At 37.8% G+C, this 57671-nt stretch carries 48 protein-coding genes, 16 tRNA genes, 2 rRNA genes and 1 pseudogene; 11 read left to right on the top strand and 56 right to left on the bottom strand.

What is annotated here, in order from left to right:
• Nucleotides 1-88 precede the first annotated feature (88 nt).
• From ACI3K6_RS04500 to ACI3K6_RS04490, 3 genes are all read right to left on the bottom strand, one after another.
• Nucleotides 89-259 (bottom strand): XapX domain-containing protein, encoded by a 171-nt coding sequence (locus ACI3K6_RS04500; RefSeq protein ID WP_335476819.1) that lies wholly within the window; start codon nt 257-259, stop codon nt 89-91.
• A gap of 24 nt (nt 260-283) precedes the next feature.
• On the bottom strand, nt 284-958 hold the full coding sequence (gene deoC, locus ACI3K6_RS04495; RefSeq protein WP_335476820.1) for a deoxyribose-phosphate aldolase: 675 nt from the start codon (nt 956-958) through the stop codon (nt 284-286).
• A gap of 144 nt (nt 959-1102) precedes the next feature.
• Nucleotides 1103-2047, bottom strand: a complete 945-nt coding sequence (locus tag ACI3K6_RS04490; protein WP_335476821.1) for a sugar-binding transcriptional regulator — start codon at nt 2045-2047, stop codon at nt 1103-1105.
• A gap of 198 nt (nt 2048-2245) precedes the next feature.
• Here ACI3K6_RS04490 and ACI3K6_RS04485 point away from each other — a divergent pair, with 198 nt between their 5' ends.
• Nucleotides 2246-4420, top strand: a complete 2175-nt coding sequence (locus ACI3K6_RS04485) for an MMPL family transporter (protein ID WP_435553911.1) — start codon at nt 2246-2248, stop codon at nt 4418-4420.
• A gap of 520 nt (nt 4421-4940) precedes the next feature.
• Here ACI3K6_RS04485 and ACI3K6_RS04480 read toward each other — a convergent pair.
• From ACI3K6_RS04480 to ACI3K6_RS04450, 7 genes are all read right to left on the bottom strand, one after another.
• Entirely contained in the window at nt 4941-5282 is a 342-nt protein-coding gene (locus ACI3K6_RS04480) for a cupin domain-containing protein (protein WP_435553910.1), read from the bottom strand.
• A 121-nt stretch (nt 5283-5403) separates the two neighbouring features.
• Complete coding sequence (locus tag ACI3K6_RS04475; protein WP_435553909.1) at nt 5404-5961, bottom strand: 2-oxoacid:acceptor oxidoreductase family protein; 558 nt, start codon at nt 5959-5961, stop codon at nt 5404-5406.
• Nucleotides 5958-6713: a thiamine pyrophosphate-dependent enzyme gene (locus ACI3K6_RS04470; RefSeq protein ID WP_435553908.1), complete on the bottom strand. Its 756-nt coding sequence runs from the start codon at nt 6711-6713 to the stop codon at nt 5958-5960. Before ACI3K6_RS04470 ends, ACI3K6_RS04475 begins: the two co-directional genes overlap by 4 nt.
• Entirely contained in the window at nt 6710-7774 is a 1065-nt protein-coding gene (locus ACI3K6_RS04465) for a 3-methyl-2-oxobutanoate dehydrogenase subunit VorB (RefSeq protein WP_435553907.1), read from the bottom strand. Before ACI3K6_RS04465 ends, ACI3K6_RS04470 begins: the two co-directional genes overlap by 4 nt.
• Before the next feature lie 19 nt (nt 7775-7793).
• A complete protein-coding gene (locus ACI3K6_RS04460; protein ID WP_435553906.1) occupies nt 7794-8024 on the bottom strand; it encodes a 4Fe-4S binding protein in 231 nt (76 codons plus the stop codon).
• An 18-nt stretch (nt 8025-8042) separates the two neighbouring features.
• Nucleotides 8043-8720 carry a hypothetical protein gene (locus ACI3K6_RS04455; protein WP_435553905.1) on the bottom strand — a complete coding sequence of 226 codons (678 nt, stop codon included), beginning with the start codon at nt 8718-8720 and terminating at the stop codon, nt 8043-8045.
• A gap of 189 nt (nt 8721-8909) precedes the next feature.
• On the bottom strand, nt 8910-9230 hold the full coding sequence (locus ACI3K6_RS04450) for a hypothetical protein (RefSeq protein ID WP_335476829.1): 321 nt from the start codon (nt 9228-9230) through the stop codon (nt 8910-8912).
• Between the two features lie 178 nt (nt 9231-9408).
• On the opposite strand from ACI3K6_RS04450, the gene ACI3K6_RS04445 reads away from it, so the two are divergent.
• Both ACI3K6_RS04445 and ACI3K6_RS04440 read left to right on the top strand, forming a co-directional pair.
• On the top strand, nt 9409-10509 hold the full coding sequence (locus ACI3K6_RS04445) for a metallophosphoesterase (RefSeq protein WP_435553904.1): 1101 nt from the start codon (nt 9409-9411) through the stop codon (nt 10507-10509).
• 311 nt (nt 10510-10820) lie between these two features.
• A complete protein-coding gene (locus tag ACI3K6_RS04440) occupies nt 10821-12101 on the top strand; it encodes an ArsB/NhaD family transporter (RefSeq protein ID WP_435553903.1) in 1281 nt (426 codons plus the stop codon).
• 296 nt (nt 12102-12397) lie between these two features.
• Here ACI3K6_RS04440 and ACI3K6_RS04435 read toward each other — a convergent pair whose 3' ends face one another.
• Nucleotides 12398-13423 (bottom strand): diguanylate cyclase domain-containing protein, encoded by a 1026-nt coding sequence (locus ACI3K6_RS04435; protein WP_435553902.1) that lies wholly within the window; start codon nt 13421-13423, stop codon nt 12398-12400.
• Between the two features lie 223 nt (nt 13424-13646).
• Between ACI3K6_RS04435 and ACI3K6_RS04430 the strand changes: the two genes are divergently transcribed.
• The 3 genes from ACI3K6_RS04430 to ACI3K6_RS04420 all read left to right on the top strand — a co-directional run bounded on the left by ACI3K6_RS04430 (nt 13647) and on the right by ACI3K6_RS04420 (nt 17386).
• Complete coding sequence (locus ACI3K6_RS04430; protein ID WP_435553901.1) at nt 13647-14306, top strand: FMN-dependent NADH-azoreductase; 660 nt, start codon at nt 13647-13649, stop codon at nt 14304-14306.
• A 159-nt stretch (nt 14307-14465) separates the two neighbouring features.
• Nucleotides 14466-15977, top strand: a complete 1512-nt coding sequence (locus ACI3K6_RS04425) for a diguanylate cyclase domain-containing protein (protein ID WP_435553900.1) — start codon at nt 14466-14468, stop codon at nt 15975-15977.
• Nucleotides 15978-16120: 143 nt separating this feature from the next.
• A complete protein-coding gene (locus ACI3K6_RS04420) occupies nt 16121-17386 on the top strand; it encodes an ATP-binding protein (RefSeq protein WP_435553899.1) in 1266 nt (421 codons plus the stop codon).
• Nucleotides 17387-17422: 36 nt separating this feature from the next.
• On the opposite strand, the gene ACI3K6_RS04415 is transcribed toward ACI3K6_RS04420, so the two are convergent.
• The 4 genes from ACI3K6_RS04415 to nagA all read right to left on the bottom strand — a co-directional run bounded on the left by ACI3K6_RS04415 (nt 17423) and on the right by nagA (nt 21267).
• Nucleotides 17423-18412, bottom strand: coding sequence for a CAP domain-containing protein (locus ACI3K6_RS04415; RefSeq protein ID WP_435553898.1), 990 nt, complete (start codon nt 18410-18412; stop codon nt 17423-17425).
• A 117-nt stretch (nt 18413-18529) separates the two neighbouring features.
• Entirely contained in the window at nt 18530-19252 is a 723-nt protein-coding gene (locus ACI3K6_RS04410) for a GntR family transcriptional regulator (RefSeq protein WP_435553897.1), read from the bottom strand.
• 79 nt (nt 19253-19331) lie between these two features.
• The gene (gene nagB / locus ACI3K6_RS04405; RefSeq protein ID WP_435553896.1) at nt 19332-20072 is read right to left on the bottom strand and encodes a glucosamine-6-phosphate deaminase; all 741 of its coding nucleotides are present in this window, start codon (nt 20070-20072) and stop codon (nt 19332-19334) included.
• A gap of 13 nt (nt 20073-20085) precedes the next feature.
• Entirely contained in the window at nt 20086-21267 is a 1182-nt protein-coding gene (gene nagA / locus ACI3K6_RS04400) for an N-acetylglucosamine-6-phosphate deacetylase (protein ID WP_435553895.1), read from the bottom strand.
• Nucleotides 21268-21514: 247 nt separating this feature from the next.
• On the opposite strand from nagA, the gene nagE reads away from it, so the two are divergent.
• Nucleotides 21515-23407 carry an N-acetylglucosamine-specific PTS transporter subunit IIBC gene (gene nagE, locus ACI3K6_RS04395; protein WP_335476841.1) on the top strand — a complete coding sequence of 631 codons (1893 nt, stop codon included), beginning with the start codon at nt 21515-21517 and terminating at the stop codon, nt 23405-23407.
• 38 nt (nt 23408-23445) lie between these two features.
• Here the strand turns inward: nagE and chbG are convergent, their stop codons facing one another.
• The 5 genes from chbG to ACI3K6_RS04370 form a co-directional block, all read right to left on the bottom strand.
• Entirely contained in the window at nt 23446-24150 is a 705-nt protein-coding gene (chbG, locus tag ACI3K6_RS04390; protein ID WP_435554083.1) for a chitin disaccharide deacetylase, read from the bottom strand.
• A 65-nt stretch (nt 24151-24215) separates the two neighbouring features.
• Nucleotides 24216-25544 (bottom strand): 6-phospho-beta-glucosidase, encoded by a 1329-nt coding sequence (locus ACI3K6_RS04385; protein WP_435553894.1) that lies wholly within the window; start codon nt 25542-25544, stop codon nt 24216-24218.
• Between the two features lie 14 nt (nt 25545-25558).
• Nucleotides 25559-25873, bottom strand: coding sequence for a PTS sugar transporter subunit IIA (locus ACI3K6_RS04380; protein ID WP_435553893.1), 315 nt, complete (start codon nt 25871-25873; stop codon nt 25559-25561).
• Nucleotides 25874-25893: 20 nt separating this feature from the next.
• Complete coding sequence (locus ACI3K6_RS04375) at nt 25894-27213, bottom strand: PTS sugar transporter subunit IIC (protein ID WP_435553892.1); 1320 nt, start codon at nt 27211-27213, stop codon at nt 25894-25896.
• 4 nt (nt 27214-27217) lie between these two features.
• Nucleotides 27218-27526: a PTS sugar transporter subunit IIB gene (locus tag ACI3K6_RS04370; RefSeq protein ID WP_435553891.1), complete on the bottom strand. Its 309-nt coding sequence runs from the start codon at nt 27524-27526 to the stop codon at nt 27218-27220.
• Between the two features lie 176 nt (nt 27527-27702).
• Between ACI3K6_RS04370 and ACI3K6_RS04365 the strand changes: the two genes are divergently transcribed.
• Nucleotides 27703-28428, top strand: coding sequence for a GntR family transcriptional regulator (locus ACI3K6_RS04365; RefSeq protein ID WP_435553890.1), 726 nt, complete (start codon nt 27703-27705; stop codon nt 28426-28428).
• A 31-nt stretch (nt 28429-28459) separates the two neighbouring features.
• On the opposite strand, the gene yhbH is transcribed toward ACI3K6_RS04365, so the two are convergent.
• The 12 genes and pseudogenes from yhbH to queG form a co-directional block, all read right to left on the bottom strand.
• Nucleotides 28460-29626: a sporulation protein YhbH gene (yhbH, locus tag ACI3K6_RS04360; RefSeq protein WP_335476852.1), complete on the bottom strand. Its 1167-nt coding sequence runs from the start codon at nt 29624-29626 to the stop codon at nt 28460-28462.
• Between the two features lie 579 nt (nt 29627-30205).
• Nucleotides 30206-31591 carry a glycoside hydrolase family 1 protein gene (locus ACI3K6_RS04355; RefSeq protein ID WP_435553889.1) on the bottom strand — a complete coding sequence of 462 codons (1386 nt, stop codon included), beginning with the start codon at nt 31589-31591 and terminating at the stop codon, nt 30206-30208.
• Between the two features lie 132 nt (nt 31592-31723).
• Nucleotides 31724-32020 (bottom strand): annotated as a pseudogene (locus tag ACI3K6_RS04350) (PTS sugar transporter subunit IIA); the annotation flags it as partial.
• Nucleotides 32021-32060: 40 nt separating this feature from the next.
• Nucleotides 32061-33362, bottom strand: a complete 1302-nt coding sequence (locus ACI3K6_RS04345) for a PTS sugar transporter subunit IIC (RefSeq protein WP_435553888.1) — start codon at nt 33360-33362, stop codon at nt 32061-32063.
• Between the two features lie 37 nt (nt 33363-33399).
• Complete coding sequence (locus tag ACI3K6_RS04340; RefSeq protein WP_435553887.1) at nt 33400-34179, bottom strand: histidine phosphatase family protein; 780 nt, start codon at nt 34177-34179, stop codon at nt 33400-33402.
• A 165-nt stretch (nt 34180-34344) separates the two neighbouring features.
• On the bottom strand, nt 34345-34647 hold the full coding sequence (locus ACI3K6_RS04335) for a PTS sugar transporter subunit IIB (protein ID WP_435553886.1): 303 nt from the start codon (nt 34645-34647) through the stop codon (nt 34345-34347).
• A 736-nt stretch (nt 34648-35383) separates the two neighbouring features.
• A complete protein-coding gene (locus ACI3K6_RS04330) occupies nt 35384-36217 on the bottom strand; it encodes a MerR family transcriptional regulator (RefSeq protein WP_435553885.1) in 834 nt (277 codons plus the stop codon).
• Nucleotides 36218-36500: 283 nt separating this feature from the next.
• Nucleotides 36501-38396, bottom strand: a complete 1896-nt coding sequence (locus tag ACI3K6_RS04325; RefSeq protein WP_435553884.1) for a PrkA family serine protein kinase — start codon at nt 38394-38396, stop codon at nt 36501-36503.
• Between the two features lie 313 nt (nt 38397-38709).
• Entirely contained in the window at nt 38710-39459 is a 750-nt protein-coding gene (gene nfsA / locus ACI3K6_RS04320) for an oxygen-insensitive NADPH nitroreductase (RefSeq protein WP_435553883.1), read from the bottom strand.
• 32 nt (nt 39460-39491) lie between these two features.
• On the bottom strand, nt 39492-39983 hold the full coding sequence (trmL, locus tag ACI3K6_RS04315) for a tRNA (uridine(34)/cytosine(34)/5-carboxymethylaminomethyluridine(34)-2'-O)-methyltransferase TrmL (RefSeq protein ID WP_435553882.1): 492 nt from the start codon (nt 39981-39983) through the stop codon (nt 39492-39494).
• 63 nt (nt 39984-40046) lie between these two features.
• On the bottom strand, nt 40047-40922 hold the full coding sequence (locus ACI3K6_RS04310; protein WP_435553881.1) for an amidase domain-containing protein: 876 nt from the start codon (nt 40920-40922) through the stop codon (nt 40047-40049).
• 76 nt (nt 40923-40998) lie between these two features.
• Complete coding sequence (gene queG / locus ACI3K6_RS04305; RefSeq protein ID WP_435553880.1) at nt 40999-42132, bottom strand: tRNA epoxyqueuosine(34) reductase QueG; 1134 nt, start codon at nt 42130-42132, stop codon at nt 40999-41001.
• 108 nt (nt 42133-42240) lie between these two features.
• Between queG and ACI3K6_RS04300 the strand changes: the two genes are divergently transcribed.
• Entirely contained in the window at nt 42241-42906 is a 666-nt protein-coding gene (locus ACI3K6_RS04300) for a B3/B4 domain-containing protein (RefSeq protein ID WP_435553879.1), read from the top strand.
• Nucleotides 42907-42965: 59 nt separating this feature from the next.
• On the opposite strand, the gene ACI3K6_RS04295 is transcribed toward ACI3K6_RS04300, so the two are convergent.
• Nucleotides 42966-43039: transfer RNA gene (locus ACI3K6_RS04295), tRNA-Gly, on the bottom strand.
• Nucleotides 43040-43262: 223 nt separating this feature from the next.
• The gene (locus ACI3K6_RS04290) at nt 43263-44195 is read right to left on the bottom strand and encodes an alpha/beta hydrolase (RefSeq protein ID WP_435553878.1); all 933 of its coding nucleotides are present in this window, start codon (nt 44193-44195) and stop codon (nt 43263-43265) included.
• Nucleotides 44196-44528: 333 nt separating this feature from the next.
• Between ACI3K6_RS04290 and ACI3K6_RS04285 the strand changes: the two genes are divergently transcribed.
• Entirely contained in the window at nt 44529-46577 is a 2049-nt protein-coding gene (locus tag ACI3K6_RS04285) for a methyl-accepting chemotaxis protein (protein ID WP_435553877.1), read from the top strand.
• A 68-nt stretch (nt 46578-46645) separates the two neighbouring features.
• Here the strand turns inward: ACI3K6_RS04285 and ACI3K6_RS04280 are convergent, their stop codons facing one another.
• From ACI3K6_RS04280 to ACI3K6_RS04270, 3 genes are all read right to left on the bottom strand, one after another.
• Nucleotides 46646-48013, bottom strand: coding sequence for a dipeptidase (locus ACI3K6_RS04280; RefSeq protein ID WP_435553876.1), 1368 nt, complete (start codon nt 48011-48013; stop codon nt 46646-46648).
• Between the two features lie 76 nt (nt 48014-48089).
• On the bottom strand, nt 48090-48791 hold the full coding sequence (locus ACI3K6_RS04275) for a YoaK family protein (RefSeq protein ID WP_435553875.1): 702 nt from the start codon (nt 48789-48791) through the stop codon (nt 48090-48092).
• Between the two features lie 572 nt (nt 48792-49363).
• On the bottom strand, nt 49364-54556 hold the full coding sequence (locus ACI3K6_RS04270) for a bifunctional 2',3'-cyclic-nucleotide 2'-phosphodiesterase/3'-nucleotidase (RefSeq protein WP_435553874.1): 5193 nt from the start codon (nt 54554-54556) through the stop codon (nt 49364-49366).
• Between the two features lie 245 nt (nt 54557-54801).
• Between ACI3K6_RS04270 and ACI3K6_RS04265 the strand changes: the two genes are divergently transcribed.
• Entirely contained in the window at nt 54802-54930 is a 129-nt protein-coding gene (locus tag ACI3K6_RS04265) for a hypothetical protein (RefSeq protein WP_435553873.1), read from the top strand.
• Nucleotides 54931-54940: 10 nt separating this feature from the next.
• On the opposite strand, the gene ACI3K6_RS04260 is transcribed toward ACI3K6_RS04265, so the two are convergent.
• The 19 genes from ACI3K6_RS04260 to ACI3K6_RS04170 all read right to left on the bottom strand — a co-directional run.
• Complete coding sequence (locus ACI3K6_RS04260; protein ID WP_435553872.1) at nt 54941-55153, bottom strand: hypothetical protein; 213 nt, start codon at nt 55151-55153, stop codon at nt 54941-54943.
• Nucleotides 55154-55416: 263 nt separating this feature from the next.
• Nucleotides 55417-55773 (bottom strand): hypothetical protein, encoded by a 357-nt coding sequence (locus tag ACI3K6_RS04255; protein ID WP_435553871.1) that lies wholly within the window; start codon nt 55771-55773, stop codon nt 55417-55419.
• A 61-nt stretch (nt 55774-55834) separates the two neighbouring features.
• Nucleotides 55835-55915: transfer RNA gene (locus tag ACI3K6_RS04250), tRNA-Leu, on the bottom strand.
• 8 nt (nt 55916-55923) lie between these two features.
• Nucleotides 55924-55998, bottom strand: a tRNA-Cys gene (locus ACI3K6_RS04245).
• Between the two features lie 10 nt (nt 55999-56008).
• Nucleotides 56009-56083 (bottom strand) — tRNA-Gly (locus ACI3K6_RS04240).
• A 4-nt stretch (nt 56084-56087) separates the two neighbouring features.
• Nucleotides 56088-56162: transfer RNA gene (locus tag ACI3K6_RS04235), tRNA-Gln, on the bottom strand.
• A 39-nt stretch (nt 56163-56201) separates the two neighbouring features.
• Nucleotides 56202-56277 (bottom strand) — tRNA-His (locus tag ACI3K6_RS04230).
• An 11-nt stretch (nt 56278-56288) separates the two neighbouring features.
• Nucleotides 56289-56362: transfer RNA gene (locus ACI3K6_RS04225), tRNA-Trp, on the bottom strand.
• A 5-nt stretch (nt 56363-56367) separates the two neighbouring features.
• Nucleotides 56368-56452, bottom strand: a tRNA-Tyr gene (locus ACI3K6_RS04220).
• Nucleotides 56453-56477: 25 nt separating this feature from the next.
• Nucleotides 56478-56553, bottom strand: a tRNA-Thr gene (locus ACI3K6_RS04215).
• Between the two features lie 25 nt (nt 56554-56578).
• Nucleotides 56579-56654: transfer RNA gene (locus tag ACI3K6_RS04210), tRNA-Phe, on the bottom strand.
• Nucleotides 56655-56661: 7 nt separating this feature from the next.
• Nucleotides 56662-56738: transfer RNA gene (locus tag ACI3K6_RS04205), tRNA-Asp, on the bottom strand.
• Between the two features lie 3 nt (nt 56739-56741).
• Nucleotides 56742-56815 (bottom strand) — tRNA-Met (locus ACI3K6_RS04200).
• Between the two features lie 22 nt (nt 56816-56837).
• Nucleotides 56838-56913: transfer RNA gene (locus ACI3K6_RS04195), tRNA-Val, on the bottom strand.
• A 4-nt stretch (nt 56914-56917) separates the two neighbouring features.
• A tRNA-Glu gene (locus tag ACI3K6_RS04190) sits at nt 56918-56992 on the bottom strand.
• Between the two features lie 18 nt (nt 56993-57010).
• A tRNA-Ser gene (locus ACI3K6_RS04185) sits at nt 57011-57101 on the bottom strand.
• Between the two features lie 10 nt (nt 57102-57111).
• Nucleotides 57112-57186 (bottom strand) — tRNA-Asn (locus ACI3K6_RS04180).
• Between the two features lie 19 nt (nt 57187-57205).
• Nucleotides 57206-57321, bottom strand: a 5S ribosomal RNA gene (gene rrf / locus ACI3K6_RS04175).
• Nucleotides 57322-57448: 127 nt separating this feature from the next.
• Nucleotides 57449-57671: ribosomal RNA gene (locus ACI3K6_RS04170) — 23S ribosomal RNA — on the bottom strand; the annotation flags it as partial.

The following is a 57671-nucleotide window of genomic DNA, read 5'->3' as shown; positions in this document are numbered from 1 at the left end:
AGTAGTATATAAACTAAAATTATAATTATTTTAAAAAAATTATCAATATAAAAAAAAGACTATTCGATTACGAATAGCCCAAAAATTGTTAATGATTTATTAATTTTAAAAACCAGTCTAGAAGAACACCGCCAAAATATACTCCAAATACACCGACAACTGCTGAAAAAACCGGTGGTGCCGGTAATGGCAGCTTTAGAAATTTGAATAACATTCCTACAATTAATCCTGCTATTAATGCCAAAAAGACTTCTTTCATAGTCGATTCCTCACTGTAAGTTAATTAGTAATTGCTTTGTGATATCTCGCCTTTGCAAATGGCAATACCAGAGCTTGCCCCAATGCGTGTTGCTCCTGCTTCAATCATGGCTAAAGCATCTTCTCTGCTTCGTACACCGCCGGAGGCTTTTACACCGATCTCAGGTCCAACTGTTTCTCTCATCAAACGGATATCTTCAACAGTGGCACCGCCAGTTGAAAATCCAGTTGAGGTTTTAACAAAATCTGCTCCCGCTTTAACGGATAGGCGGCAAGCACGGATCTTTTCCTCATCTGTTAACAGACAAGTTTCAATAATGACTTTAACTAGTGCTTTTCCCTTTGATTCTTCGACTACAGCACGGATATCTTGTTCAACGAGGTCATCTTGCTTATCTTTAAGGGCACCAATATTAATGACCATATCAATTTCACCAGCGCCATTTTCAATGGCATTCTTCGTTTCGAACGCTTTTGTCTCAGTGGTTGATGCTCCAAGAGGAAAACCTATTACCGTACATACCTTTACTTCTGGTTTATCTGCAAGTGCTTCGGCTGCTGTTTTCACCCATGTAGGATTCACACAAACTGATGCAAAGGTATACTCCTTGGCCTCTTCTGCCAATTTTACAATTTGTTCTTTAGTAGCATCCGCTTTTAACAATGTATGATCAATCATTTTTGCGATATCTTGATTCATAATATTTTCCCCCTATATTTAATGAACTTTACGATAGTTTATCCAAAGTAACTATAACAAAGTCATTGAACATTTGTAAATAACATTATGAACAAAAGTAAAAAAATGTGATCAAAAAAAGACTAAATAACGATAAAGAGCCATTTAGTCTTGCTTATCTAGTAAAAATTGTGCTGTAAATTGATCCGTCACGAGGACATTAGCGTAACCACCTTTAAGTGCACCATAAATACCAGCAATTTTGTGCGGTCCGCCTGCCACAAGGATCGACTGTTCTTTATTTTTTAATTCGGCTAAGTTAATCCCAAGTGTTCGTTCATCCAAACTCGTGTTACAAATATTCCCATTATGATCAAAAAACCTAGAACAAATGTCACCCACTGCATTTCCTTCTAATGATTCAATATCACTTTCTGAAAAATAGCCTAATTGAAATAGTAAAGAATCTGTATTGACTGTTCCAATCGTAAATAAAGCAATATTTGCTTGTTTTCCTAATTCCAAAACTTTGCGAATATGTCGATCAGCCTCCATTGCTTGCTTCACAACTACATGATCAACTATGGCAGGCAATGGAAGATGATGTGGAGTCGTATTAAAGGCCTTTCCAAACAGGTACAAAATCTCAGAGATATACGTATTTGTTTCCGAGTGGCTAACCCCGCCTTTTAATTGAACAACTTTTACGTTTTTAAGTAATTTCTGCTTTAATTCAACAGCTACGTGATAAATAGTCGTTCCCCACGTTACCCCGATAATGTCCTCATCTTTAACAATTTCATGAAGGTACAACGCCGCTTTTTCACCAAGATAATTTTTTATGAAATGGTTCTCGTATTGCGGAATTGAGGCAACAATTGCCTTTTTTAAATGAAATTTTTGTTCCAGCTTTGTCTCCAGATCACTACTATCCTCGGTTGGGTCCATAATATTAATTTGGACTATACCGTCACTTTTTGCCTGCTGCAAAAGCCGGGATACAGTTGGCCTAGAAACTCCAAGAATCTTAGCAATTTCATTTTGATTATAATCAAGCAAATAATACAATTTAGCGGCTTCTATAACCTTACCTAGTTTTTCACGATCCAATGTCCTCACCCAAAACAATTTTATAATAAGAATTTACATTTGTAAAATATCCATTGAACAATTTTGCATATTACATGATTGGATTTTTTACGGGGAAATATAACCATAAATGTTTTCATTTTAGCCATTAAAAGCCAATAAAAAAGGATTACATTCTTTGTATACTAAAACTATAAAGGTGCTAAAGGAGGAGAGCATTTGCAGAAATTTGGGATATTACTTTTCCAGTACCGGAAATGGGTAGTTGGTATTTGGTTGTTCTTCATCGTTATATTGGGATATTTTGCGTTACATTTGCCGACAGTGTTAAGTGGCAATGGTTTCGAATATAGAGGTCAGTATAATCTAACAAGGCAAGTGCTTGAAAGAAATTTCAATCAACCCAAATCAACCATCATCCTTTTATTCGAAAAAGAAAAGTCAGCCAGTTCAAGTGACTTTCATACATTTATCAATCAAACCTTTAACCGCATTGATGGATTTGATCAGGCAAAACAAATCATTACACCATCACCACAAAATGGAATGATGAAGGGCAACTTTGCATACGGTTTGATAACCTTTGATAAAAAGTCGGAAAGCCTCTCAGAAGAAATTACTGAGCTAAAAAAAAGGCTTCACAATCGAGATGGGTTTACGGTTACGTTGACAGGGGAACCCATTATCGTAAAGGATCTTAATTCAGCCAGTCAGCAAGATTTGGCTAAAGCAGAGATGATTGGTCTTCCGATCGCTTTAATTGTTCTGATACTGGCATTTGGCGGGCTTGTTGCCGCTGCCCTGCCCCTTGTGATCGGGGTCGTCTCCATTCTTACCACAATGGGAATTGTCTACTTTTTTAGCTACAAACTTGATTTAACCATATTCATTTTAAATATCGTTCCAATGATTGGGCTTGCCTTAAGCATTGATTTTGCTTTGTTATTTATTAATCGCTATAAAGAGGAGATAAAAACGAATTCCATCCTGAATGCCATTAAAATTACGGTTGCGACCGCCGGGCGTTCGATAATCTTTTCGGCTCTTTGCGTGTTTATTGGTTTATCCGGCCTATGGTTTATTCAAATTGATATATTTCAAAATGTTGCTCTAGGTGGGATGACTGTTGTATTCCTATCTGCTCTTTGTGCATTAACCTTTTTGCCGGCGTTGCTTGCACTATTAGGTAAAAACATTAATAAATTTAGTTTCGTTCAGCTCTCAGATCAGAAAAACAATTTATGGCACAGGTTTGCCGAACTGGTCATGAGGCGCCCTGTCATCATGTCTGCTTCGGCATTGATCATCCTTTTGATAGGTCTTAGCCCTGTGAAACAAATGATATTAGCCATTCCAGGTACAGATTCTTTGCCCCCCAACTACCCTTCCCGCATCGCTTTGAAAACCTTCAAAGATCAATTTGAAGCAAAGGATAGAAGGGATGAAAAAAAGGTAACGATTGTTTTACAATCAGTTGGCGAAATGGCAAAGAAAACCAACCTTGAACAGGCAATTCATGTCATCCAACAATTAGAAAGGGACAAGTTGGTTTCCTACGTGGATTCCCCGTTTTCTGCAACTGGTATGGAAGGAGCGGACCAATTCGTTCAGCTGACCACATATGGTGATCAAGACAAGGTTGCCCCGTTGTTAGAACATTATATAAGAGAAAACAAAATGCGGCTTGATGTATTCCTAAAAGCTGACGGCCATTCATCAAAAGCACGACAATGGGTCAGTGACTGGTCCAAGAAGGATTTAGGAATGAAAGCAAGCTTTGGCGGATCCATCAAGTTTGAACAAGAAATTTTTTCTGAGATCATAAAAAAGACACCATATGGCTTACTATTAATTGTTGTATCCACTCTCATTATTTTGATGGCTGCCTTCCGTTCTGTTCTCATCCCACTTAAAGCCATTTTAATGAATATTCTTAGCTTGGGTTGTACCTTTGGCATTGTCGTGTGGATTTTTCAATTGGGGCACTTTGGGATTAAACCTGTCAATATTGGACTGATTCTTCCAGTCTTTGTATTTACACTTGTTTTCGGACTTTCCATGGATTATGAAGTTTTTCTCATTTCACGGATTCAGGAACACTACTTAGAAACAGGTAATAATAGCTTGGCCACCATTGAAGGATTGACAAAGACCAGTAAAATTATTACATCTGCCGCGGCCATTATGATTGTCGTTACTGGTGCATTTGCTTTTACTGGTGTCATGCCAATAAAGCAACTTGGAGTCGGTATTGCTGTGGCAATATTTATTGATGCCACAATTGTCAGAATGGTACTTGTTCCCGCCCTGATGAAATTGTTGGGCGACTGGAATTGGTGGTTCTTTGGCTTGAAAAATACACAGGAAATCAAACATCGAAAAAAGCCAGCATAATATATGAGCTGGCTTTTTTACTGTGTTGATTTTTGGTATTTCGAACATATAGTCCTTTACTTAATGATACAGGTTTCCTCTGAGGCTCTTTTTTAGGAAGTAGAATCTCTCTACGTTCCACTTTTTCTCCGGTGGCTTTTTTTCGGGAATGTAGAACCTGTCTACGTTCCACTTTTTGCTTCGGTGGCTTTTTTTCAGGAATGTAGAACCTGTCTACGTTCCACTTTTTGCTTCGGTGGCTTTTTTTCGGGAATGTAGAACCTCTTTACGTTCCACTTTTTGCTTCGGTGGCGCTTTTTCAGGAATATAGAACCAGTCTATCTGCCCATTTTGCGGTCACTTTCAAGATTTCAATAATATAGAAATCCTCTATCTGACATTTTTCCAACCCGTTTTCAAGATTTCGGGCATATAGAACCACTTTATCTGACCTTTTTTCCAAATTTCTTCACCATTTCGGGTTTATAAGAACCCTCAACCTGTTTCCGATTGGTACTTCCAAAAATATCAATTACCTAGATTAAACATTCTTCGCATAAAGCTCGCTAGGAATCTTACTTAAAACTACATAAAGACTAAGTGGTTCGCTGCCACTGTTAAGAAAGGACATCTCTTCTTCACTATTAACATGAATTAAATCTGCTTCAGCAACTTCTGTCTCTGTTCCGTCAATGATTAATGTTCCATTTCCAGTCAAAACATATAAGTACACTTCTGTTCCGGGATGCTTATGAGTTGGGAGTTTTTGGCCAGGTAAAAAGTTCAACACAAATGCGGTGGTTTCCCCTTTTTTGTAAATAATTCGTTTGGTAAATTTCTCTTCACTATACTCCATATATGCTTTTACAGAATTCTTTTCCATTATACTACCTCCTATAAAAAATCTTACTTTCATATTAATTGAAAATCATTTTCAACTAAGTAAGCCATATCATAAGTAGTATGCCCCAACTAAAAGAAAAGCCCGCCATTGATGGCGGACCTTACGTTAGAATTGGTCTTGCCCCAATAAAGGATGAACCTTTATGTAAGGCTTGTTTGTTTACGTCAATTAGATGATGTTTATCTTCAGAAAGGACTTTTTTTAAGGATTCAATAATCGAATCAGTCGTGACAATTTTGGTTTGTTCTAGGAAGCCCCCTAATAAAATCATATTGGCCACACGAGAGTTTCCAAGATCGTTGGCTAAATCTGTAGCTGGAATTTCGATTACATTAATATCTGTTCGTTCCGTTACTCTCATCACTAATGATGAATTTATGATAAGGAGACCGCCGGCATGAACGCGTGGCTCAAATTTATCAAATGATGGATTATTAAGCACAATAGCCGTTGTCGGATTTGTCACTAATGGAGAAGACACCGGTTCATCACTGATCACCACAGCACAGTTGGCCGTACCGCCCCGTTGTTCTGGTCCATATGATGGAAGCCAAGAGACACCTTTTCCTTCCAGCATTCCGGCATAGGCAATTAGCTGCCCCATTGACATAACACCCTGTCCACCAAATCCGGCAATGATGATTTCTTCTAGCATCATTCCTTCTCCCCCTCTTTATTTTTATATACACCAAGAGGATAAACCGGAACCATATTATCTTTTACCCATTCCAATGACTCAGTAGGATTAAGCCCCCAGTTAGTTGGACAGGTGGATAATATCTCAACCATCGAGAAGCCTCCCCCTTTTTTCTGAGTTTCAAATGCCTTTCGGATTGCTCTCTTTGCCTTTTGTATATGAGGAACATCATGGGTGGAAACCCGTTCAATATAGGCTGCTCCATCTAACGTTGAAATCATTTCGCAAACTTTAATAGGAGAACCCTGGATTTGAACATCCCTCCCGAATGGAGTCGTGGCAGTTTTTTGACCGATTAAGGTCGTGGGTGCCATTTGGCCGCCGGTCATTCCATAGATTGCATTGTTAACAAAAATAACGGTAATATTTTCTCCCCTAGCTGCAGCATGGATTACCTCACTGATCCCAATAGAGGCAAGATCCCCGTCACCTTGATAAGTAAATACAAATCGGTCCGGTAAGACTCGTTTTACCCCTGTTGCTACGGCCGGGGCCCGCCCATGCGCTGCTTGTGTCATATCACAGTTAAAATACTCATACGATAACACTGAGCAGCCTACCGAAGCCACACCGACTGTATCCTCGAGAATGCCCATTTCCTCTAACACTTCACCAACAAGACGATGGATCACTCCATGAGTGCATCCAGGGCAATAATGTGTTGGCTTATCGGTAAGTCCGCTTGTTTTTTCAAATACCGTTTTCATTGTCATACGGTAACACCCCCGGCAACCACCATGATTTTCTGAAAAATCTCCTCTTGAGTTGGGACCACTCCGCCAGTTCGTCCAAAGAAATCAACTGGGGCATGACCGTTGACAGCCAAGCGGACATCCTCAATCATTTGTCCTGCACTCATTTCAACTGAAATATAGCTGATAACCTGATCTCTCGTTTCGATGAACGGCTTTTCAGGGAATGGCCATAATGAAATCGGTCTGATTAGGCCTGCTTTTATGCCTTCTTTCCTAGCCCTGTTAATAGCATTCATGGAAATCCTTGCTACTGTTCCAAAAGCAACTATAATATAGTCGGCATCTTCAACTAGGTATGTTTCATAACGGACTTCATTTTTCTTCATCACAGCAAACTTCTGCTGTAAATTCCAATTTCGCTTCTCAAGACCCTCGGCATCTAACTCTAAGGAAGTAATAATTTTCGGTCCCCCATCACCTCGAGTCCCGCTGGTTGCCCACTCTTTACTGCATACTGGCTTTTCAGAGCGAACAGTAAATTCGACAGGCTCCATCATCTGTCCCAGCATACCATCCCCCATTAAAATTACTGGGGTTCGATATTGATCAGCTATATCAAAGGCATCTTGGGTAAGTTCAACAATTTCTTGTAAACTGGCAGGTGCTAGGACTGGTATGTGATAATCCCCATGTCCACCGCCTTTGGTTACTTGGAAATAGTCTGATTGTGCCGGCTGGATATTTCCTAAGCCGGGGCCGCCTCGAACAATATTACAGATAACGGCTGGAAGCTCTGAACCTACTAAATAAGAAATCCCTTCCTGCTTTAAGCTGAAACCGGGGCTTGAAGAAGATGTCATCACTCTTGCGCCTGCAGAAGATGCTCCATAAACCATATTTATTGCTGCAATTTCACTTTCTGCCTGCAAAAAGAGCCCGCCAACCTCTGGAAGTCTTCTTGCCATGTATGCGACTAATTCACTTTGCGGAGTAATCGGGTATCCAAAAAAATACTTGCAGCCAGCATGAACTGCCGCTTCTGCGATTACTTCATTGCCTTTCATTAACACTTTGCCCATTAGAATAACTCCTTTCCCATCACACGGTTTGCAATACTTTTACCGGTCTATATACAGCGATCACGGAATCAGGACAAACCTGGGCACACTTTGCACAACTTATACAGTTTTCTTGATGAAGTACTGTTGCTGGCCTGTATCCTTTTCCATTTAGAGAATCCGCCAGAAAAATAACATTTGTAGGGCATACTTGCACACAAAGACCACATGATTTACAGATCTCTTCATAAAAAACTACTCTTTTTTCCATGGTAACTTCCCTCCATCCCTATATTTCCCACGGCAATTTTAGATAACGTGTGATCCAAACCACTTTGTTTTTTTCGGCAAATCCGGCAGCTTCCTTTTTAAATTGATTTGAAATAGTTGTATATAAAAAAGGAATGTGTAAGTGATCTGCCAAGCTGTTGCTTAAATCAACGCCTTTTGATATATCTTCCAAAGATGTTTCGCTGCCGACATTGGAATTGTTTATAATTCCAGTAATCTTTAAACGGGAGGCTTTCTCAATTTGCTCGAAGGTGTATTTTGCCCCTTCCAATGTACTTACATAAGGACGGTTTCCATTAAGAACAAACCATAATTCTGGTTTTAAATCATTCCATTCATGAAAGTACTGTCCTAATGCCATTGCTCCGTCTTTATCTCCACCTGCATCGACAATTAGTTGATAGCGTGGGTCGTGCAAGACTCGGTACATTTCTCCCGAAACAATCGGCAGGTCTGCTGTTGCTAAACGGCCCCTTGGTGCGATCATTTCTATACCCTGATTTTGTAATAAATCAGAAACATCCCTCGAACGATAATAAGGATTGATGATATCTAAATCATTTAACGCCACCATTTCATGTTTTTGTCTTTCAAATAATGCTAAATTAATAGCAATTTCTGTTTTTCCACTTCCAAAATGGCCTGTTAATATAGTAATCTTGCTATTTCTTTTCAACCGCTTCAGCTCCTCCTTCCACGGTAATAATGTAAACGCTTTCAATTTTTTTCTTTAATAAAAAATCTATAAATATTATAATAGACAATTCTCCATTTCGCTTTGATGAATCTCACATGTCACTTTATTGTCACTTTTGTAAATCTTGAAGAAAAAAGAAGTTCCAAGGAACTTCTTCAAGGAACTTCTTTACGCCATAAAGGATAGAATTACTTTTTGCGGTAATTCTGTTTCACCATTGCTTTTACTTTTTAGTTGCCCGCAAGCAGGCATCTCAAATGAAAAATCCTCAACACCATTTGGAATGACGCCTTTTTTCTTTAATTGTGAAAAAACTCTTTGCATAGCATCCTCAGTAGAAATTATTTCCTGTGAATGTTCTAATTGAAAACACTCTACACATGTTTCAAAAATATTTTCATCAATCTGTTCTTCAGCAAATACTAATTTCGCACCTGCAATTGCTTCAACTTCTTGATTTTCTAGTTCAATAATGGTTGTAATGTTCATTGTTTTCCCCCCATGTTTTACTTACTTTTATTATAAAACCATTTTACCCTTTAGATATGATGAAAACGTTTTTTTCATTTTTTATTCAAATGTTTTTGACAAATTTCTGTCAGTTTTTTCATATTTCCAAATAAACAACAAATACTATGGAGACCTTTTACATTTAGGGGGTCATATGATGTTAAACAAACCGTTTTGGACTTTCCTTTTCACTGTTTTGTTAGTATTGCCTTCCTCCCTTACAACCTATGCGGAGGAACGACCAAGCATTGATTTACGTTTCCTAGAAACAACAGATATTCATGCTGATCTGGTTAATTATGATTATTACCAAACCAAGGTTGATCATCGCATTGGTTTGGTGAAAACAGCCACACTTATCAAACAGGCAAGAATGGGAGCAAAAAATTCCTTATTATTTGATTGCGGAGATCACCTAAAAGGAAATCCACTTGGGGAATATTTAGCTAGAATTAAAGGGATTCATTCCGGTAAAATCCACCCGGTTTACCGCGCTTTCAATTATTTGGGTTATGATACCATTACAATTGGAAATCATGAGTTTAACTATGGATTAAAATTTTTAAATGCAGCTTTAAAAGGTGCAAATATGCCGGTGGTAAACGCTAATGTTTATTCCGTCAAAACGAATAATCCCTATTTTAGACCCTATGTCATATTAAAAAGAAAATTAACGGATCTAAATGGAAAGCAGCATGAATTAAAAATTGGTGTTATTGGATTCTTACCTATCCAAATCATGAAATGGGATAGAGCCAATCTTGAGGGCAAAGTCTATGCCAAACCAATTTTAGAGGCAGCCCAGCATTTTATCCCGCAAATGAAGGCAGAAGGTGCAGATTTAATTGTCGCACTTGCCCATACTGGGATCAGTGGTGATCCTTACCGTCCGGAAACTGAAAATGCCGTCTATTATTTAACTAAAATTCCTGGTATTGATGCGATTCTTTCCGGCCATTCTCACAGTGTATTCCCTGGTCCAGTATATGAAAAGCTGCCTCATACTAATCTTAAAACCGGGAATATAAACGGAAAACCGGTCGTCATGGCAGGAGCATTCGGCAACCACTTGGGTATTGTTGATCTGAAGCTCAGTTATTTTGAAGGGAAATGGAAGGTAGTAAAAGGAATATCCAAAGCCATTCCTATTGCAGATACAAGCGGAAAGCCACTTGTTAAAAGTGATAAAGGACTATTAAAGACGATCAAAGCGGATCATCAAGAAACCGTTGATTTTATTAAACGAATTGGACTTTGACATAAATTGTTAATGTTTTTTTCATAAATTATCTATTGTTTTTGCGAAGCAATGAATTAAAATAATAGCTGTTGTCCGACTTTTTATATGACTCTGGTTGAATATTTCAAGCAGTGAAATAGTTGGCTATGAAAAAAGTTCGGACAACATGACCTCTTTTTTTGGTCATGTTTAACTTTACTTCTCTTGACTATTTTAATAAAATATTTGTATAAAGAAATTCGCGGTGTTTTAGGTGGAGTCTGTCAAAACGGGCTCCTTTTTGGTTTAAAAGGACACTGTCAGTACATATATTGAGAAGAGGTTGATCCATGTCCACACAAGCACTCATAGCATTAGGTGTATTTCTTGTTACATACGCTTTTATCGTAACAGAAAAGCTTCATCGGACCATCATCGCCATGATAGGCGGCATCTTAATGATTCTGTTGGGGATTGTCGACCAAAAAGTGGCTCTGCATCATATTGATTTCAATACGCTCGGCCTTTTAACAGGCATGATGATCATTGTTACTATTACGTCTGAGACAGGATTATTTAAATACATAGCCATTTGGTCTGCAAAAAAAGTAAAGGGCGATCCATTAAAAATCTTACTTGTCTTAGGTATCATCACAGCTTTAGGTTCTGCCTTTTTAGATAACGTCACGACTGTTCTATTAATGGTACCGGTAACTTTCAGTATTACAAGACAATTACGGGTCAACCCTATCCCTTTTTTAATTACTGAGATTATTGCCTCTAATATCGGAGGGACATCCACCCTTATTGGAGACCCTCCTAATATTATGATTGGCAGTGCAGTAAAAGAGTTAACCTTTATGGAATTTATCTATAATCTTACTGCCATTTCCTTTTTTGTCCTTTTTGTCAATATTGCCATTTTAGCCTTTATCTATCGGAAACAATTGAAAGCATCTCCAGAATTAAAGGCCAATTTAATGGATTTAGATGAAAAAGAAGAAATTACCGATAGAACCTTGTTAAAGAAGTCATTATTTGCTCTTGCCATCACGATTCTCGGTTTCTTCCTTCACCAAATGCTTCATATTGAATCAGCTACTGTAGCTCTGACTGGTGCATTTTTACTATTGTTGTTAACGGGAGAAGAGTATTTGGATAAATCATTTTCAAAAGTAGAATGGACAACCATCTTCTTCTTTATTGGGCTATTTGTCCTTGTTTCTGGGCTGGTGGAAACAGGAGTCATTTCGATGTTGGCCGATTATACTGTTCATGTAACGGGAGGTAATGTGACCGCAGCTTCCCTATTAATTTTATGGGTCAGTGCGATTGCATCTGCCTTTATTGATAATATTCCGTTTGTTGCTACCATGATTCCAATGATCAAGGATATGGGAGATTTGGGAATTCAAAACTTAGAGCCCCTTTGGTGGAGTTTATCACTTGGAGCGTGCTTGGGAGGTAATGGCACATTAATTGGCGCCAGTGCCAATGTTATAGTTGCCGGGCTTGCTGCAAAGGAAGGATACCACATTACATTCGGGAAATTTTTACTCATTGCCTTTCCGTTAATGATCTTGTCCATTATTATTTGTACAGCCTATATCTACTTAAGATACTTAATTTAGGGGTGGCGAAATAAAAATTTCTTATAAATACAATGATCAAATTCTTCAAATAATTGAAGCTTTAAATGGTGATGATGTAGAATTTTTCATTACATTATTGGATGTACAATTTAAACAAAGACTTCAGAAAGTCCAAGCCTATTTCGAAGAAAATAAGGTTTTAACGGATCTTTTTGTTTATCCTCATCAGAACAACCGATACCAAATCATTGAAAAAAAGACTTCTATAATGAATTTTTAATTCAACTATTCAAGCAACAACTGTTGGACGAGATCAAATGGATAACGGCTGCCAATTAAATGGCAGCCGTTATTTTATCCATATTTTCTAAAATACGCTTATTCAATTCCGGATTGTAGAGGGTTGCACAGTTTCTTCCCTTTTCTTTTGATTTATACATAGCTAAATCTGCACATTTGATTAAGCTATTTAAATCTTCCCCATGAAAAGGATAAACGCTCACTCCGATGCTTGGGGTGATATGATATTTTTGATTATAAATCATGAAAGAATCGTTCATTACCCTAAGGATAAGATTGCCCACCTCTACTGCATCATTCATACTATGCAAATGAGGGGCCAATAGGACGAATTCATCACCGCCGAATCTTGCTAAGATATTATCATGATCCAATATGGTCATGAGTCTCTCCGTTACAGATTTCAGCAATAAGTCGCCTGCCTCGTGGCCCAAACTATCATTAACCACCTTAAAGTGATCTAAGTCTAGAAGAATAACTCCTAGTAACTCATTTAATTGGTCATGTTCAGCCTTATATGTTTCAAGATATGATTTAATAAACCAACGATTAGGTAGCCCCGTTAAGGCATCATGATAAGCCATTTGAACAATTTTCTTCTCAGCATTTTTCAAATCAGTAATATCCAAACCAAATCCTAAAAGATATTCTTTATCGAATTCCGGCACATGAATAATGGTTTTACCGGTAAACATGTAGGATTCATTTCCCTGAAAGCCTGCCTTCACTTCCCCCGTTTTCAAGGTGCGAGTCCGCCAAACCTCCAAGTCTATATCTCGATTCATTTTAGCAATAGGCTCAGGAAAAAAGTCGTAAACCGTCTTTCCCACCAGCTCCTCCAATGTCATTCCATTTAAATCACAGGCCTGTTTATTGGCAAATATGGTTCTGCCATCAGGCTCCTCTAAAAAAACATTTATTGGCAGGGCATCAAGGACCTTTAAATATAGAGAAGAATTCAGCTGAAGCATTTTTAATAAATCTTTTTCTTTCTTTTCCATCTCAGCAATTTTTAACTTTAGACTCTCAATACTCTCCTCATTATGAGTTTGTTGGTTCATACTTCAACCCACCCTCTATTACCAATATTCTACATCTTAATATTATTTTACCTATTTTTATTATTGAGAACTAATACCCAATTCCAACAATTTATTGAATATTACCTATATCTAAGTTTTCACCTAATGTTCAAGAAATTCACCATTTAGTTCCATATTTAGCTTTAAAATTTTTTTATAATGTAAGAGTAATCGCCCATAACTAAAGAATGGTTGTGATAGAATGAAGAAATTACTTTATATTACGGCAAATCCAAAAGGTTTAATGAAATCAAAAGGATTGCAAATAGGTGAAGCGTTTCTTGAATCATTCAGACAAGAACGCCCGGATGTAATAATTAATAGAATCGATTTATTCAATTATGAGATTGCGCATATGGATGCTGACTTAGTCAGCGCCCGCGGCAAACTTGCCGGCTATGGATACACTATGGATCAGTTAACAGAGCCAGAAAGAGACAAAATTCAACAGATGCATGCCGTTGCAAATGAATTTATGGACAACCAATATTATGTTTTTGTATCACCGGTTTGGAACCTTAATTTACCCGCTATATTAAAAGCTTATTTGGATAACCTGTTTGTTGCAGGTAAAACCTTTGATTATACACCAGATGGTCCTAAAGGGCTTTTGACAGGGAAAAGGGCCATTCACATTCAAACAAGAGGTGGACTTTATACAAACACACCATTAGGAGAACTGGAATCCGGTGACCGCTATTTAAAAATCGCTCTGAGTTTTCTTGGGATTGAAGTAATGGATTCAGTTATTTTTGAAGGCTTTGATTATTATCCAACTAAGATTGAAGAAATGATGGCTTCTGCTAAAGAGAAGGCCCGAATAGCTGCAAAATTATTTTCACAATCAATGATGTCCGTTTAATCTGTCCTTTTTTAAAGCTTCCATTTTGGAAGCTTTTTTTGGTACAATGATTTCCGAGAAAATAATGTAATAATTGAAAACTTTTTATCTATTTTCGTCGAAATGACATCATCCATTGTATAATGAGATTAATTGATTTATTTTCTAGGAGTTTATTTAATGATTAAGGAATATGTTACAAACATTGCTATATTGATAGCTGCCTTTTCTTTAATGGGTCAGTTTTTTAAAGATCGATCGCTGTCAGTTACCTCTTCTATACCTACTAAATTACTAGCTGGTTTTTTTCTAGGAATTCTCGGTAATATATTAATGATATTTAGTATAAAGATCAGTTCCACCATTATTGTAGATTTGAGACATTTGGCTATTGTGATTGCAGCGGCATTTGGAGGTTTTTTCCCGGCTATGGTTGCCTCCATTATTATTGCTCTAGGGAGATTTGTTCTTTTTGGTTTTAGTGCTTCAGCAGTCTTACCGGCAATTGGTGCTATTCTGATTGGATTTGGCTGTGGACTAGTATCAAAGCTAAAAATATCAGAAACCCTGAAGGCCTTTATAATGAATGTTTATGGTTTAACTGTTTTATCCATAATTTTAGCCATTAGAATTGAGAATCATAGCACTTTAGATAAAGTATTATTTTCCCATATCATCACTTCGTTAATTGGCGGTTTTGTCGCTTATCACTTTTCAGTTTATATTACCAAGTCCAATCAGGCCCAGCATCAATTAGAACAAAATATAATGAAATTAAAAGAGACAGAAGAACGATTTCGGTTACTTGCTGAAAACTCCAGTGACCTCATTACAATGAATAATGAAGTTGGCGAGTATATTTATATTTCGCCCGCCGTTAAGGAAATTCTTCATTTTGAATATCAGGAGCTTTTAGGAAAAAAGGTGGAGCACTTCATCCATCCTGATGATTTGGAGATTTATAAAAATACATTTAAAAAGGCACTTGAAGAGGGCGATGCCGGGGCAACTTACCGTTATAAAGTAAAATTAGGAGAATATATTTGGATTGAATCTTCTTTTAAAAGTGTTTCCGATCAAGAAGATGGAAATAAGCGTGTTATTATTGTTTCAAGGAACATCACAGACCGCAAACTGACAGAACAGAAGCTTCAAGAAGCCAATGCATTGTTAAATCAGCTTTCCTATCTTGATGGGCTGACAGGAATCTCAAATCGGAGATATTTTGATGAATCCCTTTTACAAGAATGGTCAAATTCACTATTGGCCACTTCACCCATCACACTAATGATGTTCGATATCGATTATTTCAAAAAGTATAATGATACATATGGACATTTGGAGGGTGACTATTGTTTACAATCCATTTCCCAAGCTATTAAAGAAGTAATAGCACCACATTCAACTTATATCTTCTGCCGGTATGGTGGGGAGGAATTCGCCATCATATTACCAGGCTCTGAACAACAGAAAGGAATTCACATAGCTGAACAGATCCAAGAAAAAATCCAGCAACTTCAGATCCCACATAAAAGTTCAAAAATTGCAGACTTTGTCACCTTAAGTATTGGTATTGCCACCATGATTCCCGATCCAACTACTTCTTCAGAGGATTTAATTCAAAAGGCAGATTCCGCCCTCTATAAGTCAAAAATACATGGAAGAAATATAATCACTTCCTTATATGAATAAGGCCAGATAATTTAAAAAGTGGTGTAAAACCACTTTTTTCTATATTTTTTGTTGTATTTTAGGAATTATTCGTAAATTTTGTTGTAACTTGGAGGAATTACCTGTAAAATTTTCCTAACAGCCCTTTATGGATGGTGAATGAAATGGAAATTACCCAACATCTTTTTTTGAATCTTTCCATTTTAATTATATTTTTTTTCTTATGCTTAGTTGTTCTTGAGAATAAAAGATACGTGATCTCAAAGGCATCCATCATTCTATATTTTATTCTTATGTTATGGGTTTGCATCCAGTTTTCCCTTCATCCGGTTTCCTATGTAAGATTTGATTTACGTGTAATTCCGATCGTAATCGGAGGACTTTATTTTGGAATCGGTCCTATTCTTGTTTTAGCCACGATTATTCTTAGAAGCTTTTATGGAATTGATATGGGCTTTTATCAAACCATCATGTTATATGTTCCTCTATCTTTTATCCTTTGGAGAATGTACCCTTGGTTTTGGAAACAACAGCCATTAAAACACGTTCTTATTTCCAGCTTTATGGGAGGTATTGTCGGTACGATATCCTCATTTGGCATGGGATTTCTAGGATTAAAAATTAATTGGATGGATTCTTTGTTTGCTTATATTGTGGTACCTTCATCAGGAATTGGTATTATTTCTTATGCGATTGAATTTGTCAAAAAGAATGTAGAAATGAGACAACAACTAATCAAAGCAGAAAAGCTGAAAGCTGTTGAACAAATGGGAGCAGCCATTTCTCATGAGATTCGGAACCCCTTGACAGCAGCAAGTGGTTTTGTACAACTTCTAGAAGATGATTATCTTTCAAGGCAAAAAAGAAAGGAATATCTCTCTATTGTGAAGGAGGAACTATCCTCTGCAGAAAAGGTTATTCAGGATTATTTAACCTTCGCTAAACCTTCCATTGAAAAATTTGAGGAGCTTAATGTCAAAAATGAGCTTAAACAAATTATAAATATTGTCCTTCCATTGGCCAATCAAAATTCTGTTGAAATCACCACTGATTTTTCTGTCATTGGCTTTATTAAAGGTGACCGGCAAAAATTTCGCCAATGCTTTGTCAATGTATTTAAAAATGCGATCGAAGCAATGCCAAGTGGCGGATATTTATCTATTTCTTCAGATACAAGCCAAAATCATATTACGATTATTGTAAAAGACACAGGATTAGGTATGACCATAGAACAAATCGAGAGGTTGGGGGAACCATTTTATTCTACAAAAGGGAAAAATGGTACTGGATTGGGGATGATGGTCGTGTATAGTATCGTTCGTGCTTTAGATGGAGAAATTCGCGTAGAAAGTGAGATTGGGGTAGGAACTACATTTTCTTTTACTTTTCCCACTATTAATTTAATGATGAAAAAAGAGCTATACCAGTAAAACAATCGGCGGCTAATAAAGCCCGCCGATTTTGTTTTATTTTCCAATAAACATTTGAGACCAATGGTTCCCAGCTGATTCATATCCCACCCCTATATGGGTAAAATTGCTGCTTAGGATATTTTTTCGATGGCCTTCACTATTCATCCATGCTGTTACCACTTCTTGTGGTGTCCGTTGTCCCTGGGCAATATTTTCTCCGGCCGCTTTATACGTAACCCCAAAATCCCTCATCATATCAAATGGTGACCCGTAAGTTGGACTGGTATGTGAGAAATAATGGTTTTGTTGCATGTCTACAGCTTTCTTCTGTGCCACACTGCTTAACTGAGTATCTGCCTTTAGTGCTGGTAGACCATTTTTACTGCGCTGCTCATTTGTCAAATTAATAACCTGTTGGGCAAATTGACTTATTCCAGCTGTTGTTGCAGTATTCTTTTGAGCCGATTGTTGTGGTGCCGGCGTAGTTTGTGTTGGTGCTGGCACCTTTTGTGCTGGTGCTGGTGCAACTTGCTGTGGTACTCGCTGAGCTGGTGCTGGTGCAACTTGCTGCGGCGCTCGCTGAGCTGGTGCTGGCTGGGCCTGTTGCGGCATATTTACATTAGGTAAATATGGCTGAATTTGCTGAAAAATACCGGATGGCACCCAACTGTTCTGATTTGAACCAATCGGAACAAAAGAATATTTTGCATCTTTAACCACCACTGCCTGTGTATGCGGATATTGATCACTATTTAAGGTCGTTTGATAAGCAGAAATCATATCATGACGATTAGTGCCAGTCCTAAATAGATTATCATCATCATCATCACGGCCTCTATTCCGATAATCCTCTGTCAGTGGCCCATTATGATCAATATTAAATCGATCATTACGGACGTCAACAAAATTGTCATTCCTATTATTGGAATTCATACCAAACCTATTGCCTGTATCGTTAATATTATTTTTATCATTGTTATTACATGCCGCAAGCCCAATTGAAAGCATAGATGTTAGCAAAATAACTGCTGATTTTTTTATCATTCGTAATACCTCCCTTTTCAATAATGTCTTGCTCCATTATTTTTCATCATTTCAAAGAAAGTATAAATGGAAATAAACGTGATAAAAACCAAAAAAACAGATGCATGTGCACCTGTTTTATCGTTTCATTTGTATCATAAATTTGTACCGATCAGCACGGTATAAAGATTTAACATACTCCACTGGAGTACTATCTTTTAAATAGGTATTTCTTTGTATAAATAGCACAGGTGCCCCTTTTTTTATTTTTAATAACTTTGCTTCATTATTATTAGCAATTGTTGATTCAATGACTTGTGTAGCATGGTTAATTGTCAATTTTAAATTCTCTTCAATAAAAGAGTAAAGGGACTTATTGACAATTTCCTCGGTTAGTCCTTTAATAAGATTGGCCGAGATATAATTCGTTTCTAATGCCATTGGTACCCCGTCAGCTAAACGGATCCGTTTAATTTCATACACAGGTCCAAATTCAGGTATCGACAACTGGGCAGCAACTTGACTCGGTGCCGGAATGATTTCAAAATGAATTAATTGGCTCCCCGGCTCTAATCCCCTTGCTTTCATATCTTCTGTAAAGCTTGTTAATCCTTGAAGAGGCTGTTCAATTTTCCGCTCGGCCACAAAAGTTCCTTTTCCCTGTAAACGAAAAAGATATCCTTCATTTACCAATTGAGTAAAGGCCTGTCTTACAGTCATCCTGCTTATTTTATACAGTTCCGCATATTCCCGCTCAGGGGGTAATGAGTCTCCCGGTTTTAACTCGCCCTTTTCAATTAATTCTTTAATATGCTCTTCAAGCTGATAGTAAAGTGGGATGGGGGAATTTTTATCAATCATACTCTCGTTTGACACCTTTCTCCATTAACTCTCGGCAATTATACAATCTTTGGGAGACTGTCCGCTGACTACGTTCCGATCAAATATGAATTTTCAGCCCTGCAATTGCCGCTTTATCTGCAATTATTGTAACACATGGGTGATTTTTGAGAATAGATGCCGGGAAACTTTCCGTGATTTCCCCATTTAATAAGGAATGCAGGGCCTGATTTTTGGATTCCCCTGAAACTAATAAAAGTATTTCTTTACTTCTCATAATGGTGGAGATCCCCATGGTTATTGCTTGTGTTGGCACTTCTTCCATGCGTTCAAAAAATCTTGCATTCGCTTGAATCGTTGATGATGCTAAATTAACTACATGAGTTACAGATTGGAAGGAGGTCCCTGGTTCATTAAAACCGATATGCCCATTATTTCCAATACCAAGAATTTGCACATCCACTCCACCATGTTTATCAATTAGGTCTTCATAGCGAAGGCACTCTTCATTATAGTCTTTTATATCACCTCGAGGGATAAATGTATTCCTCTTCTTATCAATATCGATATGATTAAATAAATTTTCATTCATATAATACCGATAACTGTTTTTATTGTCACCGTTTAGTCCGATATATTCATCCAAATTAAAAGTCATAACCTTTTTATAAGAGGTTCCATTTTTCTGATGATCCTCAACTAATTTTTTATACATACCGACAGGAGTTCCTCCCGTGGCCATACCAAGTTTAATGTTTGGTTGGTTACATACTTTTTCAATAATATATTCAGCAGCTTTTTGGCTCATTTCCATGTAATCTTTCACTTCAATAATCTTCATGTTGTACTTCCTCCTATTCAAATGCAATCTCCCCTCGACAAATGGTCATTGCTACTTCCATCTGCTTATCAAGGATAACGATGTCAGCATCTTTCCCTACTGTTAAGCTGCCTTTTCGATCATACATCTTTAATTGTTTTGCTGGGTTGACAGAAGCCATTTTGATAACTTCATGTAAGGAACAGCCTGAATAGGTCATCATATTTCTCACACCGTGACCCAGTGTTAAAATGCTGCCTGCTAGTGTTCCATCTGCTAAAGTTGCTTTTCCATCTTTTACTGTCACTTCCTGGCCGCCCAGATCATATTGACCATTTTTCATACATTTTGCTCTCATCGAATCTGTTATTAAAATTAATCCTTCACTCTGCTTTTGCAGATATGCTAGTTTTACCATTTCTGGGTGTACGTGAATGCCATCAACGATCAGTTCTGCGACTAGTTCCTTACGTAAGAATGCTGCCCCAACTACCCCAGGTTCACGGTGATGCAGTCCTCTCATCTGGTTAAAAAGGTGGGTTACATGGTTAGCACCTGCCTCAATAGCCCTCCCCACATCCTCGTAGGTTGCATTAGTATGTCCGATAGAAGCGATAATCCCCTTTTCTTTTAAATAACGAATTAACTCTAAGCCACCTGGTTGTTCAGGAGCAATTGTTACAAGTCTTATCGTATCATTCGAAAGAGTTTCCCATTTCTTAAATAAAGTTAGATCAGGTTCTGTAATATGTTGAACTGGCTGCGCTCCTGCCATTTTTGGGTTCACAAATGGTCCTTCCAAGTGAATCCCTACAACCTCTGCAACACCATTGGTTGGCTGGCTCGCAATGTAATTACTAGCATTGACAATAGCTGCTTCAATTTTTGCAGCTTCTTGTGTCATGGTTGTTGCTAAAAAGCTTGTTGTGCCTTCTCTGGGTAGTGAGGTTGCCATCGTATCAATTGCTTCTGTCGTAGCATCCATCGTGTCAGCACCGTTGACACCATGAATATGAACGTCTATAAAGCCTGGAACTGCATGAAAATATTCTGGCACTTCGATGACCTTCAAACCATCCTCATTAGTTAGATTAGCTATAGATCCCATTTCCATTATTTTTTGATTTTCAACTTTGATATATCCTTTTTCGATTGTTTGATCTTCTGTATAAATCTTCATACCTTTAAGTAAAATAGAATTATATTTAGGAATCATTTTCTTAACTTCCTTTCTGTTATATATCTAATATTAGCATTGATAAATTCTAGTTGTCTATACCAATTAAATTAATTAATTATTTTTAGTAAATATCCTTGATTTTATTGGCAGATCGCCTAATTATTTATAGTTTCATTTTACTTTTTAAAAATATTGGTATAGACATCTATATGACTAGGTGTTATAGTGAAACAGGAAAAACGCTTTCATCATTTTATTTTATTTTTAAAGGAGAGAAAATGTTATGTTAGGCTTTTTACAACGAATTGGTAAAGCATTGATGTTGCCTATCGCCGTTTTGCCAGCTGCTGGATTGTTGCTTCGATTTGGACAACCCGATTTATTAAATATTCCTTTTATCGCAAATGCCGGAAACGCCATTTTTGCGAACCTGGCATTAATTTTTGCGATCGGTGTAGCGATTGGATTTGCTAAAGATAGCAATGGTGCCGCGGCATTGTCAGGTGCAATTGGTTATTTGGTCTTAACAGAAGGCACCAAAGCAATTGATAAAGATATTAATATGGGCGTTCTGGGTGGTATTTTAGCAGGGATTATCGCCGGATTGTTATATAACCGTTTCCGTGATATAAAACTTCCTGAGTGGCTTGGGTTCTTTAGTGGCAGAAGATTTGTTCCAATTATCACGGCTGTTGCTATGGTGGTCTTAGCTGGTATCTGCGGATTTGTTTGGCCACCAATCCAACATGGCATCAATGGTCTGGGTAATTGGTTGATCAGCTTAGGTGCCATCGGTTCAGGTATTTTTGGGTTATTAAACCGATTATTGATCCCACTTGGACTTCACCATGTATTAAACAGTTTGTTTTGGTTCCAATTTGGCGAATATGGTGGAAAAACTGGGGATATCGCTCGTTTCTTTGCGGGGGATCCACATGCAGGAGGTTACATGACCGGATTCTTCCCAATCATGATGTTTGGTCTTCCTGCAGCAGCATTCGCGATTATTGCCGCAGCTAAGCCAGAAAAGAGAAAAGCAGTTTCCGGGATGTTTATTGGTGTGGCATTAACTTCCTTTTTAACAGGTATTACCGAACCAATCGAATTTTCATTTATGTTTATTGCTCCACTTTTATACGGAATTCACGCTATTTTAACTGGTCTTTCTATGGTGATCACCTCCATGCTTGGCATTAGAGATGGATTTACCTTTTCAGCAGGTTTCATGGATTATGCTTTAAACTTTAATATTGCTGAAAAGCCAGTACTATTGTTAATAGTAGGGCTGGTTTTCGGTGCTGTATATTTCGTGTTATTCTACTTCTTGATTAAAGCCTTTAATTTAAAGACACCCGGCCGTGAAGACGACGATGAAATGGTAGAAACGGGTACAGCTCCTGTTGTTACGGGTGGGAACAAATATGAAGTGATGGCCGCTCACTTTATTCATGATATCGGCGGCAGAGATAATATTAATACGATCGATAACTGTACGACTCGTCTTCGTTTAACAATCAAGGATATGGACAAGATAAATGATTCTGCTCTTAAAGCACATGGTGCAAAAGGAATTATGAAATTAAATAAATCAAATCTTCAGGTTGTTGTTGGCACAGAGGTCGAATTTGTTGCGGATGCGATGAAACGGATCGATGTTAATGCTGTTTCACTTGTAACTGATGTTGCGAATGACAATTTTACAATCAATACGAATAATCTTCAGCCTTTGACTGAAAAAGATTTTGTAATGCCAGTAGAGGGCGAAATTATTCCTATTTCTGAGGTACCTGACCAAGTCTTTTCACAAAAAATGATGGGTGACGGATTTGGAATTTTACCATCTAAAGGTTTAGTTGTATCCCCAGTAAACGGTGAAATTGTAAGTGTCTTCCCAACCAAGCACGCCATCGGTATCAAATCAGAACAAGGATATGAAATTCTGATTCATGTTGGTTTAGATACTGTGAATTTAAATGGCGAAGGTTTTGAATTATCAGTTAAGGAAGGACAAAAGGTAACAAAAGGACAAGAACTGCTGAAATTTGATATCGAAAAAATCAAAGTTGCCGTTCCTTCTATTGTTACTCCAGTAGTTTTCACGAACTTAACTAAATTGAACATTAAAAAGCGTGGAAAGGCAGCACAAGGGGAAAAGGGAATACTTTCAATTGAATAAATTGAAACGGCAGGTATCAGATACCTGCCGTTTTTTTCTTACACTAATTCAACATAATCCGGAAGTTTTATATTAAAGAGGATTTCAAGTTCTCTTAGCCTTGCTGTGTTGTAGGAAGATCCTTTGAGTAATTCATTATCCACATAAGCTGGGTGGCACATGATTTCAACAGTAGTTCCATCTTCGATTTTCCTCATTAATTGTATGAGAGATTCTTCGGTTATTTCATTTCCGTAAAAATCAAAGTTGGCCGCATCTGTAAACGGCTTTACTCCTTTTATCGGCTCCAGGCCATTGGTGCGTACTGGCAAATCATATTTGTTCGCGAGTTTTTGCACCACAGGTAAAAGCTCATCCCGTGTATGAACATGGTGATGGCTGTCCAGGTGGGTTGGTTTTAGGCCTTTGTTTAAAAACAACTCTATTTGTGCCTCCCATTCTCTCTCAAGTTCAGCCAATGACAGATCCGCCTCACCAAGCGTAGATAACTTTTTAAAATTACCGGCAGCATCAACTAATGTTGGTACGTCGTTTAAAAGAGGTTTTCCACATGTTAGTACTAAATGAATGCCTACTTGTAGGCTAGGATGGCGTTTTGCAAGTTCGATAGCGTGATCTACCCCAGTCATATTCATCATCATGGTTGTAGAATTGACAATTCCTAATAGATGGCTATCTATGATCCCGTAGTTTACTCCGCGACTATAGCCGAAATCATCTGCATTCATAATTAATTTAATCATATCCTCTACCTCCATTAGTACGTTAAAGGCAGCTAGCAACTAGCTAGCTACCTTTTTAACACCTATTATTCGCTTTTAAAGAACTGTGGTAAATACTCCTTATGCGCTTCTAGCATCTCATCCAGAATTTGTCTGGCAATTCTATCGGATCCTACCAATGGATTAATGGTCAACGCCAATAAAGCCGTGTTGTAGTCTCCGGTAACTGCAGCATCAATAGTAACTCTTTCAAATGACTTAATCGTTTGAATTAAACCTCTGATGGGTATTGGCAGTTCACCAACAGCAATTGGTTTTGGACCATCCTTAGTGATCACACAGCTGATTTCTACCGCAGAATCATGCGGAATTCCTGCAATCGCGCCGTTATTCCTTGTATTGACCGGCTGAATATCTCGTTTATCCGTATAAATAGAATGAATCAAGCGGCATGCAGCATCACTATAATAAGCACCGCCGCGTTGCTCTAGTTGTGGTGGTTTAATATCCAAATTGGGATCACGATATAACTCAAAAAGATCTCCCTCAAGCTTTTTAACTACTTCAGCACGAGTACCGCCGCCTTCAGCAGCCTTTAATTCCTCATCCACCATATCCTTTGTTTTATAGTAATAGTTATGATAAGGACATGGGAATAAATTCAGTGCTTTTAGGAAGCCGGGCTCCCAGCCCATAGCATGGATATTTTTCATTGTAACCGTATTCTCGGGGTCTGACAATAAATCAATCAGCTTATCTTTTACACTGATGCCATCGACAAACACATCTAAGCCATAGACCATATGATTTAAACCCGCAAAATTGATTCTTACCCGTTCAGGTTCTACATTTAATAAATCTGCTGCCCCCATCTCCATTCCAATAGGAACGTTGCATAAGCCAACTACTTTTTTAATGTTACTGTAACGCAATACAGCTTCGGTGACCATTCCTGCTGGATTTGTAAAATTGATCAACCAGGCATCTGGGCAAAGTTCTTCCATTTCACGACAAATTTCCAGTACAATTGGAATGGTTCGAAGTGCTTTAAAAAGCCCGCCAGGTCCATTGGTTTCTTGGCCAAGAACGCCATATTTCAATGGAATGCGCTCATCCTTCGCCCTAGCATCCAATAGGCCGACACGAAATTGGGTTGTCACAAAGTCAGCATTCTTTAAGGCTTCTCTGCGATTCAATGTTAAGTGAATTTCAATGGGAACTCCTGCTTTTTTCACCATTCTTTTGGCTAAATTACCAACAATCTCGAGCTTTTCTCTTCCTTGTTCAACATCTACAAGCCAGATTTCACTTACTGGTAGTTCTGAATAGCGTTTAATAAATCCTTCAATTAGTTCAGGTGTATAACTAGAACCGCCACCAATGGTTGCGATTTTGATGCCTTTTACTTCAGTCATTTCTAGAACCCCTTTTATACTATCTTTTTATATAAATCTATAAACTCTTTGGCCAAATCCATTACTGTCAAGGCAGTCATCAGATGATCCTGTGCATGAATCAGGATTATCGGGATATCATATTTTGTGCCTCTAGCTTCCCCTTGAATTAAGTCAGTCTGAAAGTGATGCGCTTTAACAGATTCCTGTTCCGCCTCACGAATTTTTGCTTCAGCCTCTACAAAATTTCCGGCCTTTGCCTCGTAAAGTGCCTCCATTGCCAAGCTTCTAGTATTTCCGCTGTGCAAGATTAATTGAAATGAAATTTCATATATTTTTTCTTTGTCCATGATGTACCACCTTAAAATTTTTATGACACCTTTTCAGCTTGGTCGTTTATTTTTTTCGATTCAATTCTGCCTTGCATATAAACAAATGGCATGTAAATAAGAATCGAGATGATTAAATTGATAATCGAAAGGACTGCTCCGGAAATATGACCTCCCGTTGCCAAGAAACCATTTAAACCTACTGGTGTAACCCAAGGAATATTGGCAACAACCGGATGAACCAACCCTGTTTCGATAGCCAGATAAGCAATAGTTGTTAAAATAACCGGAGTAGCGATAAAAGGAATCAACCAAATTGGATTTAGTACAATCGGCATACCGAAAATAACCGGTTCATTAATTTGGAACATTCCAGGAGGAAGTCCTAAGGCTACCATTTGTTTTTGACGTTTTCTAGCCAGAATAAATAATGAAATGATTAGTCCTAATGTTGCTCCGGATCCACCCAAGTTTACGAAGGCATCATAGAAGTTCCCTGCTAAAACATGATATTGGTGATAATCCGTTACACCTTTTGCGTATAAGTCAATATTATCTGTGCCTAATTTTTGTAATAACGGCGATTTGATCCCATCAATAATGTTGTCACCATGTAAACCAATAGACCAGAAAAAATGAATCAATAAGGTAATTAAAATAGCAAATGGTAATGAGTCTGCTGCTTTCGTTAATGGCGCAACTAATACTTTTCCTAGCCAATCATTAAAATAAACATCGTGTGTTAAATGACGGAAGATGACTCCAAATAAACCAAATAGAAAAATTGTTAGCATACCTGGTAACAGTTTCGCAAAAGACCGGGCAACTTGTGGCGGTACGCCTTCTGGTAGTTTAATAACCATATATTTAACTTTTGAAAGTCTGACAAAAATCTCTGTTGCGGCTAATGCCACGATAATTCCAGTGAAAAGAGCTGTTGCTCCAAAGTAACTTTGACCAATCAAGCCCCAAATGGGATCTTTGACCCCGTCAACTTTCGCAACTTGCGGGATTAATAGGAAGAAGCTTGCTGCAGCAACAAACATTGCTTCAAAGCCTTCATCCCCGTAGGACTTCGCAAGTCTATTAGCAATACCAAATACTGCAAAAACAGTAAGAAATGCCATTGTTCCCCACCAGATGTCCCCGCCTAGTGTGGTCCAGTTTTTCCCGAACATAGCTTCCATCATGCGACCATAAGGTTTAAAAATTCCTCCGATATTGTTGAATAGCACGGCAAAGGAACCCACCATTGTAATGGCTAGCATTCCAACCAACGTATCCCTAATCGCTAATAAATGTCTATTGTTCCCTAGTTTCCCTGCATACGGCAAAATGTATTTATCAATAAAGTTCATCATCTCTTTATTCCCCTTTAATTAATCGAATAGCATGCTTTAACACTTCTTCCCCGTTGCAAAGTCCATAATGCACCGGATTAATAGAATCTACGGGAATTCCATTTGCTTCACCAGCTTTTTTCAGTTGAGTCAAAAGATAACGTACTTGCGGGCCAAGTAAAAGAACATCAGCCTGTTCCAAGTTACTTTGCACATCGGCTGCCCCTACTGCCCAAATTTTACATTCAATTCCTTCTGCTTTTGCATATGCCTCCATCTTTGAAACTAATAAACTTGTAGACATTCCTGCAGAACAACATAGTAAGATTTTCATTTTCTTCCTCCAATAAATTATTGAATGCGTTTTCACCTTAAGGTAATTCAATTGTAATAACAAATCGAGAAATATGCAATACATATTTTAATTTGTTATTACAAATTGTTTTAATGTATGGCTCCTTTTTACAATTTGTGTTATAAATGTATTAGATAGTACAAGGGGGATTTACGATGGATTTTTCAAATGAAGAAAGTGCCCTGCATTTAAAAGTAAAAGATGCGATTATTAGCTTAATCAAAGCTGGTGAATATAAACCGAATACCCAACTCCCTACGGAAGCTGAGTTTTGCAAGATTTATGGGGTTAGCAGAACCACTGTCAGAACCGCGCTGCAGCAATTGGTATCGGAAGGTTATGTATATAGACAGCAGGGGCGAGGGACTTTTGTTTCAAATAACAAAGTCAAACAAAAGCTAACTTCAACTGTTCAAACTTTCACTGAGCAAATCGCCATGCAGGGGAAAAACCCTTTAATTAAAGTGCTGAACCTTCAAGTCATTCCAGCTGATTCGTTTCTGGCAGAGATATTTGATCTAAATGAAGGGGATCCTATTAACAAGCTTGAGAGAGCACGATATGTAAATGATGAACCGCTCCAATATGAAATTGCTTATTTACCTTGGAAAATTACTCCTGGTTTAAATCAAGAGGATTGTGAGAAATCGTTATATCATTTACTGGAAAGACAATTTCGCTTGAAAGTAAAACGCACCGTGGAATATTTAGAAATTGCGGCAGTAGAACAGGATATTGCGGAGATCTTACATATTCAAGAAGGGTCTCCTTGCTTCTCATTAGAAACATATGCCCATGCCAGCGACGAGACGGTAATCGAGTACTCTAAAACCATCTTCCGCGGCGATATGGCCAATTTTGTGATAGAAAGAAATTATTAAAAGACGACAGGTGCTAGGCACCTGTCGTTGGTCATACATATATTTCCGTTTCTTCATTTTGGAAAAAGCTCTTCATCGCATGGAAAACATCTGCTTTTTGTTTGAGGATATAATAACGGAAGCGTTCGTCTTTAATATTTTTGTAAGCTGACATCAGGGTGGAATGACGATTATATTGATTGACCTCACCGTAGCCAAACATATTGGAGATTTTCATTAGTTCTTCAACAAGTTTAACACAGCGGGCATTGTCCGAGGTCAAATTATCACCGTCTGAAAAGTGAAATGGATAAATATTGTATTTACGCGGGTTATATTTTGAATCAATAACTTCTAGTGCTTTGCGGTAGGCAGATGAACAAATCGTACCGCCGCTCTCCCCTTTTGAGAAGAAATCTTCTTCGGAGACTATTTTGGCCTCTGTATGATGGGCAATAAATTCAATCTCTACTGTTTCATATTTTGTTCGTAAAAACCTTGTCATCCAGAAGAAGAAGCTACGGGCCATATATTTTTCCCAGATTCCCATCGATCCGCTCGTATCCATCATCGCCAGCACCACTGCTTTCGAATCAGGCTTTACGACTTCATTCCAGGTTTTAAATTTTAAATCTTCTTTGTAAATAGGATGAAATGCAGGCTTGCCACTCATCGCATTTCGTTTGAAGGCTGTCATCATCGTCCGCTTTTTATCGATGTTACCCATTAGACCAATTTTGCGAATATCATTGAATTCAATGTTTTCGACTAAATGCTCTTGATCTTCCTTCTTTTTCAGATTGGGCAGTTCTAATTGTTTAAATAATGCCTCTTCCAGTTCCATTAAAGACACTTCAGCCTCAAAATAATCTTCGCCAGCCTGATCCCCTGCTCCTTGCCCTTTTCCTGGACCTTTCTGAGCACTAGAACCGTCACGTGCGACTACATCCCCTATCTGACTGTCACCTTCACCTTGGCCCACGTGTTTATTTTTATCATAGTTATATCGAATTTTATATTCGTCCAGAGAACGTATCGGAATTTTTACCACATCTCGACCGTTAGACATGATAATACTTTCTTCTGTGATGAGGTCGGGAAGGTTGTTACGAATAGCCTCTTGGACTTTTTCTTGATGGCGTTGTTGGTCATCGTGGCCTTTACGGTGGAGGGACCAATCTTCTTTTGAGATCACAAACTGATGGTTATCGACAGACATTGTAAACCCCTCCTTAATCATATTAAATTTCAAGTTGCACACTTTTGTCGTCAAAAACATACAATAGCCCGAGTGATAATCAGATAAAATATAGATTACTTTATCCTATGCAAAAACAGCAAATAATTTACAAATTATTTTGGCAATTTGGATTTAAGCCTTACAAAATGGACAAACAAATTTCAATAATAGAGTAGGAGGGTAATTTTAATCCCCGACCTCTCACACCATCGTACGTACAGTTTCGTATACGTCGGTTCAATCTTTTAAGTACCGTAACTCATAAAGTTGGGAGATGTCTTTCAGTCCTTCTAAGACGGGTGATAATGGTTCCCATTGCGGAGCCCCTCTGTTGTTTCAATCCAATAGACCTCCCCGGGTAAGAGCGCCTGTGTGGACTTTCACCACCAAGTTATCGCCCATGCCGGTCGCACATAGAAAAGGCGCATGAATTTCATGCGCCTTTTTCAGAATTAAATCGATAAATGTCTTTTACTTTTTACAAAAGTCCATAGGAATATATGGTTTAACCCTGGATGCTACTTTGTTTTTCAATGCTGTTTGATTTTTTCAAATAGATTAGAGTTCTTTTCCGTTGGATGAAATCACTTTTTGATACCAATAAAAACTCTTTTTCTTGATTCTTTTTAAATCTTTTAATTGATTATCTTCTCTATTTACATAGATAAATCCATATCTTTTCTTAAATCCTTGATGAGTGGAAATGAGATCGATAGCAGACCAAGGACAATAACCAATAACATCTACACCATCTGAAACGGCCAATTTTAATTGTTCAATATGCCTACTTAAATAATCGATTCGATAGTCATCCTCAATGGAACCATCTAAGTTCACTTTATCGTATGCACCTATTCCATTTTCAGTAATGATAATAGGCAAATGATAACGGTCGCTCACTTCTCTTAATGTCACTCTAAATCCAAGTGGGTCAATCTCCCAGCCGAAATCGGACAATTCAAGATACTCGTTGTCGTCCCCCATAAAGAATCCTTCTTCTCCTACTTCAATTTGCTGATCACCAGTATCATCCAATATTATATTCTCGCCATACGCCTTAACAGTGATAGAAGAATAATAATTAAAAGCAATATAATCAGGTTTGGCACTTGATATTATTTCCATATCTCCAACTAGAATTGCTGGTTCGATCTTTTTCTTTTTCATAAAATCCCATGCTATATTGTTATAACGACCATGTACGGCCATATCTAAATATAGCCAATTTCGAATTGCATTGCAGGTTTGAGCAGCAATAATATCATTCGGATTACACGTTTTGGGATAAATATAACTAATATTAGGGGCAGGGCCAATTTTGGCATCGGGTATTAGTTGATGGCATAAATTGGTTGCTCTCGCTGCCGCTAGAAACAAATGATGATTTTGCTGATATAATTCTTTTTGGGAATTAACAGAAGTCCCAATTGCCCCGCTATGTAAAATCATCATATTTTGTTCATTGATGGTCACCCAATGTTTAACCCGATCACCAAACCGTTCAAAGAGAACTTTACAGTAATTTAGAAAAGCATCAATCGTTGATCGATTACTCCATCCACCCTTTTTCTCTAATTCATATGGTAAATCAAAATGGTAGATAGTAACGATTGGTGTTATATGATGTTTTACCAATTCATCAATTAAATTATGATAAAACAGAATACCTTTTTCATTTATTTCTCCCTCACCATTAGGAAAAATACGAGTCCAAGCAATCGAAAATCGATAGCCTTTTAATCCTAATTCAGAAAAAAGCTTGATATCTTCTTTAAATTTGTGATAGTGATCACTACAAACTTTAAAATCTGATATCCCATCAGGTATATCTTTTACATCTTGAATAGAAAGCCCCTTTCCATCCAAATTGTAAGCACCTTCTACTTGATAAGCACTTGTGGAAGCACCCCATAAAAAATCCTTTTTAAATGTATGTTTACTCATATATAAACCTTTCTAGTTCATTCAAATTATTTAACATGGCATATTGAATTCTTAACGATTATTGAGATTTTTATTGATTGCAGGACTGCTGCTAGTTACTTGCTTTAATAATTCCTCATACCCTGCTATTCTCTCATGAACACTAATAAATTCTTCTGAAATTACTTTAAACCCTTCAGCACTCATCAGCTGGTCTTCAGCATGGGCTAATAGTAAACTGACTTCTACTTTTTCTCCACTTGCCTCTTGACTAACAAGTCCTGCATGGGCCTTATGGCCTTGAATAAAAGATTCAGCACCTTCTTTTATTAAGGCTTTAGCTTGCTCAAATTTCCCTTCTTTCGCCAGCTGAATCGCTTCAATATAGGATGATCGTGCACTACCTACTGCCGAAATGATTTGAAAAACAATATATTCGTTTGATTCCAAGAGTTGTCTCCCCCTATTTATACTTTGAATTTACTAATAATTAATTATTTGCAGCTACCTTTTGTTCTGACTCATAAGCTTTTTTATCGCCAATTTTAAAGAAAGGATAGTATAATAAAATCTGAGAAATGATAATTAAACATATCATTAATAACAACAGCCATCCCCCTGAAACGAAGCCTGAAACAGGCGCAGGTGTAACCCATGGTAATTCTATTAAAGGATTGAAGTTTGATAAAATCCCCGTAATTTTTAAGAAAACAATGGCGATAAGTCCACCAACAATTGAAGAAGTTACCAAGGGAATAAAATAAATTGGATTTAACACAAGTGGCAACCCAAACACAAGTGGTTCATTGATATTAAACATGTTCGGGATAATTCCAATTCTTCCAAGTGACTTATATTGTTCTGATTTTGCAAATAGCAAAACAATTGCTAAACCCAATGTATTTCCTGTCCCACCAACGGCGACAGCAAAGTGAATAAGACTAAAATCTAGGTAAGGTATTTCTGAAGTTGGTGCTCCATTTACAAAAGCTGTAATAGCCGCAGTAAATAATGGAGCTGTAGCACTATACCATACATTTATAATTGGTGCCGGATGCAAACCAAAGAACCAGCATAAATTCATAAAAGAGAAAATACCAATAACAGACCATACAGAAGATCCTATAACTTTTACAGGCAATGAAATTACTGAACTAACAAAATTAAAAATGTTTTCATAGGACGTATATCCGAATAACACTCTTATAAAGAAAATAAGTGTAAAAATAATGATTGAAATAAATACAGGATTAATCGAATCTGCTACCATAGGGGGGACTGATTCCGGCAACCTTACACCAATTTTTTTCTTTATTAAATAACAATATAATTTACTTGTAAGAACACCAACAAACATGGCAACGAATATCCCGTCACTTCCTAGATATTGTGTAAGAATGGCAGGAATATTTTCTTTCCCTACTGTTACAGACATAGGAATTAAACAAAGAAAACTACCTAAAGCAATCACGCCTGCTATCATTCCATTCATACCTTCTTCTTTAGCATAGGTATAACCAATGATAACCACGATATAAACGGCTAATAAACTTAATGTAGCAGTAATCATGTCTTGCATATGGATATATAATCCTGAATGTTTCAGAAAAGTTTGCCACCATTTAATTGGCAAATTGCCTAAAATAGCAAACAGTGTAACTCCAATCGTAACAGGAATTACCATCATCATCCCAGTTGTTATTGCATTTACCGTTTTATTGTTTCCTAGAAACGTTGTTAAAGGCGTAATGATTTGCTCTAGTGCTTTTTGCATCGATTGTAAGAATTTCATTTTGACCTCCAAAATTACCATTTGGGATTTGATTAGTCTATTTATCTTTTTTACCCTTTTCGAGGTAGCTCATATCATTTACAGATTCTACTTTGTAGTTTCCATCCTTATATATCAGTTTGGATACACTTGCATTGTTAAGTCCACCTTCAAGATCATCTAAAGACTCAGGTGATATTGTGTATAATAACCCCATTAATGATATTCCATGTGATACTATCAGAACATTTCCACCGCCATCTTTTTCTGCCTCTTCGGCAATTTTATCTACTTCATTCCTTATTCTCTCGGAAACTTGTTCAGCACTTTCAGCCTGTTTTGTTTTATCAATTTTTGCAGATGTATTTAGCAAGATATCCATATCAAAATTTCCCATAAATTGATCAAATGACATATGATTTGCTTCTGCAAGTTTCATATAAAAAGTGTGATTAAGTTCACCTTCAAATTCTCCAAAATTTGCTTCCCGTAAGCTTTTGTTTTGAATTAATTTAACATTTTTTTGTTCACTTTTATCTAGTAATATTTGTGCTGTCTCGATAGCACGTCCGCTATCACTGCTAAATGCTTTTGCAAACTGTACGCCTTTTAACCCTTTCCCAAGAAATTCCGCCGCTTCTTTTCCCTTTTCATTAAGTGGAGAATCTGCCCAACCTTGGACTCGATCTGTTGTATTAAACATCGTTTTACCGTGTCTAACCAAATAAATTTCTACTGGTTTCGTTTCCTTCGATTGTTTAACTTCATTTGTTGAACAACCAAATAAAGAAACTGTCAATAAACATATTAGACTTAGTGAAAGTAATTTTTTACCCATGATAACACCACCTCGTATATTCCTATTAATCATAAACTCCTCTTATTAAAGGAAAATCTCTCTTTATAAATATAGACTCTTGGGCTTTACTGAGCTGGATTTGGGATGTAGACATTCTCCAAGAGTCTATATATAATCTTTAAGATTTCTCCAGTTTACGAAACTTTAATCTCCTAGTATTTTTTTTACCTGTTCAATTACTTTTTTTCCATCTAACATTCCATATGCCATCATATCGATCACTTCAATCGGTTTCCCTGGAAACAGACCTTTTACAGAATTTTGAGCATATCGCACTTGTGGGCCCAACAAAATGATATCAGCTGATTGACCAACTGTTTGAGCTTCTGCCAATGGAAATGCTTTAATATCACAATCATAGTTTGATTGTTGTGCAGAATCCTTCATTTTGTTCATCAACATACTTGTAGACATACCTGCATTACAAAGAAGAATAATGTTTCTCATGCCAAAAACCTCCAGATAATAAATTAATAATTCTAATTAAGAAATGATTTATGAACTAGTTCCTAAAATTCAATATAGAATATGGTCTAAGACTAGGGTCAACAACTTTTTAATGTTTCATTTTTCTGAAATTCTATCATTAAACATTCATGGATTAACTTCTTCCAATCCTACTTGAAAATCTCCATCATGAAGAGATTGAACTACTTCTAACAGTGCCAGGTAATAAAAAAGCACTCGTTGCTATATCGCATCGAATGCTTCGAATCATCTACTCCATGCTTATAAACAAGGAGTCATTTAAAGAAATACAAATTAGTTAGTAAAACAAAACCAAATAGATTTATTCAGGGTTACTCTCCAACGGGTAGCTCTGCTTTCTTATGGGCTTTTTTAGGTGAATTTTTATTTTTGGCTCTGTTAAACTTGTATGTTGATTTCCGCTCCAGGCACTTCGCTTTCCGTGGGCGTTTCGGCGATCCTCCTCGGCGCTTGCACCTGTGGGGTCTCTCCAGAACCGTACTCCCACAGGACATTGAATTGCTTCCTTGACTCTGCCCACGCACGAAGGAAATGCGTCAGAATTTTCGAGGAGTCTTCGTGCCTTCCGCTCCTATCAACAGGGTTTAAAAATCAACAGTATTCATTAACATAGCCTTATTTTTATAAAAAGCAATACTTCACTTTGATTTGTAATACCGTTCCCTTATTATCCATTATTTATATAATACGAAAATTAAATGTTAGTTACTATTGCATCATTACTTATAATGATCGGGATTATGATCACGTAGTTTTCAAATGTTTTCTCTTGTTGTTTTGTTTCACAAACATACCGACATAAAATATCACCATTTTGGGTGTAGCCTAATGAATGAATAACTGCAATAAGTTCTTCAATTTTTTTCATGGACATTGTTTCATTTACATCTTTACTATAAAAATATTTAAAACACTTCCCCATCGTTAGTTTTATGACAGAATCATCAACGGGTGCTTGATATTCCCTTATTTTGGATTCAGCAATAGCCATCACCCAATAACACCCCTTGAAATCTTGGAATTGAATTTGGTTTTTGGGAATGTATATGGCTGAATATACACTGGGTGAATAATTTAGCCAAATTTTAAAAAGAGGGTTTTCACATAATGTACCATTGTCCATTTGAACATGCTTTAGAAGATAATATGTTTCAGCAGTCTCAATGATCCATCGTTTATCATCCGACTTATATTCCTGTAATAGTTGAACATATTCAGAAATTTTCCTTACCTCTTTTTCTAAATTTTTTATTTCCTCTTTTTTTTGAGCAATTTTATTATTACATGTTGAAATGATTCCATTTAAATCAAATCCATTAAATATGGACCCTATATCTTTTACTTGAAAACCCATTTGGCGAAAGGTTTTTATCGCTAAAAATGTCCCAAAATCATCATATGTATAATATCTAAATCCAGATTCCTGGTCTTTTTGAGGTTTTAAAAATCCTTTTTTCTCATAAAATCTTAATGCATCTAGTGAAACGCCAAATTCCTTTCCAACCTCACCAATCTTATATTTTTTCATCCAGTTTCACACCTGTCTTTATGTACATCCTATTTTCATTATGATTTAACAATTTCTAAATTAAATAAAAATAATGCACTATTATGTGTTTATAAACATCTCTTAGACCAATTAAAAACATAACTACAAAATAAATAATAGCATAAAAGAGCTAAACATATTTCTTCCAAATGCCTTGAATTATTTTATCAAATATCTTTTTTAATATAAAGTTACTGTGTTAAAACATAGCTAGGAAGCTATAAAAAAGACTGGCAGTTTTTCTACCAGTCTTTGTTTCGTTTTATCGGTTTAGTAAGCTACCTACATAGCGTAATAATTCATTTGCTGAGGTCGAATTATACCCGTGTTCATCAATTAACCTGGCGACAACCTCATTAATCTTTTTAAGTTGCTGCTCATCAGGAGTTTTAGAGGAGGTCGTAATTTTAACGACATCCTTAAGATCGGCAAACAGTTTCTTCTGAATGGCCTCACGTAAACGATCATGGGAATTATAATCGAATCGTTTGCCTTTTCTGGCAAATGCCGAGATTCTGATTAAGATTTCTTCCCTAAACGCCTTTTTCGCATTTTCAGAAATACCAATCTGTTCTTCAATGGAACGCATCAATTTTTCATCTGGATTAATTTCTTCCCCTGTTAATGGGTCACGAAGCTTCGCTTTATTGCAATAAGCTTCTACATTATCCAGATAATTGTCCATAAGGGTTTTGGCTGATTCTTCATAAGAGTAAACAAACGCTTTTTGAACTTCCTTCTTAGCAATATTATCATACTCTTTTCGGGCCAATGAAATATAGTTCATATAGCGTTCTCGTAGTTCAGCTGTTATCGATGGGTGCTGATCAAGACCATCTTTTAATGAACGTAACACATCTAAAGCATTAATCGATGGTACCTCTTTACGAATGATTGTGGAAGAAATTCTATTGATGACATAGCGTGGGTCAATACCGCTCATACCTTCATCTGGATACTCCTTCTTCAATTCATCCACATCGGCTGTATTGAAGCCCTCAACACTTTCGCCATCATAAAGGCGCATTTTCTTCACCAGGTCAATATCGCCTTTTTTCGGTTCCTTTAATCTGGTCAGGATCGTAAACATAGCCGCTACTCTTAACGTATGTGGTGCAATGTGAACATCAGAAACGTCACTTTCCCTAATCATTTTTTCATAAATACGCTCTTCCTGTGACACTTTTAAGTTATAAGGAATCGGCATAACAATGATCCTTGAATGTAGTGCCTCGTTCTTCTTATTGGAAATAAACGAGCGATATTCTGTTTCGTTGGTGTGCGCAACAATCAGTTCATCTGCTGAAATTAGCGCAAACCTTCCTGCTTTAAAGTTTCCTTCCTGTGTTAGAGATAAGAGATGCCACAGGAATTTCTCATCACATTTTAACATTTCTTGGAACTCCATCATTCCTCGGTTGGCTTTATTCAGTTCACCGTCAAAGCGATAAGCACGCGGATCTGATTCGGAGCCAAATTCGGCAATGGTTGAAAAATCAATGCTTCCCGTTAAATCAGCAATATCTTGTGATTTAGGGTCAGATGGACTAAAGGTTCCAATTCCGGTTCGTTTATCCTCGGAGAAAAAGATTCGTTCTACTAATACATCTTCAATTCTTCCGCCATAATCCTGTTCAAGTCGCATCATATTCAAAGGTGACAAATTTCCTTCAATGCGAATTCCATATTCGTCATAGAAATCTTGTCGCAAATGATGAGGGATTAAATGAAGTGCATCTTCATGCATTGGGCAGCCTTTAATAGCAAACACAGAGCCACGATCCGTATGAGAGTATTTTTCCAACCCTCTTTTTAACATCGTTACAAGTGTCGATTTCCCACCGCTGACAGGTCCCATCAATAATAAGATACGCTTCCGGACATCCAATCGTTTAGCAGCTGGATGGAAGTATTCTTCAACAAGTCGTTCCAAGGCCTCTTCTAAACCATACAATTCATTACAAAAGAAATTGTACTTTTTCGTCCCGTTAACTTCTTCAATTCCTGCATCTCTGATCATGTTATATACTCGAGAATGTGCAGACTGTGCTACCCATGGCTTTTCTTTTAACAACTGTAAGTAATCCGCGAAAGATCCTTCCCAACGAAGTTTTTCCTCTTCTTCACGATACCTCTCGATTTTTTTTAAGATATCCATAAGCCCCTCCCCCTGTAGTTAATCAGAGACGATTAATATACTCTATGCAGATAATGAATTGAACATGCGTGACCAAGATGTATTTGTTTTAAGATTCGAAACTTACACTTTTCATTTTTTACAGTTAGGTTATAATAAGATATATGCGAACAAAATGAAATATGTATGACGAAGGGAGAAATACATAACGATGGGAACTTTTTTAATTATTCTAGTTATGATCGCCTTTTTATCGGCTATTTTCACTGCAGGATACAATGACAAGCCAAATACAAAATAAAAAAATGAAAGGGCTGCCGATTTTGGCAGCCCTTTATCGTAAGTCCATTTTATTCTTTTGCACAAAGTCCTTCATATACATTCTACTTTGTTTTTCCAACATCGCCGCCATTTGTTCCGTCCAGCTATCTGTTCTTTTCCCACCTGTCCTATCTCTATAATAGTTAGAGATAAGTTCGTCATATTCCTTCAGTTGCTCAAGATATACCTCTTGGTCCTGCTCATATTCATCTTCATGATAAATATGTTCAAACGGAAGCCTAGGCTTTTGTCCCGTTAATTTCGTTGGATAGCCAACTGCGATACCAAACAGAGGAATGACCCGCTCCGGAGTCTTTAGCAGTTGTTTGACTTCCTCAAGGTTATTACGAATACCACCTATGTAACAAATTCCTAATCCCATTGATTCTGCTGCAATAGCGGCATTTTGTGCAGCCAATGCTGCATCAATAAGGGCAACCATAAATTTTTCCGTGCTTTGAATAGAAGGTAAAACCTCTTTTTGATGGTGCTCTCCGATAAGTTGATGTCGGTATAAATCTGCGCAAAAAACAAAAAAGTGACCATTGATCGCTACATATTCTTGATTTCCAGCAATTTCAGCCAATTTTCTTTTCCTTTCTTGATCCTTAACACCAATGATGGAATAGGCTTGAACAAAGCTTGAAGTGGGAGCTGCTTGAGCACAAGAAACTATTGTCTTGATTTGCTCATCAGTTAACGGCTGATCCTCAAAATGACGAAGTGAGCGATGGTTTAGTATAGTAGAGATAACTTCATTCATAGTAATCCTCCCTTTCGTTTAGAAAAAAAGGCCTAATAACTAGGCCCTTTCCGCTCTAAATTTGGATAGTTTTGCTGACGAAGTACTTCATAGACCAAGATGGCGGCAGTATTAGCAAGATTCAGAGACCGAACTTGATCTTTCATCGGAATCCTTAAGGAACTATCTTTATTTTCAGCAAGCAAATCCTTCGGTAATCCTGTTGTTTCCTTTCCAAAAATAAAGTAATAGTCCTGTTCTGAATCACTATAATCAAATGAACTATGCGACTTTTCACCGAATTTTGTCATATAGAAGAACTGTCCACCTGCGTTTTGCTCAAAAAAATCATCAAGTGAATCATAATAGTGAATATTTACAAATTCCCAATAGTCCAAACCAGCCCGTTTTAGCATTTTATCATCTGTTGAAAAACCTAAAGGATGAATTAAGTGTAAAGTGGTATTGGTTGCAGCACAAGTACGTGCGATATTACCTGTATTTGATGGAATTTCAGGTTGATAGAGAACTACGTGTATAGACATGTCTTTCACCTCTAATAAAAACTCTATATGCAATTATACCACTACCATTTTTCCAAACAAGAATTATCCATTATCATCCATAATGGAATAAAATTTGTACTTTATATTAGGGGTATAAGCTGAAGAGTCTTCATAGGCCCAATACCTCTGTCTGCTGTTATAGGTATGAGCATTGACCAGTGGCATACCATTTGCATCTTTGCCAGTCACGATGGTATTGTGGTTGAACCTCCCGTCCCCTTCAAAATCATAGCAGATAATATCCCCTAATAATAATTGATCAGGACTGTTCACTTCTCTAGCACGCAAACCGCTTTGTGATTTTGGTAAATAGAGACGGAGTGAATGGGCGATCGCCCAGCTATAGCTCCAATTATTCGTCTGCGTCCACCAGCCGTTCCCCCTGTTTGGGTAGCCTCTCATAGGTGCTCCTCCCGCCCGGAGACACTGTGAAATAAAGTTGGTACAATCATTTTCAAATTTTTTATAAGCAGGATTATAGCTGTTCCACCATCTTTCAGCATACTGGACGGCCCTTAAGCGATTATATGCATAGCTCAGTCGTTCCATATCTCCAGTTGATGGGATTTCTGCTCCAATATCAGTTTGGTCAATAGGAGTCTTAATTTCCTCATCCATGATCAAGGCCCCTTTATAAAATTGCGCCTGTCTATCTTCTGCTTCTTCCTCTAAATATAAATGCCCTTTTTGCTTGATTAGATACTTATAATGAGCTGTATATTTAATTTTCTGAATATCTTTGTCCTGAATTTCTTCAATTATTTTCCCTGCCGTCTTAACTTTTACAATTTCTGCAGACCGCTTAGCCATAGCATCTATCTTCCTTACGGCTTTAAAAAAAGGATCCTTGGAGCATCGGTTAGCTGAAACAAATTGTTGAGCTCTTGATTCAAATAATTCTTGTAATGATTCGAGCATAAGTTATCCCTCCTCCTTCACATACATATGAGAGAAAAAAGGATTTCAATTCAAAAAAAAAAGCGAAATTCGCTTCTTAAGGTTGAAAAAAATGTAGGGCTTTTTGAATTTCATTTTTTACATCTTGGTCTTTTTCATGTTCCCTTGCCTTTATTAAAACCTTAAACGCTTGTTCTCCGCCAATTTTTCCAAGAGCCCATGCTGCTGTCCCTCTTACCACTGGACTTGCCTCTTTTTCCAAGATATCAGCCAATTCTGGGACCGCTGATCGATCCTTAAAATGGGCCAGGGCAATTATAGCATTGCGCTGAATGGGCCTCTTCCCCCGCCACGAACCGGCAAGGTATCCAAACCTCGTTTTAAATTCGCGGTTACTCAATTTCAGCAGTGGTATAAGCTTGGGTTTTACCGTTTCAGGATCAGGCTCTAATTCCTCATGGAAATGAAAGTTCTTCCCTTTATTATGCGGACAAGCCGTTTGGCAGGAATCGCAGCCGTAGATCCGATTTCCGATTTTGTTCCGAAATTCATCAGGAATAAGCCCTTTTGTTTGCGTTAAAAAAGAAATACAATGCTGGGCATTAATCTGCCCCCCTTGTACCAACGCACCTGTTGGGCAAGCTTCTAAGCATTTGGTACAAGAACCACATTGATCCTCGATCGGTTGATCTGGCTCGAATGGAATGTTGGTTATCATTTCACCAATATACACATAAGAACCAAACTCAGGTGTAATTACTGCGCAATTTTTGCCGCTCCAGCCAATTCCCGCCCTAACGGCCACTGCACGATCAGACAACTCCCCTGTATCAACCATCGATTTAATCAGGGCATCCGGCATTTTGGATAATATAAAATTCTCCAACTTTTTCAGTCGATCCTTTAACACTACATGATAATCCATTCCCCATGAGGCCCTAGCATAAATCCCTCTTCGATCGCCTTTTTTACTTTCTACCCGATTTGCCATTTTGGATGGATAGGCAAGTGCAATAGAGATTATGGAATTAGCCCCCTCAAGCAACAATGTGGGTGTCACTCTTTTTTCAATATCCGGCTCTTCAAATCCCGATTGATAACCGAGCTCTTGCTGCCTGATTAGGCGATTTTTCAGTTCTATAAAAGGATCGGCTGTCGTAAAACCAATTTTATCAATACCAATTTCTTTGCTATACTCTATAATCTCAGCTTTCACTTTATTTACATCCAATTTTCCTGACCTCCCTTCCTTCAGAATGGATCTATGTAAGTTTTACTATTTTAAACATCATATCTTCCTATGATAAACTATTTTTAATGGATTTTGGAGGTGGAAACATTGGAAATTCAACTTTCCCAAGAAATACTTGATCGGATTCCCTATTTTAAGGTGGGCGTTATTCAATATCACCATATAACGGTTGGGGAATCACCACAAATGTTAAAAGGACGGCTTCAGCTTTTTCAAGAATCGATATACTTTGATTCAGATAGCAAACCGCTAACAGAACTGCCTGGAATTTCGGAGTGGCGGGATATTTTTAAAAAGACGGGAAAAGACCCAAATCGTTACCGGCATTCGGCTGAAGCGTTATACAGACGGATACAAAAACAAAATTACCTTCCTTCCGTACAAAGTGCAATTGATCTAAATAACTTTTTTTCGTTGCAGTATCAGGTACCAATTGGAATTTATGATTCTGACCATATAGAGGGGGATGTTGTCATACGGCTTGGTCAAGATGGAGATGAATATTTGGGGTTAAACGGCCGTAACAATTCCGTTGACCATCTGATTATAACTGTTGACCGAGAAGGGCCATTTGGCAGTCCATTTGTGGATTCGAAGCGTACTGCGGTTACAGTTGATACAAAGAATGCGTTACAAATTGTTTACCTACAACCATCTACTGATAGGGAAAAGGCAAATAAACTCACTGAATCATTGATGAATATGTTTATGCAGCTTCATGGTGGGGAAGCCACTTATCAAATACTTGGATAAAATAAAAAACGCAATGCATCGTTCTTAGTGAAACGGTACACTGCGTTAGCTAATATGTATGGAGCGGGTGATGAGAATCGAACTCACGACAACAGCTTGGAAGGCTGTGGTTTTACCATTAAACTACACCCGCATTTGTAATGCGATTTGATGAACAAATCGACCTTTATAATATTACATATCTTCTTAACATAAGTCAAGAGGAAAATGTAATTTTATGTCGAAATACCTGTTGTTCGTTTTTTTACTAGCATTTGGCGTGCTCTTAGGCAAAGTAAAGGGCTTAGTTGCACTGATGCCCGATAGGAAAGGTTATACTTTCCTATCGGCCAAGAAAGTCAGATAAATGGTCTCTTTTATGAAATATATATGTTTAACCAATGAATAATATCCTTGTAAACTTCAGTTTTGTTCGTTTCATTTAATATTTCGTGACGGGCACTCTCATAAAACTTATATGTGACATCTTCCAAGCCAGCTTGTTTGTAAGACTCATACGTCTTTAGTACCCCCTTCGTGTTACCTCCTACAGGATCCTTACTGCCAGCAAGTAACAGGATTGGGAGCTTGGCAGGAATTTTTACTATGTTCTCATGTCTATTAATAATCTCCAATCCGCCAAGAAGGTCATGAAAAAAACCTGCTGAGAAAATTCCTCCACAAAATGGGTCTTCTATATATCGATCCACTTCTTTTTCATCCCGGCTTAACCAGTCAAACTCGGTACGAGTGGGTTTAAACGCTTTGTTGTAACTGCCAAAGGTTAAATTATTTAGCAATGGGCTAGGGGTTCTCCCCCCTTTTCTCTTGATTTCAAGGCTTGCTACCATCTTACCAACTTTACCCATTATACCTGGATCACCACCCGTTCCAGATAAAATCACTCCTGATAGTTGATCGCCAAATAATTGTATATAACGTCTAGATAAAAATGATCCCATACTATGGCCAAATAAGAAAATAGGGGTGGCAGGATGCTCTTTTTTTATAATAGATGTCAGTTCTCTCATATCTAGAACAACCTTTTCAAATCCTTGCTCATCAGCAAAGTAGCCAATACTATTCATTTTATCCCCAGTCTTTCCATGTCCCCGATGATCATTGCCATATACAATAAAATTTTGCGAGACAAGTTCCCTAGCGAATTTATCATACCTATTAATATGCTCCGCCATCCCGTGAGCAATTTGGATAATTGCCCTTGGAACCCCCTGATCCATCTCCCACTTTGAAGCAAAAATATCAACACCGTCTTTTGTCTGAAAAGTAAACTCAGATTGCTTCACCATAGTAACCACTCCTATTGAAAACGTTATATATCATCACCAATAATAGCAAATCTATTAAAATGGTCATGTATGATCTATTTTTCATTTTACTGCTGCTAGTATATATGTATTTATAACTAAATTTAATTATACCTCTATACCACTTCCCGTTAAACCTTTTGAATAAGACGCCATTAATAAAAGATACAAATCTTATTTTAATATAACTATCAAATATACTCTAAAATTTCCAACATTTACTACCTGTTTTTTTAGCACCGGAGATATTATGAACATTATTGCTATAGTATAATTATGAAGAAAAATCAATATTAATAAATGAGGTGTACATCTATGAAGTTTCGCAGCATTCGGTCTCGTACATTTTTTCTAATACTTCCCTTGCTATTAATCACACTAATAAGCATTGGAGGTATTTCGTATTTTAATGCAAAGAACAGTATTAATGAACAATTAAATCAAAAAATGAATCAACAATTAATGGGGATTACCAATAAAGTTGAATCCAATCTAACGGGGCATACCCGTGTAGCTCAGTCGATTGCTAAAACAATGGAATCTGAAAAAATAGGGTTCTATCATTTAGATCAGTTGAACTCCTTGATTGGAAAGAACCTAGAGAATAACAAAGATACGTTTGGTTCGGGCGTTTTCTTTGCCCCTTATACCTATGACCCTAAGATAAATTTCTTTTCTACGTATGTATATCATGGTGAAAACAACCAATTAGCGGCTTCAACGGATTATAATGATCCGAGCTATAACTATCCATCCCAGGACTGGTACAAGATCGGATTATCTCATGATAAGCCGTTTTATTTTACCGACCCCTATTACGATGAAAATGTAAAAGTCTTAATGGCTACAACTACTGTCCCTTTTTACAACAGTAACAATGAGTTATTAGGGATGGCAACGGCTGATATGAATCTGAAAACGTTGCAAAATTTTATTACTGAAACAAAAGTAGGTAAAAATGGCTGGGCGATGCTCCTTGATAGTAAAGGTAATTATATGGCCAGTAAAAATGGTAAGGTCTCATCATCTATTAAAGAGGACAAGAATACGTCTCTACAAAAACTGGCCCCACAAATGTTATCACAGCAGCAAGGTCGTGGTGTTTACGAGGACAGCAACGGTACAAACCGCATTTATTTTAATAAAATTCCAATGACCAATTGGATTATTGCCCTTGTCATACCTGAAAAGGAATTAACGGCTCCTCTTCATTCCTTGTTGAATACGATCATCATCATAAGCATTATTTCAATTGCATTAATTATTGTGATTATTTTTTACTATAGCCGTTATATCACGCGACATGTGGCTCTTGTAAATTCATTATCCAATCGCATGGCACAAGGAGATTTTTCTGAAAATATTCATATTGATACACATGATGAATTTAAGGATATGGGCGATAACTTAAATACCATGCTTTCTGATGTTCGAAAAATGTTAGATCAAGTTAGTCATGGGACAAGCCAAGTGGCGGCAACTTCAGAAGAATTAAATGCCAGTGCTTACCAGACTAGTGTGGCAACTGAACAAATATCAAATGCTATTCAAGAAATTGCCAGCGGTTCTGAAACACAAATGGATAGCTTACAAAATAGTTCTAAAGCATTTGAGGAAATAGCCATCGGTATGACGAGAATTACTGATTCTACTTTATCGGCAGCAGAAAGTACTTCACACGTCTCAGAACAAGCAAAGAGCGGAAATCATTCGATCCAATCATCTGTTAATAAAATTCATAATATGCGCGAATCCGTTAAAAATAGCACGACTGCTCTTGCTCGATTAGTTGAGCATTCAGAGAAAATTGGTACGATCACAGAAGTAATTGCCGGGATTACAGAACAAACGAACCTATTAGCTTTAAATGCATCTATTGAAGCAGCCCGTGCTGGTGAACATGGTAAAGGATTTGCAGTGGTAGCTAATGAGGTTAGAAAATTAGCAGAGCAATCAAAAGAATCTGCAGAACAAATTACCGTTCTCATCAATCAAGTACAAGCAGATACCTCTAAGGTCGTTGATAGTATGAATAAGGGATCCGTAGATGTTGAGGATGGGGCTAAAGCAATTCAAGAAGCCGGAAATATTTTTGCTACCATTGTCACAGAAATTGAAGCAGTAAATCATCAAATTCAAGAAGTATCAGCGGCAAGCAAACAGTTATCTATTAGTACAGATGAAATCTCTGCTTCTTCACAGGAGCTACTGCAAATTGCTCAAAATTCATTACAAAATTCATCTAGAGTTGCTAACTCCTCTAAGGAGTCGCAGATTTCAATGGAGGAAATCACGATTTCAGCAGAGTCATTAAGCAAGCTAGCACTTGAACTTCAGAAAATGACTTCAAATTTTAAGTTTTAGGATGACTAAAAGTAAAGAGATAGCTCAAGCTATCTCTTTTTCTTTTGTCTCATTCGGATAAGCTGCTCCTAATCATTAAGAAGCTCTAAAAAGGAACAAATGGTTAGGATCCCTTTATCAAAGTTCTCCAAGTTAAAATGTTCATTAGGAGCATGTAGATTTTCGTCTGGCAAACCAAATCCCATTAATACAACAGGCACATCTAGGGATTGGTTAAAATCCGAAACAATTGGAATCGAACCACCCTCTCTTTTGTACACTGGTGCCTTTCCATATACATTTTGATACGCCTGGGCAGCTTTTTTAATCATTGGGCTGTCAATTGGGGTTAAAAATGGATTACCAATATCTCGGAGAGACACTTTAACCGTACATCCTTTTGGTGCATGTTCTTCCAGATGCTTTTTAATCAATCCTTGGATTTTTTCAGGATTTTGATTATTAACCAGACGGCAGGTGATTTTGGCATGAGCCTCGTTCGGGATGACTGTTTTAGTCCCTTCCCCTTGAAATCCGCCCCATAATCCATTTATTTCTAAAGTCGGCCTAGAACTGATTCTTTCAGGATAAGGAAAATTGTTTTCTCCTCCTGTTAAATCAGTTAACCCTAACGATCTTTTTAACTTTTCTTCGTCGAGGCCAAGTGCTTTAATTTGTTCCTTTTCAAACTCAGTAAGTTCTACTACATCATCATAAAAATGATCTACATTTATTTTTCCATTTGCATCATGAAGAGTAGAGAGTAGCTGAACCAATAGATGGTTGGCATTCTGGACTCCTCCTCCAAACATGCCGGAGTGTAGATCAGAATTAGCTGTCTTAAGTGAAAATTCCAAAGAGCATAGTCCTCTTAAAGAATAAGTGATTGCAGGGATTCCTTTGTCCCACATATCTGAATCGGAAATGACAACTACATCACAGGATAACTTTTCTTTATGGTCGAACAAAAAAGGAGAAAGGTTAGGACTTCCGATTTCTTCTTCTCCTTCAATGCAAAATTTCACATTTACCGGTAATTTATTTTCTAATTTTAATAATGTTTCCACTGCTTTGATATGTAGGAAGGTCTGCCCTTTATCGTCGGTTGCTCCCCTGGCAAAGATTTTTTCATCACGGATTGTAGGCTCAAATGGAGGTGTCTCCCATAAATGAATCGGGTCAACGGGCTGCACATCATAATGTCCGTAAACTAAGACTGTAGGTGCATTTTCCTGATGTAACCAGTCTCCATAGATAATTGGATGACCATTTGTCTGAATGATTTCAACATGCTCCATTCCAATGCTTTCTAACTTATTAGCAATCCATGAAGCTGCTTTTTGAATATCCTCTTTATGCTCAGATAAAGAACTAATGCTAGGAATACGAAGTAATTCTTTTAATTCCTCGACATTCTGATTATGGTTATTTGATACCAACGCGGATAAATCCTTCATAATATCACCTTTTCATGTTAATTTTCTAAATCATATACTCATTATAAATAATAGAGAAAAAATAATAAAATTTCTTTTATCTTAATTTTGATTTAATGGTTTCACTCAAATATCCTCTATCTCTATGATACAAAATGACAGTAATTACCAAAAAGCCACCAGCTATAAAAATAGATGGATTACCAAAATAAGTGGTTGAAAAGGTTCCAATCAACGCACCAAGAATAAATGAAAGAATTATCAAAGAAAATTCTTTGAATTGTTTTTTAGCTTCACTATTATTTTCCTTTACCGCCAAGTAGGCAGCTTGTGTTGCTGTACGAAGGTTGCCAGTTGTCATTGTTGAATTGTAAGCCCACTTGTCCAGTTTATTGAACGTCGATATTTGTAAAGATGACACAAATGCAATACATACTGTTACCACTATGTTGGGCACATTTTTTGGCAACAAACCTACAGTCATTAATACCAAACATTCTAGTATGAGAATGGACCTTCGATAACTATGCAGTACTTCTCTTACTTGAGGTATTTTACCCATTTCTGAAACCAAAACACCCAATACGAATGCTAATATAGGGGGGATAATAAACAAAGCTCCTCTTATATCCTTATTAGCTGCTTTTACTGCTAGCAGTACCATGTTTCCTGTTTGAGCATTAGCAAACACACCATCTCGGCTGATAAATGTATAGGCATCCAAAAAGCCACCAACGACAGCTAACAAAACACCTAAATAAATAGAGTTGGACGATAAAGATGGGATTTTATATTTCACTATTTTTCACCTTATTTCATTTAAGATCGTGCATTTTTCTTATATGTAAAACAGAGTGGTCTCGGCTTGTTGTTTAGGTATAGGGTACGCTTACCATATTAATTTACACAATATTTTATAAGAGCTTATTGGAAATAAAAGACGCTTCTTACAAAATGTAAGAAGCGTTTTTATCGCTTAAATCACAAAATTATTGATATTGGTAGTCGGGGTCGAACCGACACTCCAGAGGAACACGATTTTGAGTCCGGTCGATAACTAAAATGCTTATAAAACCAAAAATCTCAACAGTATAAGGAATTACTGAAAAATTTAATTAACGCGACTACTGATAATTATGCCTTTACTCTTTAAAATAGTCAATTCGATAATTATTTTTTTTATTTAATTTTACTTGTCCTAATACATGGTATTTTTTTATTAAGATGTTTTCAACTTTTCTTCGCATCATTGCTGCCATAAGACCACTCCATCTAATTCATTTTTTTCTCTATAAATCTAGTAATTAAGATTTTTATAAAAAAACAAGCACCCTTGAGAAGTCCTCTCGTGGGTGCTTATAGATAAATGAATTATTTCACAGTCACTTTTTTAGCAGCACTTACGTTGCCTGCTGTGTCTTTTGCCGTTACATAAAGAGCAGTGCCTGCTTTTTGCTTACTGATCGTTACGGAGAATTTGCCGTACTTGTCAGCTGTAGCTGTACCAATTACTTTAGTTTCAGCTTTCACTTCTACTTTAGCATATGCTTCTGTTTTACCAGTTACTTTAGTTGTTTTTGAAGTAACACTATCAACAGATGGAGCAGTAGGAGCTGTTTTGTCTACTACTGTTGTTGTAGTAATAGAGCTAACATTACCTTTGTTGTCAGCTGCTGTAACAGTTAATACTGTACCTGCTGGCTGAGCTGCTTTTAAAGTCACGGAGTAATTACCGTACTTGTCAGCAACTGCAGTGCCCAGAACAGTAGAACCTTTCTTAACGGTAACCTTAGAACCTGGTTCTGCTTTACCCGTTACTTTCTTATCAAAATCTTTTACTTGGTTCACTACTGGTTTTACAGGAGCTGTTTTGTCTACAACAGTAACCTGCACTTCTTCACTTACATTTCCAGCCTTATCCGTAACGATGATTGTTAAGACTGTATCTGCTTTTTGTGCAGCTTTTAATGTAACAGAGAAGTTACCATACTTGTCAGTTGTAGCATGGCCTAATTCAACTGTTCCAGCTTTAACAGTGACAGTAGAACCTGGCTCTGCTTTACCAATTACTTGTTTGTCAAAGTCTCTTACTTCGTTTACAGATGCTTTTGCAGGAGCAATGACATCCATTACCGTAACAATGTTTAAAGGACTTACATTCGTAGCAGTGTCAATAGTAAAGATGTATAATACTGTGCCAGCTGCTAATTTCTCTAATAGAGTAACTGTGAAGTTGCCATCTTCGTCAGCAATAACATTTACCTTGAAGCCTTTATTATCAGTGATAACAACATGAGAACCTGCTTCGGCTTTACCAGTGATCGTTGTGCTCATGTTTGTGATAGGATCCACAGACGGAGCTCCTGGGTCTGTCACATCTTTTACAACCACTTTAGCAGCTTCACTGACATTATGTGCTGCATCTGTAGCAGTTACAAAAACTTCTGTATATGCCGGAAGAACGGAAATGTCCATCGAGAAGTTTCCTTCTGTATCAGCTACTGTTGAACCTACCACTACATCATTTACTCTAGCTTCTACTTTAGCACCAGCTTCCGCTTCACCTGTGATCGTTGTAGATTTGTCTGTTACTTCGTCCACTACTGGAGCTTCTGGAGCTGTTCCGTCTGCTACTTCTACTTTTGTATCAAAGCTTACGTTTTGTGAAATAATATTTTTAACAGGGTCTGTTACTACTGATTTAATAGCAGTTACAGTTAAAGTTTTTCCTGCTTTTGGTGTCGGAATGGAAACAGTAAAGCTTCCGTCATCGCCAGCTGTTGCTGTGCTGATGATTTTTTGACCATCTTTCACTTGTACTAATGCTTGAGCAACTGTCGTTCCTGTAACGTTTGTATCTTTGTCGTAAACTGGATTTACAACTGGAGCTTCAGGTGTAACTTCTAACTGTCTCATTCTTCCTTCATATTTACCATCAATAGGTGCATTTAAGGAACTAACATAATCGACTAATGTTTGTAAGTCATCACCACTCCAAGTTTTGCGATTAGTACCATTTTTGAATTCAGCAAAGAAATCTCCGCCATCTGCCATAAAGTTATTTACAGTAACAGAATAAACGGCATTCGGGTCAATTTTTGAACCATCTGGAAGATAAATATCAACTACTTTTTCACCAATTGGCAGTGCGTCTGACCAAGTATAAGTTAATCCAGAAATTTGCATAATGCGATATCGGTCTGAACGAAACTCTTGGTTAATGACTGTTCTTACTTGTTCACCAGTAAGGTTTAGACTTACTACATCATTACCAAATGGTTGAATAGCGAATAAGTCTCCATATGTTACATTTCCAGCCTGCTTAATTTCGTCACGTACGCCACCGGCATTCATAAAGGCAAATTGTGTACCTGTTTTTGCACGCATTGCATCTGCAATCACGTCACCCATTGGCGCTTCTCCAGATGTATTCTGAAGTTTCGCAATAGGACCGTTTGTTGTACCAACTACTCTATTAACGGTTGGAGCAACATCTGCCAAGTATTTATCAAGTTCAGCTTTAACGCCAGCATCAAAGTGGGCTGGGTCTTGGAAGGTAGATTGAACTTGAGCTGTTTTTGTTACAATGTCCTCTGTCACAGGGTCAATGGTTAAGTCCACATCAGAGAATGCAGTACCATAAGAATATGACTGAACAAGAAGTTTTTGTTTACCAGTATTATCAGTTACGGTTGAGTTTAGGTATTTATGGTCATGTGCACCGTATACAACGTCAACTTCTGGGTCAATTGCTTTTGCAATATCAACTACTTGACCAGTAGGGTTCGATCCATCACTACTAGAAGTTCCAGGGTCATGAGCTAACACAACAATGGACTTGATACCTTTAGATTTTAATTCTTGTGCATACGTATTAATTGCTTCTACTTCGTCCGTAAATTCAACACCAGCTACACCACTAGGAGTTACAATAGTTGGTGTTTCTGTTGTTACTACTCCGATGAAACCAATTTTCACTCCGTCTACTTCTTTGATCGCGTATGGAGGTAAAACTAATTCACCTTTGTGTTCGCCTTCTGTGTACTTAACGTTAGCAGCAATATAGTTAAATTTTGCCCCTTCGAATGCACCGTATTTATCAACGGTCTTAGGATGTGCGCCGCCATTAATTAAACGAAGCATTTCTTTAACGCCTTCATCAAATTCGTGGTTACCGATTGTACCAACATCCATTCCTAATTCATTCATAAAACGAATAGTTGGCTCGTCTTGTAATAAGGCGGATACAGGACGGCTTGCGCCTACAAGGTCACCAGCTTGTACCATTAGGGTGTTAGCTGGATTGGTTGCTTCTCTCTCTTTCAAGTAACCTGCTAAATATTGAATTCCGCCAACAGGCTTTCCAGAAACAGTAGTAGAATAGTCTAACTGACCGTGGAAATCATTAATGCCTAGTAATTGAACATGAACATTTTGATCTAGAGAATACTGCTCCCAAGTTACGCCGTTAACAGTCTGCGGTCCAACATCCTTCACAGCTGGTTGAGATGGCAGACCTTTTGTTACGGCCTCTGGAGAAGATCTAAATACAAGCTTCGCTTCGCCGCCAACAGGAGCAATTTTCCAGTTGTTATCAGCAGTAGGGTTTACCGTACCTTTATTTTGAATGTAATTCATTAAAACTTGACGGTTCTCGTCAGGAGAGTCTACTACAAGTGTAGCATGTCCACCTTTTGTTCCTGGGAAGTTACCGCCGCCGCTTGCACGATAGTTGTTTGTAGCAACGATGAATCGTTGATCGTCTGCGATTGGATTACCCTTCATATCGGTAAAATGGATGATACGATGAGCATCTTGATTAACTACATCACCAGAAGTATAGTTATATCTTGCTGGCTGCGTTACATCGATTTGATATTTAACGCCATCGATTACGTCAAAGTTAAATGGTTGGAAACCATAATCGATTAACTCTTGTGGGTCTGCCACAGCAGGGTCAATTCGATTAAATTGAGAGGCTGACATTTCTAACCATTCTTTTACTTGTGCACCAGTTAGTTCAACCGCTTTTAACGTGTTGTTATAAAGGTACAAGTCATTGGCACTCTTAATAGAAAGATCACCTTTATTGATATAGGTGTAATCCGTTATACCTTGGCGTCCAGCCTTAAATGGTGCACCCGCTGAAATAACTGGGATATCTTTTAAGTCTGGGCGATTTTTCGCAATAAAGTCTTTCACATAATCGGTTTGAGCATCATTCACGATCTGGATTGTTGGGTCATCCATTACGCGTGAAAAATAGCTGTTCATGGCCGTAGTTGTTTCACCAATTTTGCCGCGAACATAAGCTAAAGTTCCATCATGATATTCCTTAACAGCGTTTACAATTTCTTGATCTGGACCATCAATGGAAGGAACCATAACTGGCTTTTTGTTGGCATCAAATACTGGGTTGCCGTCTGCATCTACTGCTTGCTTCTTAAGTGATCTTAAAGCAGCTTTAGAATCAGCCACCGTCCATTGACCATTCACTTTTTGAAGCGTTAAGTCCATAACCCCTAGGTTATTTCCCCAATAGCCCGCTTCCATTGCTGGAACATTGTTGATTTTACCATTTGTGTTATCAATATCTGTTTTGCCGTTAAATGTAGCATCGCCAGGGAAGTTTAAGTGTGCATGTCCAAATAACAATGCATCAATTCCTGGTACTTTACTTAAAGCAAAGACAGCGTTCTCTGCGTTTTCAGCGTCTTGGCTATTTGTTACAGCAACGTCACATCCAGAGTGAGCAATCGCAACAATAACATCAGCGCCTGCTGCCTTCATCTGAGGGATAAACGTATTTGCTGTTTTAACAATATCTTTTACGGTTACTTTATTTGATAAGTTGTCTTTGTCCCACTGCATGATTTGCGGTGGTGCAAAACCAATAACCCCTACATGAATTGTTTGAGTCTGGCCATTTTGATCGACTACTTGCTTTTCAATAATTTTATAAGGTGTAAAATAGTTTTCAGTATCATTTGAAGAGTCACCGTCAGCGCCATTATCTTTGTAGATATTCGCGTTAACTACATTGTAAGGAACTTCTTGCAGAGCGTTGTTCAAATAGTCCAAACCATAGTTGAATTCATGGTTTCCTACAATACCTGCATCATAATTAAGAAGGCTCATCGCCTTAAACATTGGATGCTGTTCATCTGCAGCCAATTTCTTAATTTTAGCAACATAGTCTGCCATTGGGTTCCCTTGTAGTAAGTCACCCGCATCAAATAACATAGAGTTTTGTTGATAAGTAGGACTGCTTGCATCCGTACTATTAATCTTTTCTTCTCTTGCTTGTTTGATTAGGACAGCTGTTCTGTCTAGACCATAATCAGTAGTAGCTTTGTCCTGATAGTAGTCATAGTCCATGACATTGTCATGTAAATCAGTTGTTTCCAGGAAACGCATCTTAACTGTACTTTCTGCAGTTCCTGTTACTTCAGCCTTAGCTGTTCCTGGGAACATATTCAACGGAATCGTTGTAAACGCTAACACTGTGGCCAAAGAAGTATTAAGCATGCGTTTTGTCATGCTTCTTTTAATTTTTCTTTTCACCATTTTCCCGCCTTTCGACAAATAAATTGGCTTTGCAGAACTATTCTACTAATATTTCGACAAGATTCATAGAGTTTTTCAAAACTTTTTTAGTTAAAATTGAAAGATTAGGGTTTGAAAAGGCATTCTAACTAATATTTGGTAGTTATCTACTATAATTCGGCAAAATATTCAAATTTCTATATAATAGATGTGAAAATTCTGTATTCTATTATAAGACGAGATAAAAAAGGAGGTATGAAGAAGTGAGAGCTGAAAAATTTGGCAAAAAGGAGAAAAAATGGCCCTGTGTGGTTGGGATCATTTTATTAGTACTCTTAGTTGGAATTGTATCTATTCAAATTCTGTATATAAATTCCTATCCAATGCAGTAGTGACCATGCATCAGCCGTTTGACCGAACCAAATCGGATAAAAGGACTGAGGAAGTTTCCTTGAACAACAAGCAGCCTTTCACCGATCTTTTTTTGGAGTAGTTGAACGTAAAGGCGATAAGGGCCGCTCTGATACCATCCCCTTCCTTGTTTCCTTTTCCTAATACAAGAATTTTTCCGCTTTCAAGCGAAATATCAGTTATTTCATGTTTACGAGTTCGCAAAGCCTTACTCCAGTATCAAGTAAGACTGGCATAATAGTGTAATCCCTAAAGTCCACAAATTTCTTTTTATTAGGTTGGCTTAAAAGTTCTCTTTCTTCATCATCTGTAAAAGGTTTTATTTGCTCTTTCTTCTCCTTCTGTTTTTGGAGAGAACAAGCGGGGTTAATAGATATGACTGTTTCCTAATGTAAGAATGAGTAGAACTGTTTCATGGTCCTAATACAGTGGTTTATCGTGGTTGGATTATTGCCTAATTGCTCCATTCAATAACTGATGACGTCTTTAAACAATTTCTCTGTAGTATGAAGCGGAGCAGTAGAATATTTTAGATTCTCTAAAGCACGTTTAATAACCGTCAGATTTTCCTTATCCCAACGTTTTGTATGGTAGGTCAGGGTTTTCATTGTCATGTCTTTTAAAAACAAATCTAGGCTGGTCTGAAAGTCCTCACCGCCACTAACTAACAATGTTTGTTCTTCCTCGTGTAGCTCCTCAATAATGGTTCTTCTTTTTGCCATTTCTCTACGCTTCTTTAAAGCTAATAAAGGAGGTAGCACAATATTTTTACGTACATGATTATAAGACACGACCAAAATAAAAAGGATTGCGTGTTCAGTCATTAAGACTAAACTCACAATCCTTGTTATACCGCAGAAAAGAGCGGGTTTTAGTTGAAAATGATACCGGTGGCCGGGGTCGAACCGGCACTCCAGAGGAACACGATTTTGAGTCGTGCGCGTCTGCCAATTCCGCCACACCGGCAAATCATATGGAGGCGGCAACCGGATTCGAACCGGTGGATAAAGGTTTTGCAGACCTTGGCCTTACCACTTGGCTATGCCGCCGAATTTAATATGGAGCGGAAGACGGGATTCGAACCCGCGACCCCCACCTTGGCAAGGTGGTGTTCTACCACTGAACTACTTCCGCAAAATGGCTGGGCTAGCTGGATTCGAACCAACGAATGACGGAGTCAAAGTCCGTTGCCTTACCGCTTGGCTATAGCCCAATGATAATATACAAATCTCCAATATTCAAGTAAAAATTATGGGGCGGCTGATGGGAATCGAACCCACGAATGTCGGAACCACAATCCGATGCGTTAACCACTTCGCCACAACCGCCATAATAAATATGGCAGGGGTAGTAGGAATTGAACCCACACCAAAGGTTTTGGAGACCTTCGTTCTACCTTTAAACTATACCCCTAAAAATGGTGGAGGGGGACGGATTCGAACCGCCGAACCCTGAGGGAGCGGATTTACAGTCCGCCGCGTTTAGCCACTTCGCTACCCCTCCATTATTATATACACGAATCAGTAAATGGTGCCGGTGAGAGGACTTGAACCCCCAACCTACTGATTACGATTCAGTTGCTCTACCGATTGAGCTACGCCGGCTTAATCAGATCTTAAAGCAAACAAATGGTGGCTCAGGACGGAATCGAACCGCCGACACAAGGATTTTCAGTCCTTTGCTCTACCGACTGAGCTACTGAGCCACAAAAATGGCGGTCTGGACGGGACTCGAACCCGCGACCTCCTGCGTGACAGGCAGGCATTCTAACCAACTGAACTACCAGACCGAATTGCGGGGGCAGGATTTGAACCTGCGACCTTCGGGTTATGAGCCCGACGAGCTACCGGACTGCTCCACCCCGCGATAATAGAAAGTAAAACTTTTATGGTGGAGGATGACGGGATCGAACCGCCGACCCTCTGCTTGTAAGGCAGATGCTCTCCCAGCTGAGCTAATCCTCCATAATGGTGACCCCTACGGGATTCGAACCCGTGTTACCGCCGTGAAAGGGCGGTGTCTTAACCGCTTGACCAAGGGGCCAGTTGAGATTTTATCTGATGGCGGAGAGCAAGGGATTTGAACCCTTGATACGCGGTTAACGTATACACGATTTCCAATCGTGCTCCTTCGGCCACTCGGACAGCTCTCCATGATGTAAATGGCTCCGCAGGTAGGACTCGAACCTACGACCGATCGGTTAACAGCCGATAGCTCTACCACTGAGCTACTGCGGAATAATTAAATTATATACCAGCCTGGCAGCGTCCTACTCTCACAGGGGCAAGACCCCAACTACCATCGGCGCTGAGAAGCTTAACTTCCGTGTTCGGTATGGGAACGGGTGTGACCTTCTCGCCTTAACTACCAGACCAGTTAATTGACACTATTTTATTATAATGTCTTTTTTAAATTTTTCAAGAGGAAATTTTAAAAAATTTCATTCTCTCAAAACTAGATAATGCAGAAGAAATTCAGTAAAAACAAGATCGCATTGACTTGGTTAAGTCCTCGATCGATTAGTATCAGTCAGCTCCACGTGTCACCACGCTTCCACCTCTGACCTATCAACCTGATCATCTTTCAGGGATCTTACTAGCTTGACGCTATGGGAAATCTCATCTTGAGGGGGGCTTCATGCTTAGATGCTTTCAGCACTTATCCCGTCCGCACATAGCTACCCAGCGATGCCTTTGGCAAGACAACTGGTACACCAGCGGTG

This window comes from Neobacillus solisequens, assembly GCF_051233465.1.
Taxonomy (GTDB): Bacteria; Bacillota; Bacilli; order Bacillales; family Cytobacillaceae; genus Neobacillus.
Note: the sequence above shows the minus strand (reverse complement) of the source record. Positions and strands in the feature narration are given on the sequence as shown.

What these genes read in the sequence shown, in the direction of transcription:
- nagA (WP_435553895.1), bottom strand. Translation starts at nt 21,267, where the DNA reads ATGATTCCTAAATATAATTCTATTTTACTTAAAGGTATGAAGATTTAT.
- ACI3K6_RS04480 (WP_435553910.1), bottom strand. Translation starts at nt 5,282, where the DNA reads ATGGAAAAGAATTCTGTAAAAGCATATATGGAGTATAGTGAAGAGAAA.
- chbG (WP_435554083.1), bottom strand. Translation starts at nt 24,150, where the DNA reads ATGATTAAATTAATTATGAATGCAGATGATTTCGGCTATAGTCGCGGA.
- ACI3K6_RS04415 (WP_435553898.1), bottom strand. Translation starts at nt 18,412, where the DNA reads ATGATAAAAAAATCAGCAGTTATTTTGCTAACATCTATGCTTTCAATT.
- ACI3K6_RS04435 (WP_435553902.1), bottom strand. Translation starts at nt 13,423, where the DNA reads ATGAACCAACAAACTCATAATGAGGAGAGTATTGAGAGTCTAAAGTTA.
- yhbH (WP_335476852.1), bottom strand. Translation starts at nt 29,626, where the DNA reads ATGTCTGTCGATAACCATCAGTTTGTGATCTCAAAAGAAGATTGGTCC.
- ACI3K6_RS04330 (WP_435553885.1), bottom strand. Translation starts at nt 36,217, where the DNA reads ATGAAAAAATATAAGATTGGTGAGGTTGGAAAGGAATTTGGCGTTTCA.
- ACI3K6_RS04440 (WP_435553903.1), top strand. Translation starts at nt 10,821, where the DNA reads ATGTCCACACAAGCACTCATAGCATTAGGTGTATTTCTTGTTACATAC.
- ACI3K6_RS04285 (WP_435553877.1), top strand. Translation starts at nt 44,529, where the DNA reads ATGAAGTTTCGCAGCATTCGGTCTCGTACATTTTTTCTAATACTTCCC.
- ACI3K6_RS04475 (WP_435553909.1), bottom strand. Translation starts at nt 5,961, where the DNA reads ATGATGCTAGAAGAAATCATCATTGCCGGATTTGGTGGACAGGGTGTT.
- ACI3K6_RS04255 (WP_435553871.1), bottom strand. Translation starts at nt 55,773, where the DNA reads ATGACTGAACACGCAATCCTTTTTATTTTGGTCGTGTCTTATAATCAT.
- trmL (WP_435553882.1), bottom strand. Translation starts at nt 39,983, where the DNA reads ATGTCTATACACGTAGTTCTCTATCAACCTGAAATTCCATCAAATACA.
- ACI3K6_RS04380 (WP_435553893.1), bottom strand. Translation starts at nt 25,873, where the DNA reads ATGGACAAAGAAAAAATATATGAAATTTCATTTCAATTAATCTTGCAC.
- ACI3K6_RS04310 (WP_435553881.1), bottom strand. Translation starts at nt 40,922, where the DNA reads ATGCTCGAATCATTACAAGAATTATTTGAATCAAGAGCTCAACAATTT.
- ACI3K6_RS04335 (WP_435553886.1), bottom strand. Translation starts at nt 34,647, where the DNA reads ATGAGAAACATTATTCTTCTTTGTAATGCAGGTATGTCTACAAGTATG.
- ACI3K6_RS04355 (WP_435553889.1), bottom strand. Translation starts at nt 31,591, where the DNA reads ATGAGTAAACATACATTTAAAAAGGATTTTTTATGGGGTGCTTCCACA.
- ACI3K6_RS04290 (WP_435553878.1), bottom strand. Translation starts at nt 44,195, where the DNA reads ATGGTGAAGCAATCTGAGTTTACTTTTCAGACAAAAGACGGTGTTGAT.
- ACI3K6_RS04345 (WP_435553888.1), bottom strand. Translation starts at nt 33,362, where the DNA reads ATGAAATTCTTACAATCGATGCAAAAAGCACTAGAGCAAATCATTACG.
- deoC (WP_335476820.1), bottom strand. Translation starts at nt 958, where the DNA reads ATGAATCAAGATATCGCAAAAATGATTGATCATACATTGTTAAAAGCG.
- ACI3K6_RS04410 (WP_435553897.1), bottom strand. Translation starts at nt 19,252, where the DNA reads ATGATTGATAAAAATTCCCCCATCCCACTTTACTATCAGCTTGAAGAG.
- ACI3K6_RS04470 (WP_435553908.1), bottom strand. Translation starts at nt 6,713, where the DNA reads ATGACAATGAAAACGGTATTTGAAAAAACAAGCGGACTTACCGATAAG.
- ACI3K6_RS04445 (WP_435553904.1), top strand. Translation starts at nt 9,409, where the DNA reads ATGTTAAACAAACCGTTTTGGACTTTCCTTTTCACTGTTTTGTTAGTA.
- ACI3K6_RS04280 (WP_435553876.1), bottom strand. Translation starts at nt 48,013, where the DNA reads ATGAAGGATTTATCCGCGTTGGTATCAAATAACCATAATCAGAATGTC.
- nagB (WP_435553896.1), bottom strand. Translation starts at nt 20,072, where the DNA reads ATGAAGATTATTGAAGTGAAAGATTACATGGAAATGAGCCAAAAAGCT.
- ACI3K6_RS04430 (WP_435553901.1), top strand. Translation starts at nt 13,647, where the DNA reads ATGAAGAAATTACTTTATATTACGGCAAATCCAAAAGGTTTAATGAAA.
- nagE (WP_335476841.1), top strand. Translation starts at nt 21,515, where the DNA reads ATGTTAGGCTTTTTACAACGAATTGGTAAAGCATTGATGTTGCCTATC.
- ACI3K6_RS04375 (WP_435553892.1), bottom strand. Translation starts at nt 27,213, where the DNA reads ATGATGAACTTTATTGATAAATACATTTTGCCGTATGCAGGGAAACTA.
- ACI3K6_RS04370 (WP_435553891.1), bottom strand. Translation starts at nt 27,526, where the DNA reads ATGAAAATCTTACTATGTTGTTCTGCAGGAATGTCTACAAGTTTATTA.
- ACI3K6_RS04325 (WP_435553884.1), bottom strand. Translation starts at nt 38,396, where the DNA reads ATGGATATCTTAAAAAAAATCGAGAGGTATCGTGAAGAAGAGGAAAAA.
- ACI3K6_RS04420 (WP_435553899.1), top strand. Translation starts at nt 16,121, where the DNA reads ATGGAAATTACCCAACATCTTTTTTTGAATCTTTCCATTTTAATTATA.
- ACI3K6_RS04465 (WP_435553907.1), bottom strand. Translation starts at nt 7,774, where the DNA reads ATGGGCAAAGTGTTAATGAAAGGCAATGAAGTAATCGCAGAAGCGGCA.
- ACI3K6_RS04425 (WP_435553900.1), top strand. Translation starts at nt 14,466, where the DNA reads ATGATTAAGGAATATGTTACAAACATTGCTATATTGATAGCTGCCTTT.
- ACI3K6_RS04340 (WP_435553887.1), bottom strand. Translation starts at nt 34,179, where the DNA reads ATGGGTAAAAAATTACTTTCACTAAGTCTAATATGTTTATTGACAGTT.
- ACI3K6_RS04385 (WP_435553894.1), bottom strand. Translation starts at nt 25,544, where the DNA reads ATGACTGAAGTAAAAGGCATCAAAATCGCAACCATTGGTGGCGGTTCT.
- ACI3K6_RS04460 (WP_435553906.1), bottom strand. Translation starts at nt 8,024, where the DNA reads ATGGAAAAAAGAGTAGTTTTTTATGAAGAGATCTGTAAATCATGTGGT.
- nfsA (WP_435553883.1), bottom strand. Translation starts at nt 39,459, where the DNA reads ATGAATGAAGTTATCTCTACTATACTAAACCATCGCTCACTTCGTCAT.
- ACI3K6_RS04500 (WP_335476819.1), bottom strand. Translation starts at nt 259, where the DNA reads ATGAAAGAAGTCTTTTTGGCATTAATAGCAGGATTAATTGTAGGAATG.
- ACI3K6_RS04365 (WP_435553890.1), top strand. Translation starts at nt 27,703, where the DNA reads ATGGATTTTTCAAATGAAGAAAGTGCCCTGCATTTAAAAGTAAAAGAT.
- ACI3K6_RS04450 (WP_335476829.1), bottom strand. Translation starts at nt 9,230, where the DNA reads ATGAACATTACAACCATTATTGAACTAGAAAATCAAGAAGTTGAAGCA.